This window comes from Gottfriedia solisilvae (assembly GCF_002128405.1).
In the GTDB taxonomy this organism is placed as follows: domain Bacteria; phylum Bacillota; class Bacilli; order Bacillales; family Bacillaceae_G; genus Gottfriedia; species Gottfriedia solisilvae.
This window is the reverse complement of the sequence record NZ_NETJ01000003.1, coordinates 1-57,671: the sequence shown is the minus strand read 5'-3', so window position 1 is coordinate 57,671 and position 57,671 is coordinate 1. Positions and strand designations below refer to the sequence as shown.

53 protein-coding genes, 16 tRNA genes, 1 rRNA gene, 2 pseudogenes and 4 riboswitches (1 of these 76 running past the window's edge) are annotated in these 57,671 nt (G+C 33.6%); of the genes and pseudogenes, 17 read left to right on the top strand and 55 right to left on the bottom strand.

Annotation, left to right across the window (positions count from 1 at the left end; translation table 11 throughout):
- The 4 genes from CAB05_RS09610 to CAB05_RS09600 form a co-directional block, all read left to right on the top strand.
- Positions 1 to 127, top strand: partial view of an isocitrate lyase/PEP mutase family protein gene (locus tag CAB05_RS09610; RefSeq protein ID WP_087999630.1) — the 3' portion only. Its footprint begins 644 nt before the window's first position; the window shows 127 of its 771 coding nt (coding positions 645–771); the start codon falls outside the window, past its left edge; the stop codon is at positions 125 to 127.
- 22 nt (positions 128 to 149) lie between these two features.
- Positions 150 to 719 (top strand): bifunctional transcriptional activator/DNA repair enzyme AdaA, encoded by a 570-nt coding sequence (locus CAB05_RS09605; protein WP_087999629.1) that lies wholly within the window; start codon positions 150 to 152, stop codon positions 717 to 719.
- A gap of 206 nt (positions 720 to 925) precedes the next feature.
- Complete coding sequence (locus CAB05_RS22125; RefSeq protein ID WP_158093232.1) at positions 926 to 1,072, top strand: hypothetical protein; 147 nt, start codon at positions 926 to 928, stop codon at positions 1,070 to 1,072.
- 204 nt (positions 1,073 to 1,276) lie between these two features.
- Entirely contained in the window at positions 1,277 to 1,657 is a 381-nt protein-coding gene (locus CAB05_RS09600; RefSeq protein WP_087999628.1) for a DUF4183 domain-containing protein, read from the top strand.
- Positions 1,658 to 1,743: 86 nt separating this feature from the next.
- On the opposite strand, the gene CAB05_RS22680 is transcribed toward CAB05_RS09600, so the two are convergent.
- Entirely contained in the window at positions 1,744 to 2,199 is a 456-nt protein-coding gene (locus CAB05_RS22680; protein ID WP_308464605.1) for a DUF4183 domain-containing protein, read from the bottom strand.
- A gap of 321 nt (positions 2,200 to 2,520) precedes the next feature.
- Between CAB05_RS22680 and CAB05_RS09590 the strand changes: the two genes are divergently transcribed.
- Entirely contained in the window at positions 2,521 to 2,772 is a 252-nt protein-coding gene (locus tag CAB05_RS09590) for a hypothetical protein (RefSeq protein ID WP_087999626.1), read from the top strand.
- Between the two features lie 182 nt (positions 2,773 to 2,954).
- Here CAB05_RS09590 and CAB05_RS09585 read toward each other — a convergent pair whose 3' ends face one another.
- A complete protein-coding gene (locus tag CAB05_RS09585; RefSeq protein WP_087999625.1) occupies positions 2,955 to 4,277 on the bottom strand; it encodes an ArsB/NhaD family transporter in 1,323 nt (440 codons plus the stop codon).
- A gap of 339 nt (positions 4,278 to 4,616) precedes the next feature.
- On the opposite strand from CAB05_RS09585, the gene CAB05_RS09580 reads away from it, so the two are divergent.
- Positions 4,617 to 5,156, top strand: coding sequence for a sigma-70 family RNA polymerase sigma factor (locus CAB05_RS09580; RefSeq protein ID WP_167374465.1), 540 nt, complete (start codon positions 4,617 to 4,619; stop codon positions 5,154 to 5,156).
- The gene (locus tag CAB05_RS09575) at positions 5,137 to 6,513 is read left to right on the top strand and encodes a DUF4179 domain-containing protein (protein ID WP_087999624.1); all 1,377 of its coding nucleotides are present in this window, start codon (positions 5,137 to 5,139) and stop codon (positions 6,511 to 6,513) included. Before CAB05_RS09580 ends, CAB05_RS09575 begins: the two co-directional genes overlap by 20 nt.
- Before the next feature lie 68 nt (positions 6,514 to 6,581).
- Here the strand turns inward: CAB05_RS09575 and CAB05_RS09570 are convergent, their stop codons facing one another.
- The 5 genes from CAB05_RS09570 to CAB05_RS09550 form a co-directional block, all read right to left on the bottom strand.
- Positions 6,582 to 7,286, bottom strand: coding sequence for a polysaccharide deacetylase family protein (locus CAB05_RS09570; RefSeq protein ID WP_087999623.1), 705 nt, complete (start codon positions 7,284 to 7,286; stop codon positions 6,582 to 6,584).
- Between the two features lie 104 nt (positions 7,287 to 7,390).
- Positions 7,391 to 8,242 (bottom strand): alpha/beta fold hydrolase, encoded by an 852-nt coding sequence (locus tag CAB05_RS09565; RefSeq protein WP_158093231.1) that lies wholly within the window; start codon positions 8,240 to 8,242, stop codon positions 7,391 to 7,393.
- 135 nt (positions 8,243 to 8,377) lie between these two features.
- Positions 8,378 to 9,373: a biotin synthase BioB gene (bioB, locus tag CAB05_RS09560; RefSeq protein WP_087999621.1), complete on the bottom strand. Its 996-nt coding sequence runs from the start codon at positions 9,371 to 9,373 to the stop codon at positions 8,378 to 8,380.
- A 13-nt stretch (positions 9,374 to 9,386) separates the two neighbouring features.
- Complete coding sequence (gene bioD / locus CAB05_RS09555; RefSeq protein ID WP_158093230.1) at positions 9,387 to 10,085, bottom strand: dethiobiotin synthase; 699 nt, start codon at positions 10,083 to 10,085, stop codon at positions 9,387 to 9,389.
- Between the two features lies 1 nt (position 10,086).
- Positions 10,087 to 10,659 (bottom strand): biotin transporter BioY, encoded by a 573-nt coding sequence (locus CAB05_RS09550; RefSeq protein WP_087999619.1) that lies wholly within the window; start codon positions 10,657 to 10,659, stop codon positions 10,087 to 10,089.
- Between the two features lie 121 nt (positions 10,660 to 10,780).
- Here CAB05_RS09550 and bioA point away from each other — a divergent pair, with 121 nt between their 5' ends.
- Positions 10,781 to 12,142 carry an adenosylmethionine--8-amino-7-oxononanoate transaminase gene (gene bioA, locus CAB05_RS09545; RefSeq protein ID WP_087999618.1) on the top strand — a complete coding sequence of 454 codons (1,362 nt, stop codon included), beginning with the start codon at positions 10,781 to 10,783 and terminating at the stop codon, positions 12,140 to 12,142.
- 108 nt (positions 12,143 to 12,250) lie between these two features.
- Here bioA and CAB05_RS09540 read toward each other — a convergent pair whose 3' ends face one another.
- Positions 12,251 to 12,892, bottom strand: a complete 642-nt coding sequence (locus CAB05_RS09540) for a YczE/YyaS/YitT family protein (RefSeq protein WP_087999617.1) — start codon at positions 12,890 to 12,892, stop codon at positions 12,251 to 12,253.
- Positions 12,893 to 12,910: 18 nt separating this feature from the next.
- Complete coding sequence (locus CAB05_RS09535; protein ID WP_087999616.1) at positions 12,911 to 13,351, bottom strand: GNAT family N-acetyltransferase; 441 nt, start codon at positions 13,349 to 13,351, stop codon at positions 12,911 to 12,913.
- Between the two features lie 119 nt (positions 13,352 to 13,470).
- Between CAB05_RS09535 and CAB05_RS09530 the strand changes: the two genes are divergently transcribed.
- Positions 13,471 to 13,923: a MarR family winged helix-turn-helix transcriptional regulator gene (locus CAB05_RS09530; protein ID WP_087999615.1), complete on the top strand. Its 453-nt coding sequence runs from the start codon at positions 13,471 to 13,473 to the stop codon at positions 13,921 to 13,923.
- A 55-nt stretch (positions 13,924 to 13,978) separates the two neighbouring features.
- Here the strand turns inward: CAB05_RS09530 and CAB05_RS09525 are convergent, their stop codons facing one another.
- From CAB05_RS09525 to CAB05_RS09505, 4 genes are all read right to left on the bottom strand, one after another.
- Positions 13,979 to 14,557: a hypothetical protein gene (locus tag CAB05_RS09525; protein ID WP_087999614.1), complete on the bottom strand. Its 579-nt coding sequence runs from the start codon at positions 14,555 to 14,557 to the stop codon at positions 13,979 to 13,981.
- Positions 14,558 to 14,717: 160 nt separating this feature from the next.
- Positions 14,718 to 15,104 carry a FixH family protein gene (locus CAB05_RS09520; RefSeq protein ID WP_158093229.1) on the bottom strand — a complete coding sequence of 129 codons (387 nt, stop codon included), beginning with the start codon at positions 15,102 to 15,104 and terminating at the stop codon, positions 14,718 to 14,720.
- Positions 15,105 to 15,205: 101 nt separating this feature from the next.
- A complete protein-coding gene (locus CAB05_RS09515) occupies positions 15,206 to 16,594 on the bottom strand; it encodes a PepSY-associated TM helix domain-containing protein (protein ID WP_158093228.1) in 1,389 nt (462 codons plus the stop codon).
- A gap of 574 nt (positions 16,595 to 17,168) precedes the next feature.
- The gene (locus CAB05_RS09505; protein WP_087999610.1) at positions 17,169 to 17,717 is read right to left on the bottom strand and encodes an NADPH-dependent FMN reductase; all 549 of its coding nucleotides are present in this window, start codon (positions 17,715 to 17,717) and stop codon (positions 17,169 to 17,171) included.
- A gap of 119 nt (positions 17,718 to 17,836) precedes the next feature.
- Between CAB05_RS09505 and CAB05_RS09500 the strand changes: the two genes are divergently transcribed.
- On the top strand, positions 17,837 to 18,190 hold the full coding sequence (locus CAB05_RS09500) for a winged helix-turn-helix transcriptional regulator (protein WP_087999609.1): 354 nt from the start codon (positions 17,837 to 17,839) through the stop codon (positions 18,188 to 18,190).
- A gap of 310 nt (positions 18,191 to 18,500) precedes the next feature.
- Here the strand turns inward: CAB05_RS09500 and CAB05_RS09495 are convergent, their stop codons facing one another.
- Together CAB05_RS09495 and CAB05_RS22675 are read right to left on the bottom strand one after the other, a co-directional pair.
- Complete coding sequence (locus CAB05_RS09495) at positions 18,501 to 18,665, bottom strand: hypothetical protein (protein ID WP_158093227.1); 165 nt, start codon at positions 18,663 to 18,665, stop codon at positions 18,501 to 18,503.
- Between the two features lie 38 nt (positions 18,666 to 18,703).
- A complete protein-coding gene (locus tag CAB05_RS22675) occupies positions 18,704 to 22,765 on the bottom strand; it encodes a S8 family serine peptidase (RefSeq protein ID WP_087999607.1) in 4,062 nt (1,353 codons plus the stop codon).
- Between the two features lie 411 nt (positions 22,766 to 23,176).
- Between CAB05_RS22675 and CAB05_RS09485 the strand changes: the two genes are divergently transcribed.
- Positions 23,177 to 24,424 (top strand): helix-turn-helix domain-containing protein, encoded by a 1,248-nt coding sequence (locus CAB05_RS09485; protein WP_087999606.1) that lies wholly within the window; start codon positions 23,177 to 23,179, stop codon positions 24,422 to 24,424.
- 102 nt (positions 24,425 to 24,526) lie between these two features.
- Here CAB05_RS09485 and CAB05_RS09480 read toward each other — a convergent pair whose 3' ends face one another.
- From CAB05_RS09480 to CAB05_RS09470, 3 genes are all read right to left on the bottom strand, one after another.
- The gene (locus CAB05_RS09480; RefSeq protein WP_087999605.1) at positions 24,527 to 25,141 is read right to left on the bottom strand and encodes a TasA family protein; all 615 of its coding nucleotides are present in this window, start codon (positions 25,139 to 25,141) and stop codon (positions 24,527 to 24,529) included.
- 81 nt (positions 25,142 to 25,222) lie between these two features.
- Positions 25,223 to 25,768 carry a signal peptidase I SipW gene (gene sipW / locus CAB05_RS09475; protein ID WP_087999604.1) on the bottom strand — a complete coding sequence of 182 codons (546 nt, stop codon included), beginning with the start codon at positions 25,766 to 25,768 and terminating at the stop codon, positions 25,223 to 25,225.
- Positions 25,737 to 26,402 carry a DUF4047 domain-containing protein gene (locus tag CAB05_RS09470; RefSeq protein WP_087999603.1) on the bottom strand — a complete coding sequence of 222 codons (666 nt, stop codon included), beginning with the start codon at positions 26,400 to 26,402 and terminating at the stop codon, positions 25,737 to 25,739. Before CAB05_RS09470 ends, sipW begins: the two co-directional genes overlap by 32 nt.
- A 257-nt stretch (positions 26,403 to 26,659) precedes the next feature.
- Between CAB05_RS09470 and CAB05_RS09465 the strand changes: the two genes are divergently transcribed.
- The gene (locus CAB05_RS09465; RefSeq protein ID WP_088000365.1) at positions 26,660 to 28,381 is read left to right on the top strand and encodes a M4 family metallopeptidase; all 1,722 of its coding nucleotides are present in this window, start codon (positions 26,660 to 26,662) and stop codon (positions 28,379 to 28,381) included.
- Between the two features lie 385 nt (positions 28,382 to 28,766).
- Here the strand turns inward: CAB05_RS09465 and CAB05_RS22455 are convergent.
- The 5 genes and pseudogenes from CAB05_RS22455 to CAB05_RS09445 all read right to left on the bottom strand — a co-directional run.
- Positions 28,767 to 28,922 (bottom strand): annotated as a pseudogene (locus CAB05_RS22455) (sporulation protein YhbH); the annotation flags it as partial.
- 122 nt (positions 28,923 to 29,044) lie between these two features.
- Complete coding sequence (locus CAB05_RS09460; protein ID WP_087999602.1) at positions 29,045 to 29,875, bottom strand: cupin domain-containing protein; 831 nt, start codon at positions 29,873 to 29,875, stop codon at positions 29,045 to 29,047.
- A gap of 438 nt (positions 29,876 to 30,313) precedes the next feature.
- Entirely contained in the window at positions 30,314 to 30,739 is a 426-nt protein-coding gene (locus CAB05_RS09455) for a MarR family winged helix-turn-helix transcriptional regulator (protein WP_087999601.1), read from the bottom strand.
- A gap of 100 nt (positions 30,740 to 30,839) precedes the next feature.
- Complete coding sequence (locus CAB05_RS09450; protein ID WP_087999600.1) at positions 30,840 to 31,376, bottom strand: NAD(P)H-dependent oxidoreductase; 537 nt, start codon at positions 31,374 to 31,376, stop codon at positions 30,840 to 30,842.
- A 77-nt stretch (positions 31,377 to 31,453) separates the two neighbouring features.
- Positions 31,454 to 31,996, bottom strand: coding sequence for an NAD(P)H-dependent oxidoreductase (locus tag CAB05_RS09445; protein ID WP_087999599.1), 543 nt, complete (start codon positions 31,994 to 31,996; stop codon positions 31,454 to 31,456).
- A 310-nt stretch (positions 31,997 to 32,306) separates the two neighbouring features.
- Between CAB05_RS09445 and CAB05_RS09440 the strand changes: the two genes are divergently transcribed.
- Together CAB05_RS09440 and CAB05_RS09435 are read left to right on the top strand one after the other, a co-directional pair.
- A complete protein-coding gene (locus tag CAB05_RS09440) occupies positions 32,307 to 33,017 on the top strand; it encodes an SDR family NAD(P)-dependent oxidoreductase (RefSeq protein ID WP_087999598.1) in 711 nt (236 codons plus the stop codon).
- A gap of 16 nt (positions 33,018 to 33,033) precedes the next feature.
- Entirely contained in the window at positions 33,034 to 33,396 is a 363-nt protein-coding gene (locus CAB05_RS09435; RefSeq protein WP_087999597.1) for a MerR family transcriptional regulator, read from the top strand.
- Positions 33,397 to 33,510: 114 nt separating this feature from the next.
- Here the strand turns inward: CAB05_RS09435 and CAB05_RS22450 are convergent.
- The 3 genes and pseudogenes from CAB05_RS22450 to CAB05_RS09425 form a co-directional block, all read right to left on the bottom strand.
- Positions 33,511 to 33,666: pseudogene (locus CAB05_RS22450) on the bottom strand (sporulation protein YhbH); the annotation flags it as partial.
- 236 nt (positions 33,667 to 33,902) lie between these two features.
- Positions 33,903 to 35,225 (bottom strand): TrkH family potassium uptake protein, encoded by a 1,323-nt coding sequence (locus CAB05_RS09430; protein WP_087999596.1) that lies wholly within the window; start codon positions 35,223 to 35,225, stop codon positions 33,903 to 33,905.
- Position 35,226: 1 nt separating this feature from the next.
- Positions 35,227 to 35,883 carry a potassium channel family protein gene (locus CAB05_RS09425; protein WP_087999595.1) on the bottom strand — a complete coding sequence of 219 codons (657 nt, stop codon included), beginning with the start codon at positions 35,881 to 35,883 and terminating at the stop codon, positions 35,227 to 35,229.
- 73 nt (positions 35,884 to 35,956) lie between these two features.
- A riboswitch (cyclic di-AMP (ydaO/yuaA leader) is annotated at positions 35,957 to 36,103 on the bottom strand.
- 179 nt (positions 36,104 to 36,282) lie between these two features.
- Between CAB05_RS09425 and CAB05_RS09420 the strand changes: the two genes are divergently transcribed.
- Positions 36,283 to 36,516 (top strand): hypothetical protein, encoded by a 234-nt coding sequence (locus CAB05_RS09420; protein ID WP_087999594.1) that lies wholly within the window; start codon positions 36,283 to 36,285, stop codon positions 36,514 to 36,516.
- Between the two features lie 45 nt (positions 36,517 to 36,561).
- On the opposite strand, the gene CAB05_RS09415 is transcribed toward CAB05_RS09420, so the two are convergent.
- The 6 genes from CAB05_RS09415 to kdpF form a co-directional block, all read right to left on the bottom strand.
- The gene (locus tag CAB05_RS09415) at positions 36,562 to 37,884 is read right to left on the bottom strand and encodes an ArsB/NhaD family transporter (RefSeq protein WP_087999593.1); all 1,323 of its coding nucleotides are present in this window, start codon (positions 37,882 to 37,884) and stop codon (positions 36,562 to 36,564) included.
- 509 nt (positions 37,885 to 38,393) lie between these two features.
- The gene (locus tag CAB05_RS22670; RefSeq protein ID WP_087999592.1) at positions 38,394 to 40,733 is read right to left on the bottom strand and encodes a histidine kinase; all 2,340 of its coding nucleotides are present in this window, start codon (positions 40,731 to 40,733) and stop codon (positions 38,394 to 38,396) included.
- A gap of 55 nt (positions 40,734 to 40,788) precedes the next feature.
- The gene (gene kdpC / locus CAB05_RS09405) at positions 40,789 to 41,349 is read right to left on the bottom strand and encodes a potassium-transporting ATPase subunit KdpC (protein ID WP_087999591.1); all 561 of its coding nucleotides are present in this window, start codon (positions 41,347 to 41,349) and stop codon (positions 40,789 to 40,791) included.
- Between the two features lie 24 nt (positions 41,350 to 41,373).
- Positions 41,374 to 43,413 carry a potassium-transporting ATPase subunit KdpB gene (kdpB, locus tag CAB05_RS09400; RefSeq protein WP_087999590.1) on the bottom strand — a complete coding sequence of 680 codons (2,040 nt, stop codon included), beginning with the start codon at positions 43,411 to 43,413 and terminating at the stop codon, positions 41,374 to 41,376.
- A gap of 36 nt (positions 43,414 to 43,449) precedes the next feature.
- Entirely contained in the window at positions 43,450 to 45,123 is a 1,674-nt protein-coding gene (kdpA, locus tag CAB05_RS09395; protein ID WP_088000363.1) for a potassium-transporting ATPase subunit KdpA, read from the bottom strand.
- A gap of 38 nt (positions 45,124 to 45,161) precedes the next feature.
- Positions 45,162 to 45,239: a K(+)-transporting ATPase subunit F gene (gene kdpF / locus CAB05_RS22740; RefSeq protein WP_088000360.1), complete on the bottom strand. Its 78-nt coding sequence runs from the start codon at positions 45,237 to 45,239 to the stop codon at positions 45,162 to 45,164.
- 526 nt (positions 45,240 to 45,765) lie between these two features.
- A riboswitch (cyclic di-AMP (ydaO/yuaA leader) is annotated at positions 45,766 to 45,909 on the bottom strand.
- A gap of 119 nt (positions 45,910 to 46,028) precedes the next feature.
- Positions 46,029 to 46,167, top strand: a riboswitch (cyclic di-AMP (ydaO/yuaA leader).
- Between the two features lie 89 nt (positions 46,168 to 46,256).
- Here kdpF and CAB05_RS09380 point away from each other — a divergent pair.
- Positions 46,257 to 46,673: a Na-translocating system protein MpsC family protein gene (locus CAB05_RS09380; RefSeq protein WP_235821416.1), complete on the top strand. Its 417-nt coding sequence runs from the start codon at positions 46,257 to 46,259 to the stop codon at positions 46,671 to 46,673.
- A gap of 23 nt (positions 46,674 to 46,696) precedes the next feature.
- Positions 46,697 to 46,839: riboswitch (cyclic di-AMP (ydaO/yuaA leader) on the top strand.
- Between the two features lie 136 nt (positions 46,840 to 46,975).
- Positions 46,976 to 47,404 (top strand): CBS domain-containing protein, encoded by a 429-nt coding sequence (locus tag CAB05_RS09375; protein ID WP_087999587.1) that lies wholly within the window; start codon positions 46,976 to 46,978, stop codon positions 47,402 to 47,404.
- Between the two features lie 315 nt (positions 47,405 to 47,719).
- Here the strand turns inward: CAB05_RS09375 and yhbH are convergent, their stop codons facing one another.
- From yhbH to rrf, 23 genes are all read right to left on the bottom strand, one after another.
- Entirely contained in the window at positions 47,720 to 48,907 is a 1,188-nt protein-coding gene (gene yhbH / locus CAB05_RS09370) for a sporulation protein YhbH (RefSeq protein WP_087999586.1), read from the bottom strand.
- A 278-nt stretch (positions 48,908 to 49,185) separates the two neighbouring features.
- Positions 49,186 to 50,088 carry an aldo/keto reductase gene (locus CAB05_RS09365; RefSeq protein ID WP_087999585.1) on the bottom strand — a complete coding sequence of 301 codons (903 nt, stop codon included), beginning with the start codon at positions 50,086 to 50,088 and terminating at the stop codon, positions 49,186 to 49,188.
- A gap of 103 nt (positions 50,089 to 50,191) precedes the next feature.
- Positions 50,192 to 52,087 carry a PrkA family serine protein kinase gene (locus CAB05_RS09360; protein ID WP_087999584.1) on the bottom strand — a complete coding sequence of 632 codons (1,896 nt, stop codon included), beginning with the start codon at positions 52,085 to 52,087 and terminating at the stop codon, positions 50,192 to 50,194.
- A gap of 443 nt (positions 52,088 to 52,530) precedes the next feature.
- Positions 52,531 to 53,025, bottom strand: a complete 495-nt coding sequence (trmL, locus tag CAB05_RS09355) for a tRNA (uridine(34)/cytosine(34)/5-carboxymethylaminomethyluridine(34)-2'-O)-methyltransferase TrmL (RefSeq protein WP_087999583.1) — start codon at positions 53,023 to 53,025, stop codon at positions 52,531 to 52,533.
- Between the two features lie 62 nt (positions 53,026 to 53,087).
- Positions 53,088 to 54,005, bottom strand: coding sequence for an amidase domain-containing protein (locus CAB05_RS09350; protein WP_087999582.1), 918 nt, complete (start codon positions 54,003 to 54,005; stop codon positions 53,088 to 53,090).
- A 77-nt stretch (positions 54,006 to 54,082) separates the two neighbouring features.
- Complete coding sequence (queG, locus tag CAB05_RS09345) at positions 54,083 to 55,207, bottom strand: tRNA epoxyqueuosine(34) reductase QueG (RefSeq protein ID WP_087999581.1); 1,125 nt, start codon at positions 55,205 to 55,207, stop codon at positions 54,083 to 54,085.
- Positions 55,208 to 55,748: 541 nt separating this feature from the next.
- Positions 55,749 to 55,831 (bottom strand) — tRNA-Leu (locus CAB05_RS09340).
- Between the two features lie 94 nt (positions 55,832 to 55,925).
- A tRNA-Leu gene (locus CAB05_RS09335) sits at positions 55,926 to 56,009 on the bottom strand.
- A gap of 14 nt (positions 56,010 to 56,023) precedes the next feature.
- A tRNA-Cys gene (locus CAB05_RS09330) sits at positions 56,024 to 56,094 on the bottom strand.
- Between the two features lie 6 nt (positions 56,095 to 56,100).
- Positions 56,101 to 56,175, bottom strand: a tRNA-Gly gene (locus CAB05_RS09325).
- Between the two features lie 3 nt (positions 56,176 to 56,178).
- A tRNA-Gln gene (locus CAB05_RS09320) sits at positions 56,179 to 56,253 on the bottom strand.
- A gap of 63 nt (positions 56,254 to 56,316) precedes the next feature.
- A tRNA-His gene (locus tag CAB05_RS09315) sits at positions 56,317 to 56,392 on the bottom strand.
- A 14-nt stretch (positions 56,393 to 56,406) separates the two neighbouring features.
- A tRNA-Trp gene (locus tag CAB05_RS09310) sits at positions 56,407 to 56,480 on the bottom strand.
- Positions 56,481 to 56,487: 7 nt separating this feature from the next.
- Positions 56,488 to 56,572 (bottom strand) — tRNA-Tyr (locus CAB05_RS09305).
- A 10-nt stretch (positions 56,573 to 56,582) separates the two neighbouring features.
- Positions 56,583 to 56,655: transfer RNA gene (locus tag CAB05_RS09300), tRNA-Thr, on the bottom strand.
- A 32-nt stretch (positions 56,656 to 56,687) separates the two neighbouring features.
- Positions 56,688 to 56,763: transfer RNA gene (locus CAB05_RS09295), tRNA-Phe, on the bottom strand.
- 8 nt (positions 56,764 to 56,771) lie between these two features.
- Positions 56,772 to 56,847, bottom strand: a tRNA-Asp gene (locus tag CAB05_RS09290).
- Positions 56,848 to 56,850: 3 nt separating this feature from the next.
- Positions 56,851 to 56,927, bottom strand: a tRNA-Met gene (locus CAB05_RS09285).
- Between the two features lie 50 nt (positions 56,928 to 56,977).
- Positions 56,978 to 57,053: transfer RNA gene (locus tag CAB05_RS09280), tRNA-Val, on the bottom strand.
- A 12-nt stretch (positions 57,054 to 57,065) separates the two neighbouring features.
- A tRNA-Glu gene (locus CAB05_RS09275) sits at positions 57,066 to 57,140 on the bottom strand.
- A gap of 27 nt (positions 57,141 to 57,167) precedes the next feature.
- A tRNA-Ser gene (locus CAB05_RS09270) sits at positions 57,168 to 57,259 on the bottom strand.
- Between the two features lie 4 nt (positions 57,260 to 57,263).
- Positions 57,264 to 57,338, bottom strand: a tRNA-Asn gene (locus CAB05_RS09265).
- Between the two features lie 9 nt (positions 57,339 to 57,347).
- Positions 57,348 to 57,463: ribosomal RNA gene (gene rrf / locus CAB05_RS09260) — 5S ribosomal RNA — on the bottom strand.
- Positions 57,464 to 57,671: the final 208 nt, after the last annotated feature.

Genomic DNA, 57,671 nt, shown 5'->3' with positions numbered 1-57,671 from the left:
TAAAGAACTTGGTGTGAAACGTTTTAGTTTCGGTAACGGATTGTCAGATAAGATAATCTCATATTTGGAAAAGACTGTCGAACAATTAATTGAAGGTAAAGATACATCGATTTTATATGAGGCTTAAAAATGAAAGGGTGAATTGATAGATGGCTAATATAAATCTTTCGTTTGAAGAAATGTGGGAGAAAATTATTGCATGTGATCGCAAGTATGATGGCTTATTTTTTACTGCAGTAAAAACAACGAAAATATATTGTCGACCTTCATGTAGATCAAGGAAACCTAAAAAAATAAATGTAGAGTTTTTTTATGACTTAAACGAAGTTGAAAAAGCAGGTTTTCGAGCATGTAAAAGATGTCAGCCAGAAATCGATCACTCACCCCAAGTCATCCTAATTAGAAATGTAATTACCTTCTTAGTAAACCATTATCAAAAAAAGATTATATTACAAGATATTGCAGATCATGTGGGTATTAGCCCTTTCTATCTCGAAAGGCTTTTCAAACAAGAAACAACAGAAACTCCTCGCACGTATTTAGAAAAAATTAGAATAGATAAAGCAGCTTATCTTTTAAAAAACACTGACCAATCGAATCTAGAAATTTGCTATTTAGTAGGTTTTCAAAGCCCATCAAACTTCTATAAAATCTTTAGACAAATTAAAAACTGTTCACCTAACGAGTATAGAAATTTTGTATTAGTACATCGAAATTAGAGAACTATAGTAGCTCCTTTTTAGGGTTAAGGATTCTTTTTAAATTCGAACAAGAATTTTTGGGATTCTTCTTTCAATTTTAATTGTCTTTTTAGTTTCTAATATAGCACCAACAATTATTCAGTTTATCCCTTCCACTTATTGTTAAGAAATTGTTCGAAAATATATACGTAATATCGCACATACTACTCGTGGAGGTGATAAAAATGGGTCACAATCAAAATCCACATGCTCATGTAAAAAAGAAAAAGCAAAATAATGGTCAACCAGAACCTGCTGCGGTAAATTCTGAAGGTTATTTTGCTCCTAGTAAATCAAATACAGAGGCACTCAATGAAGTAAAAAAACAATAAAAAATGACCGTCTTTGACGACGGTCCTAAAAGAAAAGTAAGATTTCTTCTTTCTCAATAAATCCATTCCATACTGTCAATTTGTACAAATGTTTTGTCTTTTAAAAAAGATTTTACTATATAGTTTGTCCCCCAATCATAATATATGAATTGTTCATAATATTATAATTCAGAGTAAAATTCTTACAAAGAAAGGAGACATTCTATGGCACTTCAATTAATGAAAATTCTTGTTGATGCTACTGCTACAATTGAAACTGACCCGACTTCTTCCAGATACTTTTATATCACTACTTCAACTACAGCAGGTGGTGCTACTTTAGATATAGACGCTGCAAGTTTCTTAGATGATACTGGCGCAGCTGTTACTTCCCTTCCTACACTTCCTACAAATAATAGTTACTTCAATGTGTTTATTAACGGTGTTTTACAAATGAATGGCATCTCAACATACACTCCAGGAGCAACAGGTGTTGGATCTCTTGAGATTGCAGTTCCAGTTGGGGGAAGCATTTTGACTGGCACTCCGATCGTATTAGAAATCGTTAGCTTTGCACCTACTTCAGATATTACAGTTTCAACATAATGAAACTTTCAGACTGAATCTCTTGTTTTTTATACTGAATACAAACGGAAAGTTCCCTCAAAGGAACTTTTTTTTATCTTTGCACATTATAATTGATAAATTGAAATAAATTGAAGAATGATCACAACTCCCTTCATTGGTATATCTTCTGTCAGTAATGTTAGCTTACCTTTTTCAACTTTATAGTTTACAGTAGGTTGCAAAACCCCATTAATAAATAAATTAATATATGAAACCTCATTCGGTGACATGATGTCTGTAATTCCATATTCAACTAAGCCATCTTTGTTTGTGTATACTGATCTTACACCATCCGAGTATGTAAAAAATAATAAATTTGATGTTTGTAGTGGAATTGGAGGAGCCGAATATCCGTATGTTCCAAGATTTACAGTTGTGATTAATAATTCCCAGCGAATGCCATTAAATCGATAAAAAACTCTATTTCTAGTATCTAAAAATAGACTCCCACATTCCGGATTCACTGGACGTTTAGAAAGTGTTCCAGCTTGAATTGATGGGATATCCCCTGCATTTATCACAAAATCTAAATTAGATAAATCATCTTTAATAATATTCTGTCACTCCCTTCATCAATACTTTGAATTCATCGTTTGTCTAAATATATGATGTTTGAAAAGGATAAATCCTAATTTCTATATAAAAAAAGTACTACTTCTTTATTTGAAGTAAATGCAGTGTAAAGTCCTAACTTTTCTGTTTGAATGCTTGTTGTAATAAAAAAGAAGTCTTGGAATCAATTGATCCCTAAAAAACCTCTTCTGTCATTAAAAAGGCGTATGCGAAAAACATTAACCAAAACTAAAAAAGGTTATGTATAATAATGATAGAAGGTGATATAAATGGAGAAATTATGCGGTAAATGTTCAAAAGAAGCAGGGATGACCAAAGAAGAACGTTACGAACTTGCTAAGTCACGTATTCCTAATACAGTTTATACTTGTACTAACTGTAAGGAAGAGCATTCTTTAGAAATAAAGGAAATCAAAATAGGTATACATGTAGAGCCGATTAACACTACGAGCGAAAAGCCGAAAGCTCAAAAAAAGAAAAAAGACAACGAAAAAGAACAGCTTCAGTTTGAATTTTTCTAAGTATAAAACTTGTTCAATAAGAGATTTATTTGCTTAAGTTGTGGGGTCTAGTTCCCCACATTTTTTTTATATAGTATATTTCTAAAAAACAACGCCATGGAAAGCGAGCACCTGAAGTGGAATTCAACACTCTTACCAAACAAACTAAAAAAGATGACAAGCTAAAGCTCATCATCTTTCTATTACACCAAATATCGAAGGAATATATAAATATGTGAAATCACTAGTGATAAGATTGTAATTGGTAAACCGATTTTCAAAAAATCCCAATATCCAAACTTATATCCTTCTCGTGTAGCTATCCCCGCTGCAACTACATTCGCAGAAGCACCAATTAAAGTACCATTCCCACCAAGACAAGCCCCTAAAGCAAGTGACCACCATAATACTTCAACCTGAGATGAATCAGGTGAAAAACCCATTCCAACAGCTAAATCCTGAATTAACGGAATCATTGTCGCAACAAAAGGAATATTATCAATCGTAGCAGATGCTATTCCTGAAACCCATAAAATTAACGGGGCAGCTACATTCATATCACCATTCGTTAATTCCAAAACTTTTATTGCTAGCGATCCAATTAACCCGATATCAATTAATCCACCTACTAAAACAAAAAGACCAGCAAAGAAAAAGATTGTTACCCACTCTACACTCGCAAATACTTTTTCTAAATCATGTTCTTTTACACCGATTACCATTAATATGGTCGCCCCAAACATTGCAACAAGTGCTGCGTCTAAATGTAGAACCGAATGTAAAACAAATCCTAATAGAGTAAAACCAAGAACAGTAAGTGATTTATACATTAGTAAACGATTTTTTATATAATCTGCTTCATTAATTGACATTAGCTTCTGAATTGCAGTTGGTGTTGTTACTAATCGTTTTCGATAAATAAAATAAATAATAACTGTTATGACAGCTACAATGATTGCAATAACAGGTGTTAAATTAAATAAAAATTCATTAAATGTTAAATGCTTATTAGCAGATCCGATCATAATATTCGGCGGATCTCCAATTAAAGTTGCTGTTCCTCCGATATTTGAATAAATAACCTCTAGCATTAAAAAAGGAATCGGATCCACTTTTAAAATTTTAGTGATTGATAATGTTATCGGAACGATTAATAATATAGTCGTTACATTATCTAAAAAAGCTGAAGCGATTGCCGTTAATAATGACAATGTCACCAAAATTCGGATAGGTTGTCCTTTTGAAATTTTTGCTGCTTTAATCGCAATAAATTCAAAAAATCCTGATGTACTTGTTATGTATACGATGATCATCATCCCAATTAATAGTGTAATTGTTTCCCATTCAATATGTGTTGTTAGTGCAGAATGTAAATCAACTACACCTATTGCCACCATAATTCCCGCACCCAATAGTGCAATGAGTGCTCGATTAATCTTTTCACTAATAATAAATGCGTAAGCAATTAAAAATACGATGATTGCGGCATAATATCTCCAATTATAAGCGTGTTCTAAATGCTCCATCTAAATTTCCTCCATAGTATTTTAAATAAGTTCCCTTGATGAAACGAATTCTCTTCATATTCCATTGTTTATTTTTTACACAATAAATATGAGCCTCAAAATATTAGCTTGATAGACTATAGAACTCTTATAAAGCTAAGTTCTATTTTAAGTATTTGACCAAGCAACTATATTTTAGCATAAATCTTAGAGTTGGAGCTCTCTTCAGTCTTTTAGAACTATGTTGCTCTCTATTTTGCTTGTGAGAAATGGTACTTACTGCCTTTTTTAATAATTTTTTTAACTTTATGAAACTTTTTCCTTCTATAAATACTCTAATATATGAAAGGGGGTTAAAGAGTGATTGATATTAACCTTATACTGGACGCGATTAACGGAGATGAAGAAGCTTTCGAGACAATTATAAAAGCAGAAAGCGATAAGTTATATAAAACAGCAATTTTGTATGTCCGGAATAAAGAAGATGCATTGGATGTTATTCAAGAAACTGTATATAAAGCATTTGTTTCTATTAATCAATTAAATAATCCTGAATATTTTAGTACTTGGCTAATTAGAATTTTAATTCATGCTTCTTATCAATTATTAAATAAGAAAAATAAAACTGTCTTGTCTGGTGATGCACTTATTCATAAAATTTTGGAAACAAATCATCAAAATGTAGAAATGGATATTGACTTACCATATGCCCTCTCCACTTTGGACAATTCCTATCAAACGGCTATTATTCTCTTTTATTATCATGATCTATCCATTAAGAGTATAGCTGAAGCGATGGAGAAGCCTGAAGGCACCATAAAAACATACCTTAGGCGTGCCAAAATTGAATTAAAAAAAGTGATAGAAGGAGCGAAGAACTATGAACAAAGAATGGTTTAATGAACAATTAGCTGATATAGAAGTACCAAAAGAAGAAGTATTTGCTGCAATACATAGAGGAATTGCTTTAGGAAAAGATGAGATAAAAAAAACAAAGAAAAAATTCCAACCGAAGAAAATGGCATATATCGCAACAATTGCTGCTTCACTTTTATTTGTGTCAGGCTTTGTTTTTCAACCAGTCACAGCCGTTTTAGCAAGCGTTCCAATCATAGGTTCTATCTATGAAAATTTCCATTCTGACATAGGGAAAAAACTAGAATCCAATGGTCTGGTTGGAAAACTTAACGAAAAGGCAAGTGATCATGGTATTGATGTAACGGTGACCAGTGCGTATTATGATGGAAATAATATTGGTATTACTTTTAAAGCTGATGGAAAAGGAATATCGGAGAATCTGACTAATAGTGCTGGATCAGAAGCAGGTTATTCACTCCAACAATTTGATGGCGTTGAACAAAAACAGTGGTCTGGTACAAGGGAGCCGCTGATGAAAAAAGGTGAAGAATACATTGGGGCAGTGACATTAGAATATCCACTTAAAACCTTACCAACAAAAATTAATTTACCGTTAACTTTTACATATATTGGAGGAAAAAAAGGGAATTGGAGTTTTCAAGTACCTGTCCAACAAATACTTGCAGAAGAAATTACTTCGAATGCTAAAAGCTCATCACAAGATGGTACTTATTCTTTAAAAATGCAGTCCATCATCAAAGGAAAAGCAACAACGATCATTAACTATCAAACGAAAGTAATTGATGAAAGTGATACATTAACAATAAGAGTTTATGATGATCATGGTGAAAAACTTAATCTAGAACAAGTAGATCAACAGCGCGCTACATTTAAAAGTGAAATAGATAAAAAAGCTAATTATTTAATGATTTATCCTGAGTTCTCTAAAAATGAAGATGATACTATCAAATCAATAAATGTGCTACCTCAAAATATAGTAAGTAAGCGATTTGGTTATAGCATGAACATTGATAATGTACAGAAAAAGAATCAGCATTTTATTGTCGATTACACACTTAAAAATATCAATACATCAGATATAAGAAAAGACATCTTACAAAACTTTGCGGATCAGATTAAACTAGTCAAAACTAAAGATACAAATGGACTCACTGGCCAAGCTCTTTATCAAAATTTAAAAGCAGATTCCATACTTTATGCTAAAAAAGCTAGTGTTGTTGATGAAGAATCGTTACATTATCAATCTACCTTTCCGATCGAACACGTAAAAGGATTTAATGAAAATGATTATTCAATAATGGTTCCATTTGGCATACTAGGTTTGAATTCACCTCCTGTAAAACTGGATCCTATAAAAGTAAGTTTGAAAAACGAATAGTAGTTTATTAAAAAACCACCTAATTTTCATTAGATGGTTTTTACATTATAGGCATGAATAACTTTTATTTATTGCATTTTCTGAAGTTCATCTACAGTCACAAATTGATATCCTTCTTTAGTTAATGACTGTAAGATTTCTTCAATTGTTTTCAATTCATTTCCGGTTTTATCATACATTGGATGAAGTAAAATGATCGAACCTGGTTTTATATTCTTTTTAACATACTCTACTTTGTCAGCAGCAGAACTATAGTAAGTATCAGGCTCAATATTCCAAGTGATCGTCTCTTTTTGTACTTTGTTTAAATAATATGGCAATCCAATCATTTTTTTGCCATTTGGCGGTCTAAAATCTATTTCACCTTTATATCCAGCAGCTTCTCTAATCAATTTATCTGTCTTCTCAATTTCTTCTTTTATAAAGGATGGTGATTTTAATACCATTCGGTTATGTGAATATGTATGGTTACCTACTTGATGACCAGCACTCACTATTTTTTTAGCTTCCTCAGGATTTTTTTCAATTTCATTACCAATTAAGAAAAAAGTAGCTTTTACATTGTACTGATCTAACAGTGGCAGAATTTTATCAACATTTTTAGTTGGACCATCATCGAATGTTAAAGCGACCACCTTTTGATTTGTTTCCACTGAGTCAGTTAGTCCACCAAATAATTGAAACGATCTTGAATTCATTAATTTGTACAACCCAAATAAAATTAGAAAGATAAATAGTATTCCTATTAAGATTTTACTTAATTTTTTCTTCATAAAATATACCTTACCTTTAAAGTGTTTAATTACTAATCATTGTATCATAGATATAATGATGACGAACTTAAATAGAAAATCCTAACTAAGTTGTCCGCTTACGTTTATAATTGTAAAAAATTATCTACAATAGAAATCTGTTCATTAGTGTTTAATGCCGGTGCGTGACCTAGTTTTGGAATCGTAACTAATTGGCAATTTTGTCTTTGCTCCATTTTTAACGCAACATCTAATGGTAAAACGTCAGATATTTCTCCTCTAATCAGTAATGTTTTAGACTGAACTTTTTCCCAATACCCCCAAAGGTTTAAGTCTTCTTCATGCTGAAATTGTAAAGCAATGTTTGGATCATAGTCTGGACTAAACCCTCCCGTGTCTCTTCTTCTACATGAATGTTTAGTAAAGTGATTCCATTCATCTTCATTATATAGACCAAATGAGGCATAAATCATTTTATAATAATTCATCAATTCACTAAACGTATTGAAAACTGGAGGTGCCCCAACATAGCGAATAATTCGTTTTATGCCTTCAATATCCTTAGGACTATTTTCAGATGCACCTGCACCAATATCATTTAATACTAGGTGGCTAATTCGGTTTTGATGAGTCGTGGTTCCCGCAATTTGTATACCAATTGCACCTCCCATTGAAGTTCCAACCCAACGTACTTGTTCAATTTCAAGGTGATCTAGTAATGCGATAGCAAGATTACTATAGTGCTCAAAGCAATACTCATTCTCAGGATTTGTACTCCACTCGCTCAATCCTCTTCCAATCGTATCCGGGCAAATGACATAATAGTTTTTGGCTAATTTGCTCGCTATGATATCAAAGTCACGCCCATTTCTAGTTAAGCCATGCCAACATACAACAGTGGGCTTTTGTGGGTCCCCCCATTCAGTGAAATGAACTTCCATTCCATTAATCGTTTTAAATCTAGATTGATATGACATAAACTTCCCCCTTTCTTCAACTTGTACTGTTATGAACATATTCTTTTTATTTCAAAATATCCCTGTCTTCCAATCTTGAGAAATGAAAAAAGCTGCATATAAATTAGCAGCTTTACTATGGATCTTCTATTCAATTTAAAGACAAAGCTCTTCTTGCTTTTGTACTAATTCTATTTCAAACCCTAGGTCCTCCAACATTTTATGGTCACTATTTGTTTCCTGACCTTCTGTCGTTAAATAATCACCTATGAAAATACTATTTGCAGCGTACAATCCAAGTGGTTGTAAACTACGAAGATTTACTTCTCGACCGCCTGAAATCCTTATTTCTTTCGTTGGGTTCATATATCTAAAAAGTGCTAACACTTTTAAACAATAGCGCGGATTTAATTCATTCACACCTTCAAGCTTTGTTCCTTTGATCGCATGTAAGAAGTTAACTGGAATTGAATCTGCATCTAATTCACGCAAAGATCTCGCTAAGGATATAACATCCTCTTTCGATTCCTTCATACCAATGATTGCACCAGAACAAGGTGAAATACCAGACTTCTTAATTTTTTCAACAGTATCAATACGATCCTGATATGTATGAGTGGAAGTTATGTAATCATGGTGCTCCTTGGAAGTATTTAAATTATGATTATATCGATCTACACCAGCTTCTTTTAAATCACTTGCTTGTTCGTCTTTAATGATCCCTAAACAAGCACACACTTTTAATCCGTACATCTCTTTTATTTCTTTTACAGCCTCAGTAACTGTATGAACATCACGATTAGTTGGTCCTCTACCACTCGCTACAATACAATAAGTTCCAGCTTTTAACTCAAACGCACGCTTTGCTCCTTCTAGAATTTCTTCTTTCGATAAAAAAGGATATTTTTCAATCGGAGCGCTAGAAATAGACGACTGTGAACAATAGCCACAATCCTCTGGACAATAACCACTTTTTGCATTAATAATCATGTTCAGTTTTACTTTTTTTCCATAATAATGTTTTCGTATTGTAAAAGCACCTTGTAATAGAAGAAGAATCTCATCGTCGTCACATGTTATGATTTGCATTGCTTCTTCATCAGTGATTTCTTTACCCAAAATTACTTCCTGCGCCAATTTAGTCCAATTCATCAAATCCCTCACTTTATACCAATTTTTCAGTCATGATCATATTTTGAAACTGAAGATTACTGATTTTCGTAAAATCCTCTGGCTGTTTATATTCGGGTATTAAACCAATTACATCCAGACCCGTCATTTTTTTCATCATCGATACATTATCTTTTTCCATTACATTTAATCTGGATGGTACTTTGTTTATGATTAATCCTTTGATCTCAATTTGATGATATTTTAAGTATTCAGTTGTTAGTAATGTATGATTTAATGTACCTAGCTTTAACGTTGTAACAATGATGACAGGTAGTTTTAATTCTTTCATCAAATCAATTGTGTCAAAGTCTTCTTTTAAAGGAACTGCTACTCCACCAGCACCTTCCACAAATATGACTTCATGTTGTTCTTCTAATTCTTTATAACGTTCAAGTATAACCTCTTCATTCATCGTTACGTTTTCTAGCTTACTAGCCAAATGTGGAGATACAGGTGTTTCAAGTGTATATGTATTGTAATAAGAAAAATCCTCTTTAAGGTCTAAATATTCCTTATAAAATGCAACATCTTCCCCTACTAATCTATTATTCTTTTTCACTACTCCACTTTGAATCGGTTTATAAGGAATCGCATCAACTCTTATCTGCTGCATGGCTGCAACCAAATGTGAAGTAACGAATGTTTTTCCAATATTCGTATCTGTTCCTGTAATAAAATATCCTTTTCCCATATTACGCAGCCAACTTCTTTTCACTACTTCTGACTTTAGAAAAATGTCCATATAATCGTTTCGCTAAAATACTGCCAATGAAGGCTAAGCAAATATCTTGTCCAACACTATAAACAAATCCCAGCATCATAACTGCTTTAAATGAAGTCGGACTGTCCAGCCATGTGTTTAATGAAATATAAACATATAGAACTCCAAAGCTATAAACAATCAGTAAACCGACTAAATTAGCAAACATAAAGTGTTTGAGATCTGGCTTTTTCATTTTTTCAATGATAAATCCAATCACATATGCAGCAGCAATGAATCCAATTAAATAGCCAAAAGTTGGTTTTAAAATATATTCTGGACCTCCCCCAGAAGCAAAAACTGGTATTCCGATTAACCCCATTCCAACATATAGTGACTGGCTAATGAGTCCTCGTTTACTCCCCAATAGACACCCAGCTAAAAATACAAATAATACTTGAAGAGTGAAAGGAATGACTGGTAAAGGAATTTTTATAAATGCTCCAATTGATGTTAATGATGCAAATAAAGATATGACTGTTAATGATAAAGTTTTGTTCTGCATAACATCCTCCCTATTAATCTTTCAAATTGACAAACTAATAAAATTAAATTACCATGCAAATAAAATATATGTCAACCAAATTAATTATTTAGGTTAACATATATCATTAGGAGGTTAACTTATGGAGAATGAGCTTTATCAAGAACTATCATTGAAAAATAAACAATATGTATGGCATCCATTTACTCAAATGCAAGATTACATAAACGAGGAACCGCTCATCATATCACATGGGAAAGATAGAAAATTATTTGATGTATTGGGTAATGAATATTACGATGGCGTATCATCAATCTGGTTAAATGTTCACGGACATAATATTAAAGAATTAAACGAAGCAATTAATGAACAATTAAACAAGGTTGCGCATTCAACATTATTAGGGATGGCAAATATTCCGGCCATTCTTTTAGCAGAAAGATTAGTCAATATTGCGCCTGATGGTTTAGAGAAAGTATTTTATTCAGATTCGGGTGCAACAGCTGTTGAGATTGCTATTAAAATGGCATATCAATATTGGAGAAATATCGGAAAAAATGAAAAAAATACATTTGTCACTATGAAGGAAGCTTATCATGGAGATACAATTGGAGCCGTTTCAGTAGGAGCAATTGATTTATTTCATCAAGCCTATAGTGATTTACTATTTCCAAGTATTAAACTCTCCTATCCACATCTTTATCGTTCAAAGTATGAAGGAACACGAAAGGATGTAACAAAAGCTTATTTAAATGAAGTTGAAAACCTATTTATTGAAAAAGCGGATTCAATCGCTGCATTGATCATTGAGCCAATTGTTCAAGGTGCAAGTGGAATCATTGTGATGCCACCTGGATATTTAAAAGGATTGGATGCGTTATGTAAAAAATATGAGGTATTATTAATCGCTGATGAAGTAGCAACTGGTTTTGGCCGAACGGGAAAAATGTTTGCTTGTGAACAAGAAGGAATTACACCTGATATTCTTACGTGTGGAAAAGGATTAACAGGAGGATATCTCCCTGTTTCCGCAACTTTAACGACGAATACTATTTATGAGGCATTTCTAGGAACATATGAAGAACAAAAAACTTTTTTCCACGGTCATAGTTATACAGGCAATCCACTTGGATGTGCTGTTGCATTAGCAAACCTAGACTTATTTGAAAAAAAGCAATTAATAAACCATGTGGAAGAAATAAGTTCCTTTATTGAAGAGTCATTAAGAACATTTTATGACTTACAGCATGTTGGGGACATTCGTCAAAGCGGAGTCATGATTGGAATCGAGCTTGTCCTCTGTAAAGAGACGAAGGAGCCGTTTCATTGGAATGATCGAGTTGGTGTTCGAGTTACAAAAAGAGCAAAAGAATTAGGTTTATTAACTCGACCGCTTGGAAACGTAATCGTCTTTATGCCACCTTTAGCATCAACAAAATCTGAATTAGAGGAAATGCTAAATATATTATATAAAGCAATTTCTGATTGTACTGAAAAACAATGAATTACTAATTCTACTTTTATTCTAAAAAACCCCGCTTATATAACAGATCCCCCTCTAATAAAAGAGGGGGTTTTTCTGTCTTTATTCTTGCTTTGGTAAAGATCCAAACTAAATAGAATGACTATTTTCCACATGATTAGATTTTTTCATTAGTAATTTGTTTACACGTCTCTTCATAGTAGGCATACAAATATTTAAAATTGGACCGCCTAAACAAACTGTTAAAACAGTACCTATACCAATTGGTCCTTTAAAAATGAATGCTAATAACAAAAAGAGAACATAAAGGATCGTTTTAGAAATCATATAATTCACTTTTAGTCTTTCTCGAATAATTAACATTGATTCATCTACTGGAATCGGTGCAAAGTTTGTAAGAAGATATATTGCACTACCGATTCCAGTGACAATTAAACCTATTCCAAAGCAGATCAGTTTACTAATAAAAATCTCAGGCAAAATGACATGCTCCAGTAAAAATAGCCATAAATCTATACTTAATCCCGTAATAAGTGCTGTAGCTAAACCCAAATATTCTGGTCTATTTCGTTTTAAAATTGAATTACAAAAGATCAAAATCAGTGCAATTATGATTTCCCAAGTTCCTACCGTAAAACCTACAGTCTTAGATAATCCGACTAAAAGTGCATCAAAGGGAGATGTACCTAAATCTGATAAAATCGTTAAAGCTACTCCTAATGTTAAAATGATGATTCCTAACCCATATAATAAATATCTCGTCTTATTCACCTTCTCATTTCGTAATACTTACTTTGCAACTAGCTCTTTTGTCATCAAAATATGAGGAATTCCATCTTCGATAAATACGTCTGATGAAGTATGATATCCCAGCTTCTCATAAAACCCCTCAGCATGTGTTTGACCATGCAATTTCACTTTGGTAATCTCTTTTTCTACCGCAATTGCTTCTAAAGCTTTGATGATTACCTTTCCAAGGCCAAATTTTCGATAAGGCTCTAAAATACAAATTCTTTCTAATTTACCTAAACCATCAACCCATCTAATTCTTCCTGCGCCAACTGGCTTGCCATCATAATAAGCTAAAATATGCTCTGCTAATCCATCTAGTAAATCAAATTGGTCAAATTCATCCACTAAGGGCACTCCTTGTTCCTCTACAAAAACGCTTTTTCGTATTTCAAAAGCTACATTTAAATCATGATTTTCAGTTATTTTTACTGCATTCATCTTTCATCATTCCTTTTCTAGATTTATTTCAATATGTGAGTCATAATATATATATCTTTACTAAACAGTATAATCTCATTTTTGTTGTAGATACAACAAAATAATAAGGAGTTTTATAAATGAAGGAAATACTTCGCGAAATTGGCATGATCGCTAGAGCATTAGATTCTATTAGTAATATTGAATTTAAAGAACTTGAACTAACGAAAGGACAATATTTATATCTTGTCAGAATATGTGAAAATCCAGGAATCATTCAAGAAAAATTAGCCGAAATGATAAAAGTTGATCGCACAACTGCAGCCCGTGCCATTCAAAAACTTGAACAACAAGGATTAATTGAAAAGAAAAATGATGGTATTAATAAAAAGAACAAAGGATTATTTCCAACAGATAAAGGAGAACAAATCTATCCATTTCTAAAAAGAGAAGGCGACCATTCAAATCAAGTTGCATTATCCGGCCTTTCTACAGACGAAATTGAGACCGTTTTTAACCTCCTTCAAAAAATTAGAAAAAATGTTGAAGTCGACTGGAACCATGTAAAAAAAGGTAACAAAAGAGAATATTAATGAAAAAAACAGAAAAACCATGAATTAGGTTTTTCTGTTTTTTATTCACAGGCATTTAGCCACCTTGTCTATCAATTACTTCTCCATCTTTTGAAAGACCTCTAACAATAAAACTCTTTCCAAATTGATAATAATAACATTTTCCTTGATCAGTAATCATATTAGCTTGTTTAAACTCTTGTTCTTCTTCTGTTTTCGTTTCTACTTTTTCTATAAGGTTATTGTTAATTTCACCGAAAACCACATAAAAATCATGGAGTGTGTTCCCCTCATCATCCGATACATATAGATTTTCATCATAAACTGTCATGTTATGATTTTCATAATGTGTCCATCCATTGTGACCTATATTTTCCCAACCTTGTTGATCGCTTCCTTCAAAGAATGCAACTGATATTACTTCATAATTTGCAGGGAAAGAATCCTCTAGAATTGGGACAGTAGTATAAAAAACAACAGTTACTTTATCGTGTAATACTGTGTGAATAATATGTTTGTTTTTATAAGGAATCCCTTTTTCAATTGCCTCCTCAAAAGAATCGTACTTACCAAATTCATAGTCAGATAATATGAGTTTGATAGAGAAAGCGATCAATATTAGAATCGATAATGGAATGAATACTTGCTTCTTCATCCTCTTCCTCCCACTGGATTAATCGAGTGATCTCTTTCATTGTATTTTTCATTTATTTATTTCATTCCTTATTAATTCTCTGACTATTAACGTATTCCTCTGTTATTCCATGTCTTTCTATAACAAAAAAACATCTATTTAAAAGATGTTTTTTAATCTATTACTTTATAAGTGTACCGTTAACTTTACGAGTATGTTCCCCTTGATTTAAGACAATTGTTTTACTCCATGAACCATCCATTGGCAATTCAATTTTGCCTTTGTAGACTCCCTTGGAAGTTTTTTTCAGTTTTCCTTCAGCTTTATGATTCATACTTTTCATTGTCAGTATAATTTCTACAGAATCAACATTCACTAACTCATTTTTAGAGTTTGTTAAAGATACTTGATAAGTATGTTCGGAGTTTTTTGAAGTTGGCTCATCTGAAAGTTCAATGTTAATACTATCTAAAAATTTATTTGAAACTGGTTCTTTTGATTTTCCACATCCACACAAAATTGTTACAAGTAATAACGGAAATATTATATATTTTTTACCTATCTTCATTTTGCACCTCATGTTTTTCATTTTCTATTAGCAAAAAATTGCTAAGTACTCGTTACTACGAAAACTTAGCAATCTATTATTCTATTACTGAAATGGTTTGTTTATTCTAATCCTGGACGACGTACTTTTTGTTTTATTAATTTAACAATAAACTCAATTAAACCAATTAAGAAGATTGATATACCTACCATTGGCATTAAAAGTCCACAAATGACAGAAATCAATAATACACCTAAATAGAATTTATTACCCTCAGATGCTTTTGGTATGCCAATTTTACCTTTTGGTCTACGTTTCCACCACATCGTAATTCCACTAAAAACAATGAGGATTAGTGATAAGCAAGCAATTAAATCAATGATTAAATTTGCTACGCCAAAATATCGACCTTCATGTAATGCGATCCCTGTTTCAACCGTTTTATCAAAAGGACTGTAATCCTTCCAGCGATAGTCAAGTAAGACCTTCCCACTATATTGATCTATATCCATTGTTACATAATTTTTAACACTTCCCGCTGCAAAGCCGTACGAAGAAATTAAATATACACCTGTATCTCCTTCTGGCATATTAATTGTATAGCCAGGATGAATATTCGTCTCCTCAGCAATTTTTATTACATTTTCGATTGGTAACATTCCTTTATTGCTATAAACTGATTCTGGAACTGGAATATTCTCGGCTGCCCACGGTGTTTTTGCAACTTCTTTTGTCACTTTAGTCGATTGAATACTGCCATCCCATAAATGCTCAGGTGCATTTGATAAATTAACTTTTGCCACAAATGTATTTAAACGCTCCCCAAATGAGCTAGCCCAAGGTAGACCTGATAAGACTAAAACTAATAAAATAATTGTCATCCAAAATCCGGTACTAGCATGTAGATCTCGCCAAAATATACGAGAACCTTTACCTATTCGAATTCGTATAACATCAAGAAATGTTTGCTTATTACGAGGGAAATATAAATATAATCCAGTTGCTAACAAGATAATTGCCCAAGATGCTGATAACTCAACAAGATGATCCCCAATCTTACCAACCATTACTTCCCCATGTAGTTTTACAATAATCTCCATTAAACGTTTATCATTTTGCAATTCTCCTAATACTTTTCCTGTATAAGGATTCACGAAAACAGTATAACTAACATCACCTTTTGCAATTCCAACTTCTGTTGCACGTTCAGGATCTTTCACATTTGTAAAAGACGTAATCGCGTCAACAGGATACTTATCTCTTACAGCTTTTAATTGTAAACTTGGAGTTAATTCTTTTGAGCCTTTTTCAACATAGTGTAAATCGGGGTCCAACATTGGTTCTACATAAGGTTTGAATAAGTATATCGAACCTGTAATTGCTAACAGAATCAAAATTGGTGCAAAGATCATCCCCCCATAAAAATGCCATCTCCAAATTGCCTTATACAATGACATTTTTTTAGATATCACTTGCTCTGGCTGTGATTCCAAATTTGTATTTACTTCCATTTCATATACCTCGCAAATTAGTTTCATCTACCTGAGACAGTATAATATACAATTGTGATATCTTAATGAAGTTTTAAGAAAAAGATTATTTAATTTCAGACAAAAAAAAACGCCGTAGCGATTTTTTTCATACCAATATTAGTCTATTCCATCTCAATAATGACGATTTTCCCTATCCGACAATACAGTAAAAGATTTTGCTGAATTTCTTCATTCCGATATGTATAACACGTAAGATCTGTGAATTCCCGGTGGGAAATGTCGTGGGTTGTATTAATTAATTTATATGTATTTCCTCTAAACTTGATCTTTCGTTCTATTGAAGGTTGTTCTGCCATGATTTGTTCTATTGTTCGAAAATCCATCTAGTTCACTCCTTTATGTTCAATTTTAGTATAAGCCTGGAATGTTTATGTTAGACGTAAATTTGCTTCATTTAATTTAGAATATCAATTAAGAATCCGTCCTCTATTAAAAGTAAAAATCTATTTATCTAATTTTATAATATAAAAGAGAATTTATTTTATTCATAAAAAAAGAGGGATATGTTAGATATCCCTCTTTTCAAATTTATTTATCTTAATGTTTTTAATGCGCCGCTCCAAGCCACAACTTGGTCAAGCATATCATTAACATTGTTATTATGTAACTCAGCAGGTTTGAAAGTCGAAAAGTTTTCAAAATCTGTAAATAAAGAAAGTGTTGGGTGAACCCTTACATCTGCTACTTGTAATTCTCCTAATATACCACGCAAATGCTCTGCTGCACGTGCACCACCAGTCGAACCATAGCTTACAATACCAGCCGCTTTATTAGCCCATTCATCACGTGCAAAATCAACCGCATTTTTTAATGCCCCACTAATGCTGTGGTTATATTCTTGAACAACAAATACAAAACCATCTAAGCTTGATAGTTTTTCAGACCAAGCTTTAATTCCTGGCTCTGTTCCATCAGTTGTACCTAAAAATGGTAGTTTAAAATCTGCGATATCAACAATTTCGTAATTCGCATCACCACGTTGTTTTGCAATACCTTCTACCCATTCACCGACTTGGGGACTTACTCGCCCTTGTCTTGTACTTCCTAAAATAATTCCGATTGATAGTTTTGCACTTGTCATTTTTCTTCCTCCTTGTTTAAAATTTGTTACTACTGTTATAATAATCCCTAAGAATTCACATTAGAAGTAGACACTTAAATGTGACCTAGTATACAAAATGATACCTAGGAGGAATGTTAATGACTGAAGAATGTAATGGTTCAGTTGAAACGGCTCTTGATATTTTAGTAGGAAAATGGAAGCCCATAATTCTTTTTCATATCTTTCAACACGAAACATTACGGTTTAGTGAATTACAACGTTTAGTTCCTGAAATAACGAAAAAAATGTTGACTTCTCAACTAAGAGAATTAGAGTATCATGATATTGTTCATCGAAAAGTTTATGCGCAAATCCCGCCTAAAGTTGAATATTCAATCACTGAATATGGAAAAGGTATTACACCTATGTTGGAGTCATTAAATAGTTGGGGAAATTTACATTTAGCGCATTTAAGAGAGCTTTACGGGGAAGAGGCCGTAAAGAACAAATAATAACACTCCTTCTAAATGTATGACTAAAAAACAACAATGTTGATATTTCCATAAACTAATATTTTTAAACTTAACAATCTATTAAGAAGCAGAATACTCTTTCATTCATAAATGATGATTCAATTAAATATGACAAAAAACCAGAAAGCCCTTATTTAGGCTTTTCTGGTTTTTCACTTTCTATGAATTTCGCGCAGTCCATTTCATTCTCAGTATATAACTTTATCAAACGCTAATTTAATTAATTCCTAATTCTTTTTTTATTTCCCCAAGTTCCTTGCCTTTATACTTCTCAACAGGTTTAGGAGCATCAGCCACAGTTGGACGCCACAACATTAGACGCATGTTTATAGGAACGATTAATGTTAAAGTTAATCTTCTCTTTTTCTAAATCTTGCTCTACAACAACCTTAAAAGCTTCATGGTCTCGATCAACTAATTTTAATGCTTCACCCTTAGCTAAATGTTGCCCCACTAAACTTGCTTCAATGTGAGCAAGTTTCAATAAACAATTTATAATCCTAATTCTTTTAAAATAGACTCTAAAGTTTTACCATTCAATATTTCAACTGGTGCTGAGCCATTTTCAACATCTTGGTTTTGCTTCAAGTAATTCTTTTGAACGAATTTGATGTCTTTATCACTTACAACACCGTCGAAGTTAATGTCAGCAGCGCGGTTATTAGTATTCCACGTGTCTTGGATTGCGATTGCATCCTTCACATCGATCACATTGTCTTGGTTTACATCACCAGCAACTAAGTTGATATTGATTGAATCTGATTTTCCGTATAATTCACCTTTGTATTCAAAACCAAATTTCTCGGTCTGTTTTGTGACAAAGTGTCCTGGAACATTCACTTCAAATGTGTAAGCATCCTTACTTAATGGAAGAGGCTCAATATTAAAGCGATTACTGCTCTGAATCATGCTAGAAGCATCAACACTATATTCACCATTCGTCACATGTAATGTTGCTCCAACCTTTGACCAGTCGCGATATCCCGTATATGTTTGCCCTTCGTCAAGGAAAGCTTCTGGAATTACGTTACCCTGTACACGGTTAAATCTTGATTTTAATTGGAATCGTTTACCGGCATTTAATAGTTTCACAGTTTGAACATTAGCGTCTACAATCGTAGTTGATGGGTTAATATAACCAATTGGGTAAAAGAACTTATCTTGCACTTTTACTTTAACGTTAACAATTTCTGTGCGGTCAAAGACCATTGCTTCTTTAAACGTTACTTTAATTTTATTGCCAGTTACTTGAATGCTTGCTTTGTCCTTTAATTTATCCGTTAATGCAGCATCTACAAGATTAACATAAGGGATACCAGCGGCTTGTGCATCATCAAAGTTCCACGTCGCTTCTTTTACACCTTCTAAGTTATCTAATACTAGAGAAGCAGATAGGATATCTCCAGATCTAGCTAGTTCTACATTATGTTTAGCGTATGCAACTGGCGTTCCCTCTTTTACAAAGACGTATTCCTTCCAATTTGCTTGATTTCCAGCTGCATCATAGCCAATTAAGTTAAATTTTAAAGCTTTTATTGATTCAACCATCCCTACTTCATCGATCCATTTACCGTTCTTGTCCATTTGAATTGGACCGTTAGGGAATGGTGTACCAAACGTATATAATGCAAAGTTTGCTGTTTCGTCGATAGCAATACCAGCCTTTTGCATGTCTGTAATAGCTTCATCTTTCACTTCCATTTCAAATGGAACTGACTTTTGCCCAGGCTTGTACTCAATGATAGGTGATTCTCCATCTAATGAACTTTTCACTGTAGGATTGTCAATATCAATAAATACGTCGTCAATTTTTATTTTCTGTTTCCCACTTGGTAAAGTAGCAATGAATTTCAGTTTGTAATGTCCTGGTTCAGCGATACTTGTCTCTGTAGAAACAGGATGTTTTTTATCAGTTGTAAACTTGTAATATGATCCATTAAATGTTTGAAGGAAGTAATCATTATCTGTTGGACTTCCTTTCAAGTTAAGCGTACCGACTAATCCTAGATCTGCATTTGTTTTACCATCCTGTAAAATTACATCTAGCGTATCAATTGGTGAACCTAAATTGAACTTTAATAATGCTGTTGTCGTACGGTAACCGTCGTACGCATGGTTATAATAGGATGGAGTTATAGCATGCGATAATAAGTCAAGTTTATCAAAGCCTTCATCTGATTTCTTGAAACTAAATGGTACTCGGAATTTTTCCGTTTTGTCTTCACTATTCGTAATAAGGAAATATCCTTCATAGAATCCTTTTTTCGCTGTGGACGGCACAGTTAAAGATGCTTGTATTTTCTTAACTGAGTTGTGAGCTACTTTAATAGAACTCTCTAACTCTACTGATACGCCATTTTCTTTTAAACTATTTGTTCCTTCTTGTACATTTTCCACGAATTCAACATTAAAAGCCTTATTCTGATCACTATTGTTTGTAATATCTAATGTTTTCTTTACTTTTGAGTGTGAGCCATCCGGTACCACTTGTTTATCAAAACTTAACCCACCCGTTTGATTCTTAATTGTAATTAAGTTATCACCATTTGGAATCAATGCTTCATCTTTTACCTGAATCTTTGTTTGTGTATGAAGAGCTTGGTAAGGATCAATACGGCCTGCACCAACTTCAAATACGCTATAGTCATCATTTAGCTTATCCGCAGAGTTCATTAGAATTGTTTTAACATCAGTTGGTTCAAGATCTTGGTTCTCTCCTAATAAAAGTGCAGCCACACCAGCTACAAACGGAGAAGCCATCGATGTTCCATCTAGTCGTGCATAAGCATATTTATAGTTTTCTGGTGTATCATGGTTCACCATATAAGAAGGGAATGTTGAAAGAACGCTCACCCCAGGTGCTACGATTTCTGGCTTCATCTCAAAGTTACCGTTAACTGGTCCTCTTGAACTGAAGTCTGCTAGTTTATCTCCTTCAGTAAGGCTTTCTTTTAAATCTGTAAACGTGAAAGTCGTGCTTCCATTTGCGATTTTTGCTTTAAATTCTTCTCCAGCTTTCTTTGTCATAGAGAATGACGGAACATAGTCTGTTGATTCACCTAAGTTAAATCCAACATGCCCATCGACATTGTTGTACATGATAACCGCTTTTGCTCCATTTTCCTTTGCAAACTTCACTTTATCATTTAGGGCAAAGTTTCCGCGCTGAACGAAAGCGATTTTTCCAGCAACACTTTTATTCTGATAGTCTGTTATGTTCCCTAAACCAACATCTACAAGTTCAAGAGATTTACCGTTTAAACTAACATATGTTTCAGAGTAGCTTCTTGCCATGCTAACGATATCCGTTGACCATCCCCCTGCTACTTGTCCCTTAAAAGTAGATTGAGAAACAGGAACATCACTTGCACCTACTGTTAGCGCTAATGCTGCCGTACCTGGAGAACCAAGTGTATAATTATTAGATCCACTGTTTCCTGCTGAAACGACTGCTGTTACCCCGTTAAGAACCGCATAATTGATAGCCGTGCTTGTTGGATAATACGGATCATTAATACCCACTCCAAGTGAAAGGTTTATTACGTCCATGCCATCTTGAACTGACTTTTCAATTCCTGCGATTACATCTTCAGAAGAACCACTTCCATATGGACCAAGTACGCGGTAAACATATAAATCCGCATCTGGAGCAATACCTTTTACTGACACTTCACTATTATTTTTATCTTGGCCCGCGATTGTTCCGGATACATGTGTACCATGGGACGTATAGTAAGGACTACTACCGTTAAATTCAGGCTTTTTTGAATCTTGCCAATTCTTATAGGTAGCCTCCATTGGATCGTTGTCATCATCAACAAAATCAAATCCACCTTTATAAGCATCTTTTAAATCAGGGTGGTTATAGTCAATTCCCGTATCTAGCACCCCAACCTTAATGCCTTTCCCTGTAATTCCTTCTTTATGCAGCTTATCCACATTTAGATAAGGAATGCTTTCTACAGATGTCGTGATTTCACGTTTCACATCGCTTGGAAGCTCTTGCTTAATCGGATCCACCTTAAATGTAATGTTCTTGTATACCGCTTTTACAACTTCAGACTTTAACAGGTCTTCTACTTGGTTCGCAGGAAGTGTGATAGCGGCACCATTGTAAATTGTTTTATACGTTTGAGAAATGACTGGAGCTTTCTTCTTTCCGTTAATGAAGAAGTACTTCTCAACATCTTTCTTGAAAATATTGTGCTCTTTTTCTACTTGTGCTTGTGCTGATTGCTTTGTTAGTGACTTCCCATTAACTTTTGCTTCTAATACAGCCACATTACTCGGCTTTGATTGAAACTGCACGATAACTGATATTTCTTCTTCAGAATTCAGTTCACCATCCTGAAAACCTTGAAGACCTTTTTTATTGCTTAAGCTTAACTGTTTTAACGCTTGTCTTTGCTCAGGCGTAATTGATGATAAAATGTCTTCTGCTTTCGAACTTGTTGCTTTAGCAGTTAAATAGGAATTTGTGCTGAAAGTTGAAAAAAGCAGACTTGTTGAAAGGGCTAGTACTGCTGTTTGCTTTACCAATGTTGTTGCCTTCATAATTCTCATCCCCCATATTTGTCTAGTTCTCAAAAATCTTACTATTCAATATTAATAGGATTTTCAAAAAAAACATATTGTGTTATTTTCGAACGATTTTAAGGTAGTTAGAAGTGATTTTTAATTAAAAAGTCTGATAAATGAATGATTATTTCATTAAATTATTAAGAAACTATGAAATTTCACTATTAAACTTGTGTTAATTTTACTTTATAATGAATTAAGTTGATTTTTCTAAATTCACACTATAATGAAATATTAGGTACATTGGCCCCTTAGTACTTTCAAGTTTCTGAGATATTTGCGTAAATTTGTATTTTGATATTTTACTACTCGTAAAGATGGTAAAGTGCTACAAATACGTAAACATACATCATAATTAATCAGCTGAGATTGAAAAGGAGAGAACGTATGCTAGAAGGAGAAATCATAAAATTTTATCGTAAGAAAGCGGGTCTTACTCAGGAACAATTAGGAAAAGATATTTGTACGGCTACACATGTGAGTAGAATTGAAAGAGGAGAAACTCGATATTCTTCAGAAATTATCGAGCTGTTCTCTCAACGACTTCAGATTGACATCGAGAATGAAATAGCTGTTGTTCAAAATATAGAAAAGAAATTACACAAGTGGCATACATCAATCATTCTTGAGAGAATGAAGGAAGTCGATAAGATAAAAAATGAATTGGAATGTATACAATATATTAGTGCTTCTAACTTTGCTACACTATATCAGTTGTTGTTAGCGAGATATTATCTATTAAAGCAAATCAAAGAAAAGGCATACGATATTCTTGTGCAAATTCGAAAAGATACACCTGCTATGTCATCATACGAAAGAAATTTATACTACCATGTGAACGGATTATACTATTTGGCTCAATATATACGTTTAGAGAATGAGAACAGGCAAAAAGCACTACAAGAATTGAAGAAGATTAATATAGAGCAATATGGGAATCCCGAATATTATTATCATTTGGGGTTAGCGTATCATTGGACTCAATCTAAAGTTATGGCATATTTCTATGCAGAAAAAGCATTTCGATATTTTAAGAAAACGAATAACTATGCTAGAGCAATTTTAGCAGAGTCTATGATGCTAGTGCAGCTTGAAGGAAGTACACAACTCGATTTTGAGGACATTGTAGAAAATTATGAGAATTTAATAGATCATAGTGAAGCTCTTGGTCTTACAGACAAAAAAGGAATGATATTGCATAATTTAGGATGGATGTATTTTAGACGAAGAGACTATAAAAATGCCCATCTCTATTATGAAAAAGCAGTTAAAGAAGCTAATAGGAAATCATTGCCATTTTTAAATCGTTTATATAATTATCTAGATAATGCTGAAGAAGGCAATATTTTATCATCTAAAATGATTTTGAAACATGCAAATGAAGGACTTGCTCTTTCAAAAAAAGCAACGAATGATTTATATCAAGTACTATTCAGCCTGCTGATCTTTAGAGTCAGCAGTACAACTGACGAATATTTCCTTTATATAGAAGAAACTGCACTGCCATTCTTTCGGTCTCATCATCATGTAACACATGCCAGTAAATACGGAAAACTACTATTTAACTACTTTGTTAAGAATAAACAATATGAAAAAGCAGTTGAAACTGGTGATATATTTATTAATGTACCGTAATAAGAAGGTTGATTTTATAACGACTCTATAGAGGAAATGATAATGCAAAGGAAATATAAAAATGGGACTCCATGAGAGTCCCATTTTTAGTATATTTATAGATTAATTGTTGTTTGGATCTGTATCGTCGTAGTATGTAGAACCTCCTGTTTTTGCATCAAACGTCCAATCTACTTTTAGTGTATCCCCTTGGAATTGGTTTTGATCTTCACCATTTTCTACAAATTCGAATAATACAAAGATTTTTTCTTTTTGTCCAGCGTCAATACCGTCTGGAACTTCTCCACCACCAACAAAGTTGTCAATTTCTGTTACGTCTGGCGTTTGATTTTGTAGGTCATATAATGTTGTTTCGATAATAGGTGAAGTTGCAGAACTTGTGTTATACATAATTGTAACCTTAATGTGTCTTGCGAAATCGTCAGCATTGTCTGATTTAACATCTTCAACTGTGTATTTTGTATTTAATAATACTTCGTTGATTTTTAATGTACCATTGTTTTCAAGTGTAAATTCACGATAAATTTCATCGCCTGGCTTGATGTTGTTGATATTAACAACTGTGTTTGGATTCATCCCTAAATCTAAAGTACCTGCAGCAAATGTGTTCTGTGTTTCAACTGCATCGCTAAAGTATGCAAATGTCCCCCCTCCAATCAACGATAAACCTAATGCTGCACTCATAATACCTTTACTTACATTCTTTGTAAAACTCATTCTTAAATCCCCCTTAATATTATAAAAGTATATTAAACTCTTATGTATTTTGGTAGATACATAGGAGACATAACCAAAACATCATGCCTTGCTTCCTTCTAGCTCTTTCTTCGCACCCGTAATGGAACGTAATGCAGAAATGAGCAACAGTATGCCAGGTACAATTAATAATAGAGATGACCCCGCTTTTGAATTTGCATAATTCAACGCATATCCTACATATGGAATTGTAAAGTTTGTATACTTCCCAACTACATTTTGCGCGGAAACAGTCCATAAATCTGGGCCGTCGTTATGATCCCCTTTTGTTTTATACACCGCTTGTCCATTCTCTTGTTTGACATCAATAATTCTATGTGTAATTAACTTCTCTTCCATATGAAAGGTAATGATATCGCCTGTTTTATAAGAAGAACGATTATCTCCTAACTTAATAGAAATAATAGATCCAGTACGAAATGTTGGTTCCATGGACCCTGATAATACAACTTTTACCTGGTATCCTAACAAGGTTGGTTCTCCTCCTGATAGTCTAGAAGAAAGAACAACAAACGCTGTTAAACATACTGTAATAATAAAAATGCTTCCTACTAAACTACTTACTATGCTCCATAGTTTTTTCTTCATCTGCTGTCACCTCCCCATCATTATCCAAATTCGTTGATCCATTATCCTGAGCTTCAGAGTTCTCTAATTGTTGATTAGATTGTGTTTGTTCCATTGAAGTTTGTTCTTTTTCTTCTAACTTTTGGATCTGAATTAGGATAGATGAATGTATGACATCTATTTGATGAAAATCAATCGCTGCTTGTACTTCATTCAATATTCCGTCAACATTTTTATACCCCTCACTTACATAATCAAATGTATGTAAGTTAATACCTTCCTGGTTTTGAATTTCCTTGTAATACATTGACACTTCCTCATACAGATCAAGCAGAGTTCCTAATTGGAGAGTTAGGTCCTGTTTTATAGCTGTTATTTCTGCAAGCTTTTTATGTAATTCTTCTATTGTTGCTTCAGGTGAAGTAGCATTGATTGATTTAAAATCATGTTCCATACTATTAGCAATCCTCTGTGCACCAACCTCTAGCTGTCTTATAGTTGCGGGAAAAACAAACGCTGCAGACATTGTTATTGAATCTGGTGAAGCTTGACTTGAAAATGACGCTTCTGTGTTTCCTACTAGTTGACTACCTCCATAAAAAGCCATACAACATAAACAAGGTAGTAGGATAATTTTACGAATTCTTACCTTCATGTTTTACGCTCCTTTGCAAAACAACTCTACTGACACCCAGTATACAGAATTATCAGATAATTAAAATTGTGTTATTTTTATTAAAAAAACCATGTGATTTTTGTCGAACTTTATCATGAAAGTAAAAAAACTATATAAAACCTCACGGAAAATAACACAATTGATTTTATTGTGAATTTTCTTAATAATTGCAATTGTTAGGGAGTTTCAATTCAAACTAAGGGGTGAATGTTTTGAAAAAGAATCATCAGAAAAAAATGAGAAAAAAAGCGGCTATTCCTGCTGTATTAGCACTATCATTTGCAATTGGAGGTCTAGTACCAACTATACCTACAATTGCTGGACCAACATCTTTTGTACATGCAGAGGGATTAAGTAAGCAAGACGTTGTGAAATCGTTCCTTCATTCAAAAGTACAGGATTATTCAAAATCCTTTGCTACAGGAGAGCAGTTCAAAATTGTCAGTGAGCAAACGGATAGCACGACTGGTACATACCATGTTCGTACTGTCGAGCAATACAAAGGAATTCCGATTTACGGTTCTGGGCAAACAGTTGCATTAGATGCAAACAATAATGTATTTGCATCATTTGGTACAGTTACACAAAAGCTTAGTCGTTCAATTATTCCAACTGAAGCAGCTCTTTCAGAGGAAGATGCAGTTAACATCGCTAAAGAAGGCGTAGCATCACAAATTGGTATAGATGAATTAAAGCGCTATGACGGTATTGACTCAGAATTAACAATTTATCCCCATGAAGGAAAATACTATTTAACATATTTAGTAAAAGTATCTACATCAACTCCAGCTCCTGGATACTTCCATTACTTTGTGGATGCAACAAATGGAGAGGTAGTAAACAACTTTAATGCAATGCACGAAGTTGATCCTACAAAACTTTCTCCAGTGATGGCAAGAGGATTGGATGTATTTGGTAATATGCAGTCATTCCCTGTTGGAAAGGATCTTTCAACAGGAACTAGCTATTTATATGGTGGTTCTATCGCTGGTGGTACAACTACTAGCCCTAATATTGTACCTCTTGCGACATTTGATGCTCGACGTATGCCTGAAACTCCTTTCATCCTGCTTTCAGGGTTGCTTGGATTCACTGGGTTTGAGGTGGAAACAAAAAGTTCTACTAATTTCTTCTATGACCCTGCTGCTGTTTCAGCGCATATAAATGCTGATAAAGTAAACAAATACTATCAAACTGTTCACAAGCGTAACAGCTTAGACGGTAAAGGTATGCCATTAATTAGTACGGTTCATATCGGTTCAAAATGGAATAACGCAGCTTGGAACGGAAAGCAAATGCTATACGGAGATGGTGATGGATTAACTCTCGGTTCATTATCAGGCGGACTGGACGTTGCAGGTCACGAAATGACACACGGTGTAATCTCAAATACTGCAAACCTTACTTATCAAGATGAATCAGGTGCAATCAATGAATCATTAGCTGATATCTTTGGAGCCTTAGCTGAAATGAATGCTGCCGGTGCTACAAGTCCGTCAGAATGGGAAATGGGTGAAGATATCTACACTCCAACAAGAGAGGGAGATGGCGGTCTTCGTTCATTAAGCGATCCTTCTTCTAAAAGACTTAACCCTATCTACGGGCTTAAAAATAATGTTTATCCATCAATTTACCAAGACCGATATTTAGGCACTGAAGATAAAGGTGGCGTACACATTAATAGTAGTATCAACAACAAAGCTGCATACTTAGTTTCTGAAGGTGGCACACACAACGGCGTAACAGTAACTAAACTTGGTCGCTTGACAACAGAAAAAATCTACTACCGTGCACTAACAATGTATTTAACACCGTCTTCTGGATTTAAAGACATGCGTAATGCTGCAATCCAAGCTGCTCGCGACCTATATCCAGATAACAAAACGACTGGTGCACCATCAACACAAACAAAAGCAGTTATCGCTGCATACGATGCTGTAGGCGTTCCAGCCGAATAATAGAACAAAACCATGGACAACTTGATGTTCATGGTTTTTGCTTTAAAAGATGATATTTCAATTGTAAAAGCTTGTCTTTATTTTCCAGAGAGAATTAGGACTACATATATAACACTCAACATTTTCTATTATCTGGTATATTATTCGTATAATATTTCGAGCGCAAGCCTGATATAGTTTATTGAATATAACTTAATTTTCGCTTTGGTAAAGAAAAATTTAGAAATTTTAATTCCAAATTTGGATGCGAACTTTCCTCAGAAAACACTATGAACGAAAAATAATACTGTAGTAGTAAAGGGGAGAGCACGATAATAAACATGCGAGAACTCAAAAAAAGAGAAAAACCCTAAATGGGTTTTTCTCTTTTGACTTACTACTATTACTATTTCGCTGCTTTCTCCTGCTCCTGTTTAAAAAAGCTCTTCATAGAATGGAACACATCTGATTTCTGCTTTAAGATATAATGGCGGAATTTCTCATCATTTATGTTTTTATATGCGGACATTAGAGTAGAATGACGGTTGTATTGGTTTACTTGTTTAGGATACACCCTTTGATTTGACTGGTTTTTTCGAGGGGCATTTTTCTAAATATCTATTTAAATGTTAAGGATACACCCTTTTTTGTTCTTTCTATTAACTATACGCGTTTACTCTGATGCTACATTTTTTTACTTTGTTGAAGAAGTTTGGATACTCCTGTTCGTTCCCATTCTTCCACAGTTTCATAAGCTTTTTCAGGAGAATATCCTTTCCCTACAAGAACTCCCATAAGAATAAATTCCTGAAGAATGTGCGTAGCATTTATTCCCCTTTTAACATCCTCCAACCCTTCATTTACCAAAAATTCGGTGTACTTGATCCATTCATCTGGAGTCCTGCCAGAAACATTTGTTTTTTCATTGCCATGATCGTTTCTTCCTTCCCCAGTCAATGCATCTGCTTTTGTTACATGAACAGTCCCAAAAGGATGCTTAGGAGGAGCATATATTGAGTAAAGTTTTAGAGGCAAATTACCTGTATTGATTAAGTTGTGCCATGTTCCAGCAGGTACCATTATTGCAGTATCTTCATTAATATTTCTTTTAAAATTTAAACTATCTTTACTCTTTCCCATTTGAACAATACCCTGACCTTGTTCAACACGTAAGAATTGATCAACGTTAGGGTGAATTTCCAAACCGATATCTTCACCAACATTGAGACTCATTAGGGTAACTTGCAAATGAGTTCCTGTCCATAAAGCGGTACGGTACGTATTGTTTTGTTTAGTTGCCTCATTTATATTAACGGCAAACGGTTCTGCTCCAAAATCTTTTAATAAAATTCTGACATCACTATTATAAGCACGTAATGGACCAAATTTGTTTGCATATTCTACTCCAACAGGATAATTCCAGTAAACAGATTGTCTACCATAGTTATTCGTTGGTACATTATGATAATAAGGATAATGATATTGATAAGGATACGTATTTGGTACGTAATACATTTTTTCTCAACCCCTTCTCAGCCTATAAAAATATCCTATGCACTAAGTAAAGGGAATGTACTTGTAACAGCTCCTGGTCTTCGACTAAGACAAGCGTTTATTGAATACGACAAAATAAAGTAGTGCAACTCACAATTTGAATTGCACTACTTTGTTTACTATAAACTTATATAAAACATATGATTTTCTAAATATTATATGACTATGCAAATGTAGCGTGAAGCATAAATAAAATTAGAAAACAAATAGCCATTTTAAATAAAAACTTAACCTTTATTAATCTATCCCTCATTTTTATGCTTCTCTTACCAATTTTAAGAATCATTTACGAACTACTAATCATGAACTTATATTATTAATAATCAAAAATAGAATAAATATTTGATTTTACAAACAAATAAAAAAAGAGTCATAAAAGACTCCTTTGATAAAACTGAATTATTTAATTTTCTCGATTTCCAATGCAGCTTGAAATGTTTGACTCGTTAATTGTTTTGCTGCGTCATCTCCTAAAATTTCAGCATATCGTTTATATAGGTTTTTCCAACACACTTTAATATCTTTTTGAATTTCGATACCTTTATTTGTTAAATTGACTAATGTCAATTTCCCTTCATTTGTTCGTTCAACTAGTTTCTTCACTTCTAATTTTTCTACAAACCGTGTGGTTGTTGAAGGAGCAATATGCAAAATATTACTTAATTCTGTTTGAGTAATATTTGGTCTTTCAAATACCGCCATTAATAAAAATGCATAAGTTGGAGAAATACCAAGTGAAGCAAACTCTTCCTCTGCCATCTTATTCATTAATCTCGCTAAATGATTAGCAGTAAAATATAAACAATTACTAAAGTATTGTTCCATTTGTTCCATCTCCTGGTTTTCTCGATTGTATATACAACTTACAAAATAAAACAATACTTTGTCAATATTAGTTGCTATTCAGGCAATTATTTCATAATAGTTAACGCTTGCTACGTAGATTAGGGTTTGTTACATAAGTAACTAATTCTTCTGCACTTTCTTGTAATTTTTCATCTGTTAAATTCATCATACCTTGTAATAAAAATGATGGTAAAAAGTGCATTCCACATAAGTTTGCAGTAGCTTGTAGTGGACGAGTTAGTTCACTCATCGTGTACTGATTATATCCTCCAGCTTGGTAGGCTTCTGAAGGACCACCTGATGAAATAACGAGCATTAATTCTTTTCCATGTAATTTATTCCCTTCCGAGCCATAGGCGAAACCATACGATAACACGGAATCTTGCCATTGTTTTAATAAAGCTGGTGTACTGTACCAATAAAATGGAAATTGAAATACAATACGATCATATTCTAAAAGTAATTTTTGTTCTTTTTCTACATCGATTTCAAACTCTGGATACTGGGCATAAAGGTTGTGAATCGTTAAGTCTTCTTGTTGAAGTCTATTCATCCATGTTTTATTTACTTTTGATTGATCTAAATTTGGATGTGCTACTATTACTAATGTTTTCATATATTTACTCACCTATATTTATTAAAGTTAAATTGATTAACTCCCGCCTAATAATAAATTGGCGGGAGTTTTATTAATTAGGCATTACTTGTTTCGAGTTTTGGTTGTGTAACGTATTTCACATAAGCTTTTGCGTTTTCTAAGAGTTCTTCATCAGTCACATGTGCAACACCGTTTAATACAAATAATGGCATAAATTTTGTACCAATTAAATTACTAGTTTGTTGTAATGGTGTTGTCAGTGTCTCCATCGTGAAGTTATTATAACCAGTTGGTTGGTACGAATCTTCTGGACCAAATGTTGAAATTGCAAGTCCTAATTCTTTACCGTGCAATTTATCCCCGCCTGGACCGTATGCGTAACCATATGCAAGAACCTCATCCTGCCATTGTTTAAGTAATGAAGGTGTACTGTACCAAAAGAATGGGAATTGTAAAATAATACGATCATGTGATTCTAACAATTTTTGTTCTTGTTCAACGTTTATTTTACCGTCAGGATATTCTTGATAAAGTGAGTGAATTGTAATTTCTTCATGCTTTTTTAGCTCCTCCATCCATCTACGGTTGATTCTAGAATTTTCAAGATTTGGATGCGTAATTATTACTAGTGTTTTCATTATATTTCTCCTTATTTATCATTTGTTTGTACATACAAATGATAATTGACTATAATTCTAATTGCAAGGTTTTAGTTTTGTATCTTTTAAATTTTATAAACTAACTACAAAGGGAGATCATTTTTGAAGTTAAAATGTCTCAGCTATTTAGAATCAAAATAATATCAATAGATTTTACATTGGTTAGAATAAAACAAATAAAACATTATGATTTTATAATTTTTTTAAAATAAACCTTGACCTAAACCTAGGTTTAGCCTTTATTCTTTGCAATGTATCACATAACAATAACCAAATCGGAGGAAGAAATATGACAAAATTTGCTTTAGTAACAGGTGCTAATAAAGGAATTGGATATGAAGTTGTACGTCAATTAGCTGAACAGGATTTTCATGTATTTCTAGGTGCACGTAATGAAGAGCTTGGAAAGAAAGCTGCGGAATCTTTAGGTTTATCTAATATTACGTTTATTAACATAGATATTTCTAATACACAATCCATTCAAAACTCTTTTAAACAAATTCTAGAAGTTACTGATTATCTAGATTTGTTAATTAATAATGCAGGAATTGCGTTAGACTTTGGAACTTTACCAAGTGAATTAAAAGTAGAAACATTGCGTCAAACGTTTGATGTAAACTTTTTTGGAACTTTCCAAATGATACAGACTTTCTTGCCATTATTAAGAAAGTCAGAAAGTGGAAAAATTATAAACGTAACAACTGATATGGCATCACAAACGATGTTTGATAACGGAGAAACCGCCCCTCTCAATATATTGGGATATAATTCTTCAAAAACCGCTATTAATTCTTTAACACTAACCTTTGGAAAAGAATTTGAAAATAAAGGTCCTGAAATTTTGGGTGTTACTCCTGGTTTTACAACCACTGATCTTAATGGAAATATGCCTGGTGGAAACACAACCTCTGAGAGTGCAAAAATCATTACAAACTATGCATTAAGTAATGAAAATTTTAATGGTAAGATATTAAACAAAGATGGAATTATTCCTTGGTAAGAAAAGGAGAGATTACATGAATTACACTATTGGACAAGTTGCAAAATTGAATAATTTAACAATTTCTCAGTTACGTTATTATGACAAACAAGGATTATTTCCATTTCTAAAAAGAACAGAAAATGGAGACCGAATGTTTGATGAAGATTCTCTTAAATTTATAGAAATGATTTTGTGTCTAAAAAATACTGGAATGCAAATTAAAAATATTAAGCAATTTGTTGATTGGTCAATGAGTGGGGATGAGACTCTCCCACAGCGATTAGAAATGATGAAGCAACAAGAAAAAAATGTACTACAACAAATAGATGAAACAAAAGCAAATCTAAAAAAAATTCAACAAAAAATATCAAGATATGAAAATGAAATCAACCTCTGAAGTTTAAAATATTTAGTCTAAATAAGACAAAAAACCAGAAAAACCTCTTTAGGCTTTTCTGGTTTTTCACGTTCTACTAATTTCGTACTCCATTTAATTCCCCATAACCATTTCTTATTTCGCTGCTTTCTCCTGCTCCTGTTTAAAAAAGCTCTTCATAGAATGGAACACATCTGATTTCTGCTTTAAGATATAATGGCGGAATTTCTCATCATTTATGTTTTTATATGCGAACATTAGAGTAGAATGAAGGGTGTATTGGTTTAATTGTACTGGAAACACCCGTTGATATGACTGTTTTTTTAAAAGATCATTTTTTAAAAATCCTATTTATATGTTTAGGATACACACGTTTTGATCAATTTTAAATAAATTGGAACCAATAAAAATTACTAATATTATCTAGTTTACTTCAAGAAAAACCATACTACCGAATAATATTATCCCCTTATAGTAGACTGTAAAAAGAAATGATTGTACTGTTTATTATTGAGGGGATTTATTAATTAACCTGTTAAGATATCTTCATTTGGATATTTCATTCTTGCTATTTCAGGTTTTGACAATGATAAAGCAAGAGTTAATGGTCCAAGTTTACCTAAAAACATAATAAAAATGATTACTATTTTTCCGATAGTTGTTAAGGAAAATGTTAACCCCATTGATAAACCTACTGTTCCAAAAGCAGAAATCACTTCGAAAAGTAAGGCTAAAAATGGTGCATCTTCGGTAATATTTAAAATAAACACAGCTACAAAAATAAATAAAAGAGCAATAGTTGCAATAGATAATGAGCGAAATACAAATGAATCATCTATTGTTCGTTTTGTTATTACGATATCTCTTTTTCCTTTTAAAAAAGTAAAAACACTCAGTATGATTACTAAAAACGTTGTTAATTTAATTCCACCACCAGTTGATCCGCTACCTGCTCCTACAAACATCAATAATAACATAAGGAAAATCGTAGATTCATCTAAACTACCTATATCTAATGTATTAAACCCCGCTGTTCTAGGACTTGTCGCTTGGAAATAGGATGCCCATAGTTTATCAGCAAGCGTCGGTAAACCTGCTAACGTTTTTGGATTGTGATATTCCAGTGTAAAAATTAAAAACATTGCTACAAAATTAATAACGATCGTACCGATAATCATGATTTTTGTATGAAGACTTAATTTTTTAAAGCTCTTTTTTTGCCAAATATCTGCCAGTACAGTAAAACCAATACCACCTATAATAAATAATAGCGAGATAACAACATTAATTAACGGATCACCAACGTATCCCATTAATCCATCAGACCATAATGCAAATCCTGCGTTATTAAACGCAGAAATTGAATGAAAGAAACTTAAATAGAATCCTTTTGCCCATCCGTATTCTGGTACCCATCTTATTGATAAAAAAATCATGGCAATAAATTCAACTAAAAATGAAATTATGAATAGGTTTCGTACTAATTTAATTACGCCACCTATTGAATTCTGATTTAATGCTTGTTGCATAAGTAGTCGTTCTTTGAACCCTATTTTTTTCCCAAGCATAATGTAGATTAATATAGCAAAAGACATGATTCCTAATCCGCCGAGCTGAATTAGTGAAATTACAACAATTTCTCCAAACAAAGTATATGTTTCTGCTGTATCGAAAACTGCAAGACCTGTTACCGTACTAGCTGAAGTCGCAGTAAATAAAGCATCAACCCAACTAATTGGTTTATTCGTTGCAAACGGTAATTTCAGTAAAACTGTTCCAACTATAATAAGACAGGTAAAAACCAGGATTAATAGTTGATAAGGAGAAATGCTAAACTTTTTACCGTTCATGTTATACGCCTTCTCCCTCGAACTTTTTAATGTCATCATTGTGTCCAATGACAATCAAAATATCCCCCTTTTGAATTTTATAATCACTAGAAGGAACAATGATCGTATCCTCATCCTTTTGAAACGCAACAATATTACATCCATATTTTGCTCTTACATCTAGTTCTACAAGAGTTTTGTTATGTATTTTATCTGTTGCCCGAATCTCTACAATACTATGATTTTTCGATAGTTCAAAGTAATCCACCATCTTATCTGTGACAATATGTCGTGCAATGCGTTTAGCCATATCTCTTTCTGGATGAATTACACGGTCAACCCCGATTTTCTCTAAAACTCTTTGATGGTAGTCATTCTGTGCTTTTGCCCAAACTTGTGAAATTCCTAATTCTTTTAACAATAAAGAGGTTAAAATACTTCCTTCAATGTTATGCCCAAATGAAACGAATACATGATCAAAGTTCCTAATGCCTAGCGCCTTCAGTGTCATTTCATCGATCCCATTTGCCTGTACTACATGTGTTGCAAATTCTGCATATTCATTTACTTTGTCCTTATCTAAATCAACTGCCAACACATCTACATTTAATTCTGAGAATGCTTTAACAAGACTCCCACCAAATCTTCCTAACCCAAATACTGCAAATTGTTTCTTCATCACTTTAATACTCCTTTCAAAATAAACACAAAAAGACCTATCCTTTTAAAAGAATGGTCAACAAAAAAATTAACCCTTCCCTCATAAAACTTACGGAGTTAGCTGTCGGATTAGGGATTGAGAGTATCCCTTCTTAACTTTAATTTTAAGATTCACCCCAAGGTAAACATTGTTTACCATAAATGGTTCCCCCGCTCAATTGATTCAGTATTAAGGTTTAAATTAGTGATTTAAGAATACAATAAAAATACTTCTTTTCATAGTTTGTGTCAATTATTGATAACCCATACAAAAGTAAGTCCATTCAATATACTTTTAATTTGATGTTAATAATTCATGTATTTTCGAGAATTAAGATAAAATATAGTGATACATAAAATTAAAGGAAAGGGATGTTCCATGAAGAAAATATACTTAGTGTTCGCAGAGCGTTATAAAGAGGAAGAAATCATTTACGTAGGTACAGATAAAAACAGTGCAATTAACTACTATTATGCTTGTCATGAAGTAGATTTAGATATTAATTCAGATATTATACTTAGCATTAAATATAGTGATAGCTGGATCCAAATATGGGAAGATGGTAAATTAATTGAAAAAGTATGGAGACCTAATATAAAAGGAATGGAATAAAATTACATTAAAAAATGACAAACTTATCAAAGCTTGTCATTTTTTTTATGCTATAAATTTTAGAATTAGATAAATATGAGAAATAACTAGCGATAATATTGTCAGTGGTAATCCAATTTTTAAAAAATCCCAGTATCCGAACTTATAACCTTCTCGTGTTGCAATACCCGCTGCAACAACGTTAGCAGATGCCCCAATTAATGTACCATTTCCTCCAAGACATGCACCTAACGCTAGTGACCACCAAAGTACTTCTATTTGAGGCGCATCAGGTGATAACCCCATACCAACCGATAAGTCTTGAATTAAAGGTATCATTGTAGCTACAAATGGAATGTTATCAATCGTTGCCGATGCAATACCTGACACCCATAAAATCAAAGGAGCAGCGACTTTAATATCTCCATTCGTTAATTCTAATACTTTTTTCGCTAATGAACCTATTAAACCAATGTCAATTAATCCACCAACTAAAACAAATAGTCCTGCGAAGAAAAAGATTGTTACCCACTCGATATTCGCAAACACTTCTTCTAAATCATGTTCTTTTACACCTATTAGCATTAGAATTGTAGCCCCTAACATAGCAACAAGCGCAGCATCCAAATGTAAAATAGAATGAAGTATAAACCCAAGTAATGTAAGTCCGAGAACAGTTATTGATTTTATCATTAATGTCCGATTTTTTATGAAATCTGTTTCATTAATAGACATCAATTTACTAATTTCCTCAGATGTAGTATACAATCGCTTTCGGTAAATAAAGTAAATAATAACTGTTATAACGGCAATTATAATTAAAATGATTGGAGCTAAATTCATTAAAAAGTCATTAAATGTTAAGTGTTTATTAGCTGAGCCAATCATAATATTTGGTGGGTCACCAATTAAGGTTGCTGTTCCTCCAATATTAGAATAGATGACTTCTAGCATTAAAAAAGGGACTGGATCCACTTTTAATATTTTTGTTATTGATAAAGTTATAGGAACAATTAATAAAATTGTTGTTACGTTATCTAAAAAAGCTGATCCAAAGGCAGTTAGTAATGATAACGTTACTAATATTCGTATTGGTTGACCTTTTGACATTTTTGCTGCCTTAATAGCAATAAATTCAAAAAGACCTGATGTACTTGTTATATAAACGATAATCATCATTCCAATTAATAGGGTAATTGTTTCCCATTCAATATGTGTTGTTAATGCAAAGTGTAAATCAACCACACCGATTCCGATCATGATTCCTGCTCCTAATAACGCTATCAATGCTCTATTTATTTTCTCACTTATAATAATTGCGTAAGAAAGTAAAAAGACAATAATGGAAGCATAATACCTCCAATTATATCCATGTTCTAAGTAGTCCATCTGTTTCCCCCATATGAATTTAGTTTAATCTTAATTTAACCCATATTACCATGATTAACCAACTAAAAGTTAAGTTAAGCAATACAATTTAACATTGATTTTTATGTGAATAAAAAATAATATAATTCATTCGTGGTTTTCTCATTGTGATTGGATAATGCCCCGTATTTAATTTTGGAAGAGTGAAGAAAAATGTATAAACAACAATATGCAATCGTTGGTCTAGGGAGATTTTGTTCGTGACTTACACAGACATTGTTAGATTCAGGAAATGAAGTTTTGGCAATTGATATAAGTGAAGATCGTGTTAATGAATTTGCTGATACTGAAACATAAGCTGTTATGACAGATTCAACTAATGAAAGAATATTAAAAGCGATTGCTATTGGGAAACTTTGATACTGTCATTGTAGTGATTGGTAATGATATGCAAGCAATTATTTTATTCAAGTCAGTACTACTGGATATGTTGCTAAAAAATTGGAGATAACGATATAAATATATATGAATTATGAATTTATAGATTGATCAGCAACAACTAGAACATCTAAATGACGTAACTCTCTTAATAATTTCTGTACAATAGAGCCTGTTTTAATTTCTTCCCATCTAGTTCGCGCTGACTGTCCCATAATTACATGTGTTGTCCTTTTTTCACTAATCTTATTAACTAACTCTACAAAAACATGGCGACGATCAGTTGTCTCATATAATTCAAACGTGCCTCCTAATCGTTCCGTTAACTCTTTTATTTTTTTCAATGAAAGACTTTCTTCTTCTGATAATTTATTGTGATCTTTAACATATGCCACATACCAAGTTGCTTTTAATCGATAAGCAATTCGAAAACCTCTTCGAATTAGTCTCTCACTATTTGATTTTAAGTTTACACAAACGAAAATTACTTCTTCCTGCCTCCAAGGTCCACGTAACGTTAAATCTCTTTCCCATGCTTCAAGTCGTTCGTCTACATCATCTGCAACTTCTCTTAGTGCTAGCTCTCTCAAAGCAATCAGATTAACTGTTTTAAAGAAATTATTTAAAGATTGCTCTATCTTTATAGAAGCGTAAATTCTTCCTTCTCTCATTCTTTCCCTTAGAGCTTTTGGAGAAATATCAATTAGTTCGATTTCATTAGCGTCTCTAAGGACATGATCTGGAACTGTTTCTCTTACTCTAACGCCTGTAATTTGTTCAACACTGTCGTTTAGACTCTCTAAATGTTGTATATTCATAGTTGAAATAACCGAAATTCCTGCATTTAATATTTCTTCTACATCCTCATATCTTTTATAAAACTTACTTCCTGGTACATTTGTATGGGCTAATTCATCAATTAAAACAACCTCAGGATTTCTTTTTATTACTGACTCGGTATCCATTTCTTCCAGTGTTGTACCTTTGTAAGCTATTTGTTTACGAGGAATAATTTCTAAATCCCCTACTTTTTCAATTGTTTCTCTACGTCCATGTGTTTCAAGTAATCCTATTACAATGTCAATCCCCTGTTTCTTTAGCTCATTCGCTTCCCTTAACATCGTATAAGTTTTTCCAACACCAGGTGCCGCTCCGATGTACACTTTTAAAGTACCACGTTTAATTTTATGTATTTCTTGAGCAAGCTCTTGAGCACTCAAACGACGATAAGGTTCTATTGTTTCTTTATTTACTTGCTTGGTTGGTATTACTCTTTCACCATCTTTTTCTGTTCGGTCTGCAACGATAAACACATCTATATTTTTAGTTTTTCTTAAAATTTTGTTAACGATTGATCCAGAAACGATTTCTTCCCAACGTGTTCGTTTTGATTGTCCTAATACGATACTCGTAATATTATTTTTTATTGAATAATCAACAATTTCACTTGCAATTGAATCACTGTTCAATGGTAGTTCTTCGAAGTCTCCGCCTACTTTTTCAACAAGTTTTATAATTGAACGCTTAAATGTTAATTCATCATTCGTAAATTTTTTATTAGGTGGCTGAAAGCAAACTACTTGTAAGTCTCCACCTAATCTTTTTGAAATTTGCTGTCCTCTTCTCACCAAAATAGAGCCATTCCAATGATATTGAACCGTAACTAAAATCTTTTCAGATGCTCCCGATGGTCCAACCATCCCATGTTTTTCTCGATATTCATCTAATGCATCATTCACTTCTCCCGCTAAAAAACGTAAAGCAAGTTCACGAAGAACGGCAAGATTACTTTGATGATATAATTGATATCTATTTACTTTTTCTTCTTCATTATAAATATCTTCTTCTCGCGATCTTTGTAAAATTACCTCTGGTGTTACATCAAGTAACTTTAAATCATCAGCCATTGCTAAAGTTTCTTCAGGAACAAATAAATTTACTTTCACTTTACTCCCAGTCAACTTGTCAGCTTCCTCATGAACTTCTTTTATTTCATATATATTCATTGTCGTTATAACGCTTATATTTTTGGATATTAAATAATTTATATCTTCTAAGCGTGTTGGAAACATAGCATCTGGTCGATTTTGATGTGCTAATGCATCAACTAACACTACTTCTGGATTCCTAGCTATAATCTTATCTAAATCAAGGTCTTGTTTTACCGATGCGTTTTCTTCCCATTTTATCGTAGCCATTTTTTCCAAACAGCCAATTTGATCAATTGTTTTTTGACGGTTTGTTTCACTGATTAATCCAATAACAACATCAATACCTCGTTCTTTTAAAACATTTCCTTCTTGTAGCATATGGTATGTTTTACCCGAACCGCTCACCGTACCGATGATAATTTTAAGTCTACCTTTCTTGATTTTTTGGATTGATTGAAGTAATTCCTCAGGGGTTTTTCTACGAAACTGTTTATCACTCACATTTTTTCCTCCTTTCTTTATACATAAGGAAAAAGGAGAGAACTATTCTCCCCTTTTATCTTAATTTTTTTAAATCTAAGTTTAATTCTAGTACGTTTACACGAGGTTCACCAAAAATTCCTAATTGACGCCCTTTAGTATTATTTTTAATTAATGAAACTAATTTCTCTTCAGATATACCTGTTGCTTTAGCTATTCTAGGCACTTGTGCTCTCACAGCTTCAGGAGATAAATCAGGGTCAAATCCAGATCCAGATGTTGTTACTAAATCAGCTGGTATATCTTTCCCAAGGTCATTATTTTCTTTCTTTAATTCATTTATTTTATCTTTTGTAGCTTTAACATAATCTTCTGATGCAACTGCTGCATTTGTTGCAGCTGATGCAGTAGGATTATAGCTAGCAGCAGATGCTCTAGAATGGAACCACTCAGGTCCTTTAAATTCTTGAGCTAATAATTTAGAACCTGTAACTTTCCCATTCGTTTTAATTAAACTACCATCTGCTTGTTTCGGAAAAATAACTTGCGCTACTCCTGTTGTTGCTAATGGATAAATTAATCCACATATTAGTAACAAAACAACCGATGCTCTTATCGCAACAATTAATGATTTCAATTTAAATCCTCCATTTCACATGTATTACACAAATTGCAATGTGGATACAAGCATATCAATAATTTTTATTCCAATGAATGGCGCAACTACTCCACCAAAACCATAAATGAATAAGTTTTTAGATAAAAGTTTATTCGCATCCATTGGTTTATACTTCGCACCCTTCATCGCAACAGGAATGAGAAGAGGAATTATTATCGCATTAAAAATTAATGCTGAAAGGATTGCGGACTTTGGTGAACTCAATCCCATAATATTAAGATAGTCTAACTGTGGTATTGCCATAATAAATAGAGCAGGAATAATCGCGAAATATTTAGCTATATCATTTGCGATTGAAAATGTTGTTAATGATCCTCGTGTTATTAATAACTGCTTACCAATTGCAATAACCGATAATAACTTAGTTGGATCTGAATCTAAATCAATCATATTTGCTGCTTCCTTTGCAGCCATTGTTCCTGAGTTCATTGCTAAACCAACATCTGCTTGTGCTAGAGCAGGTGCATCATTTGTACCGTCCCCTGTCATAGCAACAAGTTTACCATCATCTTGTTCTTTCTTAATTGCTGCAATTTTATCTTCAGGTTTAGCTTCTGCAATGAATTCATCTACCCCAGCTTCTCTTGCAATAGTTGACGCTGTTAAAGGATTGTCACCAGTACACATTACGGTTTTAATCCCCATAGCTCTTAATTCTTCAAATCGTTCTTTTAATCCAGGCTTTACTGTATCTTTTAAATATATAACACCGTAAACCTTGTCATTAATCGCAACAGCAAGTGGAGTACCTCCTGCTTTTGCCACGATATTTGATTTTTCCTCAAGATCAGAAGGAATGCTTCCTCCTTTGGCAGCTATATATTTTTTAATTGCGTCTACCGCACCTTTTCTTATTACGGTACCATCTTTTAAATTTAATCCAGACATTCTAGTTTCAGCTGTAAATTCAATTATCTCGGCATCTTTATATTCGTTTTCATCCCAGCTTAAACCATTTTTATGTGCTAGCTCAACAACTGAACGTCCTTCTGGTGTTTCATCTTTTACAGAAGATTTTAAAGAAGCAAAAGTTACATCTTTTTCTGTTATACTACCAACTGGAATAAACTCACTAGCCATTCGGTTACCGAACGTAATCGTACCAGTTTTATCTAAAATCATTGTATCAATATCTCCAGCAGCTTCGACTGCTTTACCTGACATAGCTAATACATTAAATTGCGTTACACGATTCATCCCTGCAATACCAATAGCAGAAAGTAATCCACCAATTGTTGTTGGGATCAAACAAACCAGTAAAGCAATCAAAGTAGCCACATCAATCGAAACGTCTAAATAATTAGCAATTGGAACGAGTGTCATTATAACAATTAAAAAAACTAATGTTAAAACTGCTAACAAAGTTGTTAATGCAACTTCATTTGGTGTCTTTTGACGAGCTGCACCTTCAACTAATGAAATCATACGATCAATAAATGATTCACCTGGATCTGTTAAAATTTTAACGATAATAAAATCTGAAACTACTCGTGTTCCTCCTGTAACAGAAGAGAAATCTCCACCTGCTTCTTTAATAACTGGAGCTGATTCACCCGTGATAGCTGATTCATCAATTGATGCAAGTCCTACAATAATCTCACCATCAGAAGGAATGATTTCTCCTGTATCAACACGAACGATGTCACCTTTTCGTAAAGATGTTGATGGGACATCTTGATACGATCCATCTTTATGTCTTAACTTTGCAGTTGTTTCTGATTTTGTTTTTCTTAAGGTATCTGCTTGTGCTTTTCCGCGACCTTCTGCAAGTGCTTCAGCAAAATTTGCGAATAGTACAGTGAACAAAAGTATTAAAAATACAGCAATATTATATGTTCTACCAACTGTATCAAATCCAAAAATGTCTGGTTTAATAGAAAGAATTAGTGTTATGAATGTACCAACCTCTACAACAAACATTACTGGATTTTTTATCATGACTAACGGGTTCAATTTTTTAAAAGAATCAATGACTGCTTGTGTTTTAATTTCTTTAGATATTGGCTTATTTTCGATTGCCATAAGATCAATCTCCTCCTTCGTTATTACAACTCCATACTATTTAAACATTCCTAAATGTTCTGCGATTGGTCCAAGTGCAAGTGTTGGGAAGAACGTTAATGCACAAACGACTAAAATAATCGCAATTAAAATGACCGTAAATAATGGTGTATCAGTTCGGAATGTTCCAGATGTTGCTGCAACAACTTTCTTAGTAGAAAATGACCCAGCAATTGCTAACATTGCAATAATCGAAATATATCGACCTAGTAACATAACTAAACCAATTACGATATTATAGAAATCTGTATTTGCTGTTAATCCACCAAATGCAGAACCATTATTAGCAGCTCCAGAAGTAATTGCGTATAACACTTCAGATAACCCATGGAACCCTGGATTTAATATAGAAGAAACAGGACCTTTTAATGATAATGCTAGTGCTGTTGAAACTAGAATTATTAATGGGTGTGTTAAAATAGCGATCGATGCTAGTTTAATTTCTTTTGATTCAATTTTCTTTCCTAAAAACTCTGGAGTTCTTCCTACCATCAATCCACAAATGAAAACTGTTAAAATTACGTATAATAACCCATTTAATAACCCTACGCCTTTACCACCAAAAACGTTATTTAACATCATTTCTGCTAACGGAATCATACCACCAATAGGCGTTAATGAATCGTGCATATTATTAACTGAACCAGTTGTTGCCGCAGTAGTAACAGCTGTGAAAAGCGCCGATTCAGATATTCCAAAACGAACTTCTTTACCTTCCATGTTTCCATTAATGCCAAGAGCTTGTAATGCAGGCGTACCATTATACTCTGCAACAAAAACTGCTGTAAGAAGTGCAATGAACAAGATTCCCATTGCTGCAAAAACTGTCCAACCTTGCTTCTTGTTTTTAACCATTACACCAAATGCATAAACCAATGAAGTTGGTAGAAGCATCATACAAACAATGTGTATCAGATTTGATAGTGGTGTAGGGTTTTCAAACGGATGCGCTGCATTGGTACCAAAGAATCCTCCACCATTTGTACCTATATGTTTTATTGATTCAAGTGAAGCTACTGGTCCTCGAGTAATTACTTGTTTAATTCCCTCTACCGTTGTAGCATCTACTGCACCCTTTAGAGTTTGAGGTACTCCTTGGAAGACTAAGAATAAAGCGACAATAAATGATAAAGGTAAAAATACTCGAGTAATTGAGCGAACTAAATCAACGTAAAAGTTTCCTAAGTTATCTTGGCGTCCAATTAATCCTCTAATAAATGCTATTGCCACAGCAAAACCAGTTGCAGCAGAAGTAAACATTGGGAAAGTTATAGCCATCATTTGTGAAAAATAAGAAAGAGTATTTTCACCACTATATGCTTGCCAATTTGTGTTGGTAATAAATGAAACAGCTGTATTAAAAGCTAGAGCTGATGGCATATTATCAATTTGATTTGGGTTAAATGGTAAATATTTTTGAAATCTAAAAATTGCATATAAGATGAGTAGCATTACAAAATTACAAAGTAACATTGCTAAAACATACTTTTTCCAACCCATTTTTTCATTTTCACTTACACCAATTAATCTATAAATCAATCTTTCAATAGGTCTGAAAAAACGATCCAATCCTGTTTTTTCATAATCATATGATTTTACAAGATAGTTACCTACTGGTTTTACCAATAAGAAAATAAGTATCAACGTAACGACTACTTGGAATATTCCCATGGACATTTCATAATTCCTCCCACATGTTAAACTAGGTTCTAAAATTTCTCTGGTTTAATTAGTACAAAAACTAAATATAGAATTAGAGCAATTCCAATGATTGCTGGTATAAGCATCCCTTCGTTCCCCCTTACGCTTTTTCACAAAATATTGTAAATCCCCAAAAGACTGCAAAAACGATAATGAGTATCCCTATCATTGTTAAATCATTGATCATTTCAATTCTCCTTCCGTTTGCAATCAAGTTCAATTTTCTAATCAACCTTGTTTTCACGAATAAAAACTTTTCATTTTCAAACCAATATTCCCAACTAAAAACTTGTTCTAGTAAATCAAAAAAGACCAATGAATACTGATCTTCCTGCTAAATAACTAAAATCTAAGTTTGGGACATAAACAGAATTCAAAAATGAATGCCCAAATTAGTTGTTCTAGTTAATTCAACTGTGGAAGAAAAGTAATCATTGGTCTACCTAACACCCAGCTAGCTTAACGCTCTCTTTGTATTCTGTCTCCCTGATCTTTTCTAATTTTTCAAAATTTCTTACTTTATGGCAAAATAAATAGACCTATTCAATTATTTGCCCAGGTAAATTATTGTCAAAAGGCAATAAAAAACCCGCTCAAATTAGGCGGTCTACTGACCTCCCTCGCTTTAGCTGACGAAGTTAGCTGTCGGGTAGGATGGCGAAAGAGTATCTCATCCCTTCTACAATAATGTAGAATTAACCCCAAAAAATTGGTTCCTCCGTTTACGAATTAATCGTAATTAAGCCGATATTTATTTTGCTGTTTTGATTATACGTCTATGATTTTTACATGTAAAGAGTTTTTTAAAAAACAATAATTTTCCTCTTTACAAATTTTTTAATCTAAGTATTATAAATCATATCAACAAAATATATTTGCTAAAATCGCTTAATCGTATTTACGAGCGGGGGAACCAATTCGTGCACTTGCACACGGGGTGAATCCTTTTAGGTAGGGCTACTTTTCAAGCCCGAATCCGTCAGCTAACCTCGTAAGCGTTTGGAGAGAGTAAACTTGATCGTGTTATTAATATTTCAATATACCTATATTGAAAATAAATAGCCACGAGAAGAGTTCTCTTCTTGTGGCTATTTATTTTGCTTATGAACAAAAGAATGGGAGAGATATTAATGATGACATCAAAAAAGAAGCTTGAAATTGAATTAAGTGAGGCATTTATTAAATTCCAAAGAGATCTAATTGGAAGAGGTCCTCAAGAAGCAAAAACATATATTGTAGAGGACATGATCATACTTCGATTTAAAGGTGTGTTAACTACCGAAGAAAAACACTTAGTTACTCACAATACTGGAAAAAGTCTTGTAAAAAAAATGCGACAAGTCCTTAGAGAAATGTATAGTAAGGATTATGAAGAGATAATTGAAAGACATACTGGGTGTAAAGTCTTATCTAGTCATAGTGATACCAGTACGAATACTGGCGAACGTATTGAAGTTTTTGTAATGGACCGAAATATTAATAAATTATTTGAAGAAACTAATAAACATAATTTGCAATAGAATAATATTCTTTATAATTTCATATTCATTAATCGCTGAATTCATATGAAGCGGGGGAACCAATTTTGCGGCAAAAGACCGCTCTGGGGTGAATCCTTTTATAGGTATGGCTACTCTTTAAGTCTGAATCCGACAGCTAACCTCGTAAGCGTTTAGGAGGGGATACAAAGTGATTTTTTAACACTGGGTAAACCTCAGTGTATTTTTTATGCTCTTTTTCAACCTCATTTTATTATTTTAATAAAATAATAAAATGATTGAGAACAACACCAAAATTATAGTCATTAGGAGAACATAACAAAATGAACATAGCGTTTTTCATTACTCCAAAAATTGATCTTGTTTATATAAATATAAACTCAACGATGCGACAGGCACTTGAAAAAATGGAATACCACCGTTATTCAGCTATTCCATTAATAGACGATGATGCAAAGTATGTCGGCACACTTACAGAGGGAGATTTATTATGGAAATTAAAAAACACACCAGCTTTAAGCTTTAACAATACACAAGATATTCGACTAAGTGAACTTTCCTTACACACTATTAACGAACCTGTTTCTATAAGCGCTGAGATCGAAGACCTTTTTTCTAGAGCAATAGATCAAAACTTCGTACCTGTTGTAGATGACAATGATACCTTTATTGGAATTGTTAAAAGAAAAGAAATTATTGAATATTGTGCTAAAACGGTATTAAAAGAAAGAATTAATTTTTCGGCTATTTGAGTAATCTTTGGCATCTATCATTATTCGGGGGGGTGTAACATAGAAATAACCTCTCATTTTCTTGAGTATTCACAAAATAATATAAAAGCACCGATTATCTTAATTACAGAAAACAAAAGATACACTGATCGAACTTATAAATTACTTGGGGCAAATTTAGTGATTTTTACAAATTCTATTAATATATCACCTTTTTTAAAGTGAGTATATTTGAAGTCAAAACAATATAAAAAACCAGAAAAATCCTCATTAGGGATTTTCTGGTTCTAATTTTCTACTATTTCCGTACTCCATTTAATTCTTCATATCCGTTGCTTATTTTGCTGCTTTCTCCTGCTCCTGTTTAAAAAAGCTCTTCATAGAATGGAACACATCTGATTTCTGCTTTAAGATATAATGGCGGAATTTCTCATCATTTATGTTTTTATATGCGGACATTAGAGTAGAATGACGGTTGTATTGGTTTACTTCTCCGTAACCAAACATATTACTTACTTTCATTAGTTCCTGCACAAGTTTTACGCATCGTGCATTGTCAGAAGTTAAGTTATCACCATCTGAGAAGTGGAAAGGATAAATATTGTAGCGTTCAGGTGAGTATTTATAGTCAATTACTTCGAGTGCTTTTCGGTATGCAGATGAACAAATTGTTCCTCCGCTTTCACCTTTCGTGAAAAATTCTTCTTCTGTAACAACTTTTGCCTCTGTATGATGTGCAATAAATTCAATATCTACTGATTCATATTTTGTTCTTAGAAATCTTGTCATCCAAAAGAAGAAGCTTCGAGCCATATATTTTTCCCATAGGCCCATACTGCCGCTCGTATCCATCATTGCTAGAACAACTGCTTTTGATTCAGGTTTTCTAATTTCATTCCATGTACGGAATTTTAAGTCTTCTGGTGATATCGGATGAAATGCTGGTGTTCCTCTCATAGCATTTCGCTTAAATGCAGACATCATCGTCCGTTTCTTATCAATATTTCCCATTAACCCAGTTTTTCGGATATCATTAAATTCTATATTTTCAACTGTATTTAAGTCTTGCTCTTTTCGTTTTAAATCTGGTAATTCTAACTGACTAAATAGAGCTTCCTCTAATTCCATTAGTGAAACCTCTGCTTCGTAATAGTCTTCTCCTGATTCTTTTCCTGCCCCTTGCCCTTTTCCTGCTCCTTTTTGAGGCTGACCACTCCCTGAGCCGTCTCTTGCGACTACATCACCAATTTTACTGTCACCAGTTCCTTGACCTACATGTTTATTCTTATCATAGTTATAACGAATCTTGTACTCATCTAATGAACGAATAGGAATTTTTACAACATCTCTACCGTTGGACATGATGATACTTTCTTCTGTAATTAAATCTGCTAAGTTCTTTTTTATCGCTTCTTGTACCTTCTCTTGATGGCGTTGTTGATCGTCATGTCCTTTACGATGGAGGGTCCAGTCTTCCTGTGAAATGGTAAAATTATGCTTTTGTTCTATATTTTCATTACTCATTTTCTTTCCCTCCCTTACTCTCGTTGTATTTATTTTTAAAAATAAAAAAAATCGTCACACAGTAATACACCTATGCATACACTAATTCGGTAGGTGGATTTCTACCCTTTTTTATGGATTACTCTATCATATGCAAGACGACACAATTATTGACAATCTTTCTTTTATTTTTTGCACCCATTTTTTCAGAAAATAGGACAAGTTTTTGAAATACAGTATTTTAATATAAAAAAAGAAGTGGGATCCTTCTTTTAGCAAAAGGATTTCCACTTCTTTTTTTATGGTAAATTATGACCCATTCCTGCCACATAGATTCGTAACCATTGTTCAGATGTCATACTTAATTTTGAAGCTTCTACAGCAGTTTTTACTCTTTCAATTTTTCCAGATCCTACGATTGGCATCATGTTTGCAGGATGAACTAATAACCATGCATACATTACTTCATCTATTGAATTTGCACCAATCTCAGCACCAATTTCTTCTAGCATTGAACGGACTCTAACAGCAGCTTCAGATTGACTAGTAAAAATCTGGCCCCCAGCAAGAGGCGACCAAATCATTGGAGCGACTCCTTTTTCTAAAAGTAAGTCCACTGTTCCCTTTTCAAAATGCTCAAACTGCATTGGCGATACTTCAATTTGATTTGTTACTAATGGCATATCTAAATGCTTCTGTAGCATATTGAACTGAGAAGGTAAGAAGTTAGATACACCAAAATAACGAACCTTTCCTTCTTTTTGAAGTTGATTAAATGCATCAGCAACTTCTTTCGGATTCATAAAAGGATTTGGCCTATGTATTAATAGTAAATCGATATAATCTGTTTGTAGATTTTTTAATGAATTATTTACACTCATTAAAATGTGTTCCTTACTTGTATCATAATGATTCATTTTAAGATCAGGAAACTTAGAAGATTTTAGTTTAATCCCACACTTCGTAACAATTTGGATTTTTTCACGAAGCTCAGGTTTTAGTGCTAAAGCGTTCCCAAAAATCTCTTCACAAGTATAACCACCATATATATCTGCGTGGTCAAATGTTGTAATACCTAATTCAATACATTCTTCTATGAATGATATTAATTGCTCTGATGACATATTCCATTCTGATAAGCGCCACAAACCATGGATTATTTGTGAGAACTCAAGATTTTCTGCTAAAGGTATTCTTTTCATTATTAGTAGCACCCTTCTTTTTTCATATAACCTTATTATAAAAATATAAAATTATAAATGCAAAAGAAAACGGCTATCAGATTTTGATAGCCGCTTTAAGAATTTATCGATTTAGTAATGATCCTACATAGCGTAATAATTCATTTGCAGATGTTGAATTATATCCATATTCATCAATTAGTCGACTTACTACATCATTAATTTTCTTCAATTGACGCTCATCAGGCGTTTTTGTGGACGTCGTAATTTTAACAACATCCTTCAAATCCGAAAAAAGTTTCTTTTGGATAGCTTCTTTTAATCGTTCATGTGAATTATAATCAAATCGTTTTCCTTTACGTGCATAGGCAGAAATACGGATTAATATTTCTTCACGGAAGGCTTTTTTAGCATTTTCAGAAATACCAATTTGCTCTTCAATTGATCTCATTAGTTTCTCATCTGGATTCATTTCTTCTCCAGTTAACGGGTCACGTAATTTGTTTTTATTGCAATAAGCTTCTACATTATCTAAATAATTATCCATAAGCGTTTTTGCTGATTCTTCATACGAATAAACAAATGCTTTTTGAACTTCTTGTTTAGCGATATCGTCATACTCTTTTCTTGCAATCGAAATAAAGTTCATATAACGTTCACGATCTTCATTCGAAATTGATGGATGCTGGTCTAAACCATCTTTTAATGATCGTAAAACATCTAAGGCATTAATAGAAGGTATTTCTTTTCTGATAATTGTTGAAGAAATTCGGTTAATTACATAACGCGGATCAATCCCGTGCATTCCTTCATCCAAATATTCTTTTTTCAACTCTTCTAAATCAACTGTATTATATCCTTCTACCATTTCACCATCATATAAACGCATTTTTTTAACTAAATCAATATCGCCTCGTTTAGGTTCCTTTAATCTAGTCAAAATTGTAAACATCGCAGCTACACGTAAAGTATGAGGTGCGATATGAACATTACTTACATCACTCTCAGAAATCATTTTTTGATAAATTCTTTCTTCTTCGCTTACCCTTAAATTATAAGGAATCGGCATAACGATGATCCTAGAGTGCAACGCTTCATTTTTCTTATTATTAATAAATGATCTGTACTCAGTTTCATTTGTGTGAGCAATAATTAATTCATCCGCTGAAATCAATGCAAAACGCCCTGCCTTAAAGTTTCCTTCTTGTGTCAGGGATAATAAGTGCCATAGGAACTTTTCATCACATTTTAACATCTCTTGGAATTCCATCATTCCACGGTTAGCTTTGTTTAATTCCCCGTCAAATCGATAAGCACGAGGATCTGATTCTGAACCAAACTGTGCAATTGTTGAAAAGTCTATACTTCCTGTTAAATCCGCTATATCTTGAGATTTAGGATCTGATGGACTAAATGTACCAATACCTACTCGTCGATCTTCTGATAAAAATACTCGTTCGACGACGACATCTTCAATTCTTCCTCCAAACTCTTGTTCAAGCCTCATTAAATTTAATGGGGATAGATTTCCTTCAATGCGGATCCCATATTCATTGAAAAAATCATCTCTTAAGTGATTTGGAATTAAATGTAATGGATCTTCATGCATTGGGCATCCTTTAATAGCATAAATTGAACCTTGTTCTGTTCGTGAATAAGCTTCTAGACCTCTCTTTAACATTGTTACAAGTGTCGATTTACCACCACTTACAGGACCCATTAACAATAAGATACGTTTCTTTACATCTAATCTTTTCGCAGCTGGATGGAAATATTCTTCAACTAGTCTCTCTAATGCTTCCTCTAATCCATAAAGGTTGTTACTGAAGAAGCTATACGTTTTCTTTCCGTTTACTTCTTCAATTCCTGCATCTTTAATCATATTATAAATTCTTGAATGTGCAGTTTGGGCAACCCATGGCTCCTCTTTTAACATTTCAAGATACTCAGCAAAAGTGCCTTCCCATTTCAATCGTTGTTCCATATCACGATGCTGCTCAAGTTTCTTTAATATATCCATGGACAAGTACCTCCTTTTTCTCATCTGTAAGAGAGATTATTAAAAGATATGCGAGTATGTCCGTACTCATGCTATATCTTAAGAGGGAAAATATTTTTTAATCGAGACTAATTTCACATAATACATAATTTTACTTTCATATTTCTACGTTTTTTTTGTATAATAAGTTTAGGGAATTGGGAAATTTTCAATTGGGAGGATACATACTGATGAGATTAACATTAATTTTATTAGTTATAGCTGCATTTTTATCTGCAATTTTTTCAGCTGGCTATAATGACAGACCTGGACTTAAAAACAAATAATAAGTAGAAGATGCTTCTTAATAAGGATTTAAAAGTTATGTTACGCTAAAATCCTATATTAATGAAGCATCTTTTTTTGTAAAAAAAAAAGCACCTTTTTTTGAAAAAAAAAAGCACCTAAAACGGTGACTTTTTGTTTTACTGCGAGTAATCTTTTACCTTTAACAACTCACGAAAATCTTGTTGTCGTAATGCTTCATAAATTAAAATTGCAGCTGTATTAGATAGATTTAATGAACGAATGTGATCTGTCATTGGTATTCTTAAACATGTTTCCATATTTTTTTCGATTAATTCTTTTGGTAAGCCCGTCGTCTCTCTACCAAATACAAAAAATATTTCATCATCCTGATTCGAATAATTAAAATTAGAATATGTTTTTTCTCCAAATTTAGTTATGAAATAAAACTTTCCATTTTCATATTTAGAAAATAATTCATCTAAAGAATCGTGATAGTGAATATCCACATGCTCCCAATAATCTAGTCCTGCTCTTTTTAGCATTTTATCATCTGTGGAAAAACCCAATGGACGAATTAAATGCAAACTAGTATCTGTTCCTGCACAAGTACGTGCGATATTGCCTGTATTTGCTGGAATCTGTGGTTGATATAATACAACGTGTATTCCCATGTCTTCACCTCTATAATTGTTTCAATGTCTTCTATTATACCAATTCAGTATTATGAATGGAATTATTCCATATTTGGTTTATTTAATCCATCTACGATATGGAAAAATTTATACTTTATATTGTCAGTGTAAGCTGTTGAATCGTAATAAGACCAATAACGTTTTCGGCTATTTTGAGTATGCGCATTTACTAACGGTTCCCCATTCTCGTCCTTGGCAACCACAATTGTACAATGGTTCCATCTGCCGTCGCCTTCAAAGTCATATAAAATCAGATCACCTAAACTTAATTCTTTTGGATCTCCTACTTCTTCGGCTTTAATTCCTGTTTGGGATTTAGGTAAGTATTTTCTTAATGCGTGTGCCACTCTCCAACTATAGCTACTCGATGAATAATTCTTATACCACCATCCAACTGCGTTTTTAGGCATACCATTCATTTTCAAGCCACCAGCTCTTAAACATTGCGAAATAAAATTTGTACAATCATTCGCGTATAGTGGGTACTCCTTATTATGCCCATCCCACCATGTTTCAGCATATTTAACAGCATTGAATCGATTGTATACATTATTCCGATCCATTGGTGTGTGTTGTTCATCTTCTTCTACCATTTCAATTTCATTAGGATCATCTTCATATTCAATCGGAAATTCTATATCATACACCATTTCATGATGATTTAAAGCCATTTGTCTTTCTTGTTGTTCTTCTTCAAAATATAAGTCTGTTTGTTTTAAAAAATATCGAATATGCAAAGTATAATTAACATATGTGATGTCATCATCGGTCCATATATTTTTTACTTCTACATTCCCGTATGCTTTTACAAGTGAGATATTTCGTTGCTGATATAATTCAACCTTACGTTGAATTGCTAAATATTCACTTTCTTGAATGAGATGGCTTCTTGATCCATCTCCAAAGTATAATTGTAAACGCTCTTTAACATAGCGTTCTAAAAGGTCTCGATTTAACAAGAAAATCCCCCCTTCTCAACATTCGCTTATATTCTATACGATGTTGTGAAGATGGAGATTATACCTCTCTTCTATGATTACTTTGAAAGAATACGATTAATTTCTTCTATTACTATTTCATCAGTTTCAGTTTTGAGACATTCATTTATAAAAATGGCTCCATTTTCACGATCTATTTCTGAAATAGCCCAAATTGCTGTTCCTCGGATAACTGGCCTTACATCATGAATAGCAAGATCCTTTAAGTCATCTAATGCCGTATCATCCTTAAAATGAGCTAATGCGATAATAGCGTTTCGTTGAATTGGATTCTTACCTCTCCATGAACCTGACATTTGACCAAACTGTCTTTTAAATTCCCTATTACTTACTTTCAATACTGAACGTAATAATGGTTTAACCGTTTCAGGATCTGGTTCCATCTCTTCATGGTGAGTAAAATTAATACCTTTATTCTTTGGACAAATCGTTTGGCATGTATCACAGCCATAAATACGATTACCTATTTCCTTTCGAAACTCTAGTGGAATCATTTCTTTTGATTGCGTTAAAAAAGCAATACAGTTTTTTGCATTTAACTGCCCTGGAGCGACAATTGCGCTTGTTGGACATACATCCATACATTTTGTACATTCTCCACATTGATCTTCTATTGGTGTATCCGGCTCAAATGGTAATGAAGTTATCATCTCACCCAAATAAACATAAGACCCATACTCTGGTGTGATAATCGAACAATTCTTAGCACTCCAGCCAATCCCTGCTCGTTCAGCTACTGCTCGGTCTACTAACTCACCTGTATCTACCATAGATTGTACTTTTGCATTTGGATAATGTAATAAAATAAATGACTCAAGCTGTAACAATTTCTTTTTAACAACAATGTGATAATCTTCTCCCCATGAAGCACGACAAAATATACCCCTAGTAGAACCCTTTTTACTTTTCGGGGCATCTTTCATTTTAGATGGGTAAGCTAATGCAATCGCTATTATTGAATGTGCTTCACTCATAATCTTTCTCGCATCTGTTCTACGTTCAATATCTTTTGCTTCAAAACCTGATTGATAGTTTAATTCTTGTTGTTTATATAATCTACTTTTCAAAGTAACAAAAGGATCTGCTGTCGTAAATCCAATTTTATCAATGCCTATTTCCTTACTATATAATATCAATTCTTTTTGAAATTCTTTTATGTTCATCCATATCACCTTACAGTTATTAGTACTAGTATATATCAACTATTCTAGTCAGAAAGTTCATAGTTTAAATAGTACAGATAAAATGATCATACACTAGAATACATATTTTAGATATTTATTAATCTAACCATAAAAAAACGCAATGTATCGTTCTTCTATGGAATCAATACACTGCGTTGTTATCAAGTTATAATAAATCTTCGAATGCTCATACACTAACTATATATATATATAAAGTAATAGGTAAATAGTAGTGCTAGCTGAACTATGTATATAAATTTAACATACATATGTCAGTAACTCAAGAAAAAAATCATATTTTGTCGAATTTTAGTCTTAGTAAATATTGGTAAAAATAAGTAATCAATAGCTTTAATGGAAGTGTAACTCGATAATGATTTTCTGCCAGAATAAACATACTTATTAATTAGAGCAATGCTTTTATCTCATTAACAAACCTTCTACTTTTCAACTTACGCCTAAAAAAAAACAGAAAGAAGGATCTTGCATACAGCAAAATCCTTCTTTCTGTTTTATATGATAGCGGTGACAGGACTTGAACCTGCACGTCCGTGAAGACAATAGATTTTGAGTCTACCGTGTCTGCCATTCCACCACACCGCCAAAACGATATACAACAATTATAGTATATGAACTACTAATTGTCCAATTATATCTGAATATAAAAACCTCTTACAAATGTAAGAGGTTTCTTTGATACCGAGGGCCGGACTCGAACCGGCACGGGGTCAACCCCCGCAGGATTTTAAGTCCTGTGTGTCTGCCATTCCACCACCCCGGCATGGGAAAATTAAAAGGCGGTAACCGGATTTGAACCGATGATAAAGGTTTTGCAGACCTCTGCCTTACCACTTGGCTATACCGCCGCAATATGGAGCGGAAGACGGGGCTCGAACCCGCGACCCCAACCTTGGCAAGGTTGTATTCTACCGCTGAACTACTTCCGCATGTGGCTGGGCTACCTGGATTCGAACCAGGGCATGACGGAATCAAAATCCGTTGCCTTACCGCTTGGCTATAGCCCATCAATTTATATATTATATAAAGTAATATATACTTATATCACTTAATTGCTAAAATAATTTATATGGGGCGACTGATGGGAATCGAACCCACGAGTGTCGGAACCACAATCCGATGCGTTAACCACTTCGCCACAACCGCCATTATTATTAAATTGGCAGGGGCAGTAGGAATCGAACCCACACCAAAGGTTTTGGAGACCTCTATTCTACCGTTAAACTATGCCCCTATAAAAATGGTGGAGGGGGACGGATTCGAACCGCCGAACCCACAGGGAGCGGATTTACAGTCCGCCGCGTTTAGCCACTTCGCTACCCCTCCGGTTAAAGAGTGCCGACTAGAGGACTTGAACCCCCAACCTACTGATTACAAGTCAGTTGCTCTACCAATTGAGCTAAGTCGGCATTTTTTATTTTTTTTATCTTTTTAGTTAAGATGGTGGCTCGGGACGGAATCGAACCGCCGACACGAGGATTTTCAGTCCTCTGCTCTACCGACTGAGCTACCGAGCCAACTTAAATGGCGGTCCCGACCGGGATCGAACCGGCGATCTCCTGCGTGACAGGCAGGCATGTTAACCGCTACACCACGGGACCATTTGGTTGCGGGGACAGGATTTGAACCTGCGACCTTCGGGTTATGAGCCCGACGAGCTACCAGACTGCTCCACCCCGCGATAATGTGGATACTAATTAATTTAGATCCATGAATATTCATTTAGTAATATGGTGGAGGATGACGGGCTCGAACCGCCGACCCCCTGCTTGTAAGGCAGGTGCTCTCCCAGCTGAGCTAATCCTCCATAATATAAAAGTGGTGACCCGTACGGGATTCGAACCCGTGTTACCGCCGTGAAAGGGCGGTGTCTTAACCGCTTGACCAACGGGCCAATATATTGGAAGTCCTAATTTAAATGTGGCGGAGAGCAAGGGATTTGAACCCTTGAGACAGGGTTACCCGCCTACACGATTTCCAATCGTGCTCCTTCGGCCACTCGGACAGCTCTCCAAAATGGCTCCGCAGGTAGGATTCGAACCTACGACCACTCGGTTAACAGCCGAGTGCTCTACCACTGAGCTACTGCGGAATAATCAGAACCAAGCGACGTTCTACTCTCACAGGGGGAAACCCCCAACTACCATCGACGCTGAAGAGCTTAACTGCCGTGTTCGGTATGGGAACGGGTGTGACCTCTTCGCTATCATCACTTGATTCAATTTCCTTGGGACATTAATCATTATATCAAAATATCTATTAAAGTCAATGACTTTTTGCTAATATTTTTCAATAAGTTAATGATCTTTGTACCCTCAAAACTAGATAATGTCATTATCAAACTTGTTAGTTAAGTCCTCGACCGATTAGTATCAGTCAGCTCCACGTGTCACCACGCTTCCACCTCTGACCTATCAACCTGATC

What these genes read in the sequence shown, in the direction of transcription:
- CAB05_RS09605 (WP_087999629.1), top strand. Translation starts at nt 150, where the DNA reads ATGGCTAATATAAATCTTTCGTTTGAAGAAATGTGGGAGAAAATTATT.
- CAB05_RS22125 (WP_158093232.1), top strand. Translation starts at nt 926, where the DNA reads ATGGGTCACAATCAAAATCCACATGCTCATGTAAAAAAGAAAAAGCAA.
- CAB05_RS09600 (WP_087999628.1), top strand. Translation starts at nt 1,277, where the DNA reads ATGGCACTTCAATTAATGAAAATTCTTGTTGATGCTACTGCTACAATT.
- CAB05_RS09590 (WP_087999626.1), top strand. Translation starts at nt 2,521, where the DNA reads ATGGAGAAATTATGCGGTAAATGTTCAAAAGAAGCAGGGATGACCAAA.
- CAB05_RS09585 (WP_087999625.1), bottom strand. Translation starts at nt 4,277, where the DNA reads ATGGAGCATTTAGAACACGCTTATAATTGGAGATATTATGCCGCAATC.
- CAB05_RS09575 (WP_087999624.1), top strand. Translation starts at nt 5,137, where the DNA reads ATGAACAAAGAATGGTTTAATGAACAATTAGCTGATATAGAAGTACCA.
- CAB05_RS09570 (WP_087999623.1), bottom strand. Translation starts at nt 7,286, where the DNA reads ATGAAGAAAAAATTAAGTAAAATCTTAATAGGAATACTATTTATCTTT.
- CAB05_RS09565 (WP_158093231.1), bottom strand. Translation starts at nt 8,242, where the DNA reads ATGTCATATCAATCTAGATTTAAAACGATTAATGGAATGGAAGTTCAT.
- bioB (WP_087999621.1), bottom strand. Translation starts at nt 9,373, where the DNA reads ATGAATTGGACTAAATTGGCGCAGGAAGTAATTTTGGGTAAAGAAATC.
- bioD (WP_158093230.1), bottom strand. Translation starts at nt 10,085, where the DNA reads ATGGGAAAAGGATATTTTATTACAGGAACAGATACGAATATTGGAAAA.
- CAB05_RS09550 (WP_087999619.1), bottom strand. Translation starts at nt 10,659, where the DNA reads ATGCAGAACAAAACTTTATCATTAACAGTCATATCTTTATTTGCATCA.
- bioA (WP_087999618.1), top strand. Translation starts at nt 10,781, where the DNA reads ATGGAGAATGAGCTTTATCAAGAACTATCATTGAAAAATAAACAATAT.
- CAB05_RS09535 (WP_087999616.1), bottom strand. Translation starts at nt 13,351, where the DNA reads ATGAATGCAGTAAAAATAACTGAAAATCATGATTTAAATGTAGCTTTT.
- CAB05_RS09530 (WP_087999615.1), top strand. Translation starts at nt 13,471, where the DNA reads ATGAAGGAAATACTTCGCGAAATTGGCATGATCGCTAGAGCATTAGAT.
- CAB05_RS09525 (WP_087999614.1), bottom strand. Translation starts at nt 14,557, where the DNA reads ATGAAGAAGCAAGTATTCATTCCATTATCGATTCTAATATTGATCGCT.
- CAB05_RS09520 (WP_158093229.1), bottom strand. Translation starts at nt 15,104, where the DNA reads ATGAAGATAGGTAAAAAATATATAATATTTCCGTTATTACTTGTAACA.
- CAB05_RS09515 (WP_158093228.1), bottom strand. Translation starts at nt 16,594, where the DNA reads ATGGAAGTAAATACAAATTTGGAATCACAGCCAGAGCAAGTGATATCT.
- CAB05_RS09505 (WP_087999610.1), bottom strand. Translation starts at nt 17,717, where the DNA reads ATGACAAGTGCAAAACTATCAATCGGAATTATTTTAGGAAGTACAAGA.
- CAB05_RS09500 (WP_087999609.1), top strand. Translation starts at nt 17,837, where the DNA reads ATGACTGAAGAATGTAATGGTTCAGTTGAAACGGCTCTTGATATTTTA.
- CAB05_RS22675 (WP_087999607.1), bottom strand. Translation starts at nt 22,765, where the DNA reads ATGAAGGCAACAACATTGGTAAAGCAAACAGCAGTACTAGCCCTTTCA.
- CAB05_RS09485 (WP_087999606.1), top strand. Translation starts at nt 23,177, where the DNA reads ATGCTAGAAGGAGAAATCATAAAATTTTATCGTAAGAAAGCGGGTCTT.
- CAB05_RS09480 (WP_087999605.1), bottom strand. Translation starts at nt 25,141, where the DNA reads ATGAGTTTTACAAAGAATGTAAGTAAAGGTATTATGAGTGCAGCATTA.
- sipW (WP_087999604.1), bottom strand. Translation starts at nt 25,768, where the DNA reads ATGAAGAAAAAACTATGGAGCATAGTAAGTAGTTTAGTAGGAAGCATT.
- CAB05_RS09470 (WP_087999603.1), bottom strand. Translation starts at nt 26,402, where the DNA reads ATGAAGGTAAGAATTCGTAAAATTATCCTACTACCTTGTTTATGTTGT.
- CAB05_RS09465 (WP_088000365.1), top strand. Translation starts at nt 26,660, where the DNA reads ATGAGAAAAAAAGCGGCTATTCCTGCTGTATTAGCACTATCATTTGCA.
- CAB05_RS09460 (WP_087999602.1), bottom strand. Translation starts at nt 29,875, where the DNA reads ATGTATTACGTACCAAATACGTATCCTTATCAATATCATTATCCTTAT.
- CAB05_RS09455 (WP_087999601.1), bottom strand. Translation starts at nt 30,739, where the DNA reads ATGGAACAATACTTTAGTAATTGTTTATATTTTACTGCTAATCATTTA.
- CAB05_RS09450 (WP_087999600.1), bottom strand. Translation starts at nt 31,376, where the DNA reads ATGAAAACATTAGTAATAGTAGCACATCCAAATTTAGATCAATCAAAA.
- CAB05_RS09445 (WP_087999599.1), bottom strand. Translation starts at nt 31,996, where the DNA reads ATGAAAACACTAGTAATAATTACGCATCCAAATCTTGAAAATTCTAGA.
- CAB05_RS09440 (WP_087999598.1), top strand. Translation starts at nt 32,307, where the DNA reads ATGACAAAATTTGCTTTAGTAACAGGTGCTAATAAAGGAATTGGATAT.
- CAB05_RS09435 (WP_087999597.1), top strand. Translation starts at nt 33,034, where the DNA reads ATGAATTACACTATTGGACAAGTTGCAAAATTGAATAATTTAACAATT.
- CAB05_RS09430 (WP_087999596.1), bottom strand. Translation starts at nt 35,225, where the DNA reads ATGAACGGTAAAAAGTTTAGCATTTCTCCTTATCAACTATTAATCCTG.
- CAB05_RS09425 (WP_087999595.1), bottom strand. Translation starts at nt 35,883, where the DNA reads ATGAAGAAACAATTTGCAGTATTTGGGTTAGGAAGATTTGGTGGGAGT.
- CAB05_RS09420 (WP_087999594.1), top strand. Translation starts at nt 36,283, where the DNA reads ATGAAGAAAATATACTTAGTGTTCGCAGAGCGTTATAAAGAGGAAGAA.
- CAB05_RS09415 (WP_087999593.1), bottom strand. Translation starts at nt 37,884, where the DNA reads ATGGACTACTTAGAACATGGATATAATTGGAGGTATTATGCTTCCATT.
- kdpB (WP_087999590.1), bottom strand. Translation starts at nt 43,413, where the DNA reads ATGGCAATCGAAAATAAGCCAATATCTAAAGAAATTAAAACACAAGCA.
- kdpA (WP_088000363.1), bottom strand. Translation starts at nt 45,123, where the DNA reads ATGGGAATATTCCAAGTAGTCGTTACGTTGATACTTATTTTCTTATTG.
- kdpF (WP_088000360.1), bottom strand. Translation starts at nt 45,239, where the DNA reads ATGCTTATACCAGCAATCATTGGAATTGCTCTAATTCTATATTTAGTT.
- CAB05_RS09380 (WP_235821416.1), top strand. Translation starts at nt 46,257, where the DNA reads ATGAACAAAAGAATGGGAGAGATATTAATGATGACATCAAAAAAGAAG.
- CAB05_RS09375 (WP_087999587.1), top strand. Translation starts at nt 46,976, where the DNA reads ATGAACATAGCGTTTTTCATTACTCCAAAAATTGATCTTGTTTATATA.
- yhbH (WP_087999586.1), bottom strand. Translation starts at nt 48,907, where the DNA reads ATGAGTAATGAAAATATAGAACAAAAGCATAATTTTACCATTTCACAG.
- CAB05_RS09365 (WP_087999585.1), bottom strand. Translation starts at nt 50,088, where the DNA reads ATGAAAAGAATACCTTTAGCAGAAAATCTTGAGTTCTCACAAATAATC.
- CAB05_RS09360 (WP_087999584.1), bottom strand. Translation starts at nt 52,087, where the DNA reads ATGGATATATTAAAGAAACTTGAGCAGCATCGTGATATGGAACAACGA.
- trmL (WP_087999583.1), bottom strand. Translation starts at nt 53,025, where the DNA reads ATGGGAATACACGTTGTATTATATCAACCACAGATTCCAGCAAATACA.
- queG (WP_087999581.1), bottom strand. Translation starts at nt 55,207, where the DNA reads ATGAACATAAAAGAATTTCAAAAAGAATTGATATTATATAGTAAGGAA.